The 53,904-nt window shown below is 60.7% G+C and carries 64 protein-coding genes and 1 pseudogene (2 of these 65 running past the window's edge); 19 read left to right on the forward strand and 46 right to left on the reverse strand.

The window, feature by feature from the left end:
- The 27 genes from WIR04_RS19365 to rpsJ all read right to left on the reverse strand — a co-directional run.
- A protein-coding gene (locus tag WIR04_RS19365) for a DNA-directed RNA polymerase subunit alpha (RefSeq protein WP_005307997.1) crosses the window boundary here: on the reverse strand, window positions 1-431 show its start. 559 nt of this gene lie to the left of the window's left edge; 431 of the gene's 990 nt are visible here — the first part of the coding sequence; its start codon is at window positions 429-431; its stop codon lies beyond the left edge, outside the window.
- A gap of 25 nt (window positions 432-456) precedes the next feature.
- Window positions 457-1,077 carry a 30S ribosomal protein S4 gene (gene rpsD / locus WIR04_RS19370; protein WP_010672568.1) on the reverse strand — a complete coding sequence of 207 codons (621 nt, stop codon included), beginning with the start codon at window positions 1,075-1,077 and terminating at the stop codon, window positions 457-459.
- Between the two features lie 39 nt (window positions 1,078-1,116).
- Window positions 1,117-1,506, reverse strand: coding sequence for a 30S ribosomal protein S11 (gene rpsK / locus WIR04_RS19375; protein ID WP_005319702.1), 390 nt, complete (start codon window positions 1,504-1,506; stop codon window positions 1,117-1,119).
- Window positions 1,507-1,520: 14 nt separating this feature from the next.
- On the reverse strand, window positions 1,521-1,877 hold the full coding sequence (gene rpsM, locus WIR04_RS19380) for a 30S ribosomal protein S13 (RefSeq protein ID WP_005307991.1): 357 nt from the start codon (window positions 1,875-1,877) through the stop codon (window positions 1,521-1,523).
- Between the two features lie 139 nt (window positions 1,878-2,016).
- Window positions 2,017-2,130 (reverse strand): 50S ribosomal protein L36, encoded by a 114-nt coding sequence (rpmJ, locus tag WIR04_RS19385; protein ID WP_005319705.1) that lies wholly within the window; start codon window positions 2,128-2,130, stop codon window positions 2,017-2,019.
- A gap of 27 nt (window positions 2,131-2,157) precedes the next feature.
- A complete protein-coding gene (secY, locus tag WIR04_RS19390) occupies window positions 2,158-3,486 on the reverse strand; it encodes a preprotein translocase subunit SecY (RefSeq protein WP_005307989.1) in 1,329 nt (442 codons plus the stop codon).
- A gap of 8 nt (window positions 3,487-3,494) precedes the next feature.
- A complete protein-coding gene (gene rplO / locus WIR04_RS19395) occupies window positions 3,495-3,932 on the reverse strand; it encodes a 50S ribosomal protein L15 (protein WP_025325390.1) in 438 nt (145 codons plus the stop codon).
- A 2-nt stretch (window positions 3,933-3,934) separates the two neighbouring features.
- Window positions 3,935-4,114 carry a 50S ribosomal protein L30 gene (gene rpmD / locus WIR04_RS19400; protein ID WP_005307985.1) on the reverse strand — a complete coding sequence of 60 codons (180 nt, stop codon included), beginning with the start codon at window positions 4,112-4,114 and terminating at the stop codon, window positions 3,935-3,937.
- Window positions 4,115-4,120: 6 nt separating this feature from the next.
- On the reverse strand, window positions 4,121-4,621 hold the full coding sequence (gene rpsE, locus WIR04_RS19405) for a 30S ribosomal protein S5 (protein WP_005340605.1): 501 nt from the start codon (window positions 4,619-4,621) through the stop codon (window positions 4,121-4,123).
- Between the two features lie 14 nt (window positions 4,622-4,635).
- Window positions 4,636-4,989, reverse strand: coding sequence for a 50S ribosomal protein L18 (gene rplR / locus WIR04_RS19410; protein ID WP_025325389.1), 354 nt, complete (start codon window positions 4,987-4,989; stop codon window positions 4,636-4,638).
- Window positions 4,990-4,998: 9 nt separating this feature from the next.
- Window positions 4,999-5,532 carry a 50S ribosomal protein L6 gene (gene rplF, locus WIR04_RS19415; protein WP_025325388.1) on the reverse strand — a complete coding sequence of 178 codons (534 nt, stop codon included), beginning with the start codon at window positions 5,530-5,532 and terminating at the stop codon, window positions 4,999-5,001.
- A 13-nt stretch (window positions 5,533-5,545) separates the two neighbouring features.
- A complete protein-coding gene (rpsH, locus tag WIR04_RS19420) occupies window positions 5,546-5,938 on the reverse strand; it encodes a 30S ribosomal protein S8 (protein ID WP_005307980.1) in 393 nt (130 codons plus the stop codon).
- A 19-nt stretch (window positions 5,939-5,957) separates the two neighbouring features.
- Entirely contained in the window at window positions 5,958-6,263 is a 306-nt protein-coding gene (gene rpsN / locus WIR04_RS19425) for a 30S ribosomal protein S14 (RefSeq protein WP_005331161.1), read from the reverse strand.
- 10 nt (window positions 6,264-6,273) lie between these two features.
- The gene (rplE, locus tag WIR04_RS19430; protein WP_005331162.1) at window positions 6,274-6,813 is read right to left on the reverse strand and encodes a 50S ribosomal protein L5; all 540 of its coding nucleotides are present in this window, start codon (window positions 6,811-6,813) and stop codon (window positions 6,274-6,276) included.
- 13 nt (window positions 6,814-6,826) lie between these two features.
- Complete coding sequence (rplX, locus tag WIR04_RS19435) at window positions 6,827-7,144, reverse strand: 50S ribosomal protein L24 (RefSeq protein ID WP_025325387.1); 318 nt, start codon at window positions 7,142-7,144, stop codon at window positions 6,827-6,829.
- An 11-nt stretch (window positions 7,145-7,155) separates the two neighbouring features.
- Window positions 7,156-7,524 (reverse strand): 50S ribosomal protein L14, encoded by a 369-nt coding sequence (gene rplN, locus WIR04_RS19440; protein ID WP_005307975.1) that lies wholly within the window; start codon window positions 7,522-7,524, stop codon window positions 7,156-7,158.
- 148 nt (window positions 7,525-7,672) lie between these two features.
- Window positions 7,673-7,921: a 30S ribosomal protein S17 gene (gene rpsQ, locus WIR04_RS19445; protein ID WP_005307966.1), complete on the reverse strand. Its 249-nt coding sequence runs from the start codon at window positions 7,919-7,921 to the stop codon at window positions 7,673-7,675.
- Window positions 7,921-8,112: a 50S ribosomal protein L29 gene (gene rpmC / locus WIR04_RS19450; RefSeq protein WP_005307965.1), complete on the reverse strand. Its 192-nt coding sequence runs from the start codon at window positions 8,110-8,112 to the stop codon at window positions 7,921-7,923. Before rpmC ends, rpsQ begins: the two co-directional genes overlap by 1 nt.
- Window positions 8,112-8,525 (reverse strand): 50S ribosomal protein L16, encoded by a 414-nt coding sequence (gene rplP, locus WIR04_RS19455; protein ID WP_005307963.1) that lies wholly within the window; start codon window positions 8,523-8,525, stop codon window positions 8,112-8,114. Before rplP ends, rpmC begins: the two co-directional genes overlap by 1 nt.
- A 13-nt stretch (window positions 8,526-8,538) precedes the next feature.
- Complete coding sequence (gene rpsC / locus WIR04_RS19460) at window positions 8,539-9,252, reverse strand: 30S ribosomal protein S3 (protein WP_005331168.1); 714 nt, start codon at window positions 9,250-9,252, stop codon at window positions 8,539-8,541.
- 3 nt (window positions 9,253-9,255) lie between these two features.
- Window positions 9,256-9,600: a 50S ribosomal protein L22 gene (gene rplV / locus WIR04_RS19465; protein WP_005319741.1), complete on the reverse strand. Its 345-nt coding sequence runs from the start codon at window positions 9,598-9,600 to the stop codon at window positions 9,256-9,258.
- A 10-nt stretch (window positions 9,601-9,610) separates the two neighbouring features.
- Window positions 9,611-9,889: a 30S ribosomal protein S19 gene (rpsS, locus tag WIR04_RS19470; RefSeq protein WP_005307960.1), complete on the reverse strand. Its 279-nt coding sequence runs from the start codon at window positions 9,887-9,889 to the stop codon at window positions 9,611-9,613.
- Window positions 9,890-9,911: 22 nt separating this feature from the next.
- Window positions 9,912-10,733, reverse strand: a complete 822-nt coding sequence (gene rplB / locus WIR04_RS19475; protein WP_005331177.1) for a 50S ribosomal protein L2 — start codon at window positions 10,731-10,733, stop codon at window positions 9,912-9,914.
- A gap of 15 nt (window positions 10,734-10,748) precedes the next feature.
- Window positions 10,749-11,051: a 50S ribosomal protein L23 gene (rplW, locus tag WIR04_RS19480; RefSeq protein ID WP_005331199.1), complete on the reverse strand. Its 303-nt coding sequence runs from the start codon at window positions 11,049-11,051 to the stop codon at window positions 10,749-10,751.
- Window positions 11,048-11,653, reverse strand: coding sequence for a 50S ribosomal protein L4 (gene rplD / locus WIR04_RS19485; protein ID WP_025325386.1), 606 nt, complete (start codon window positions 11,651-11,653; stop codon window positions 11,048-11,050). Before rplD ends, rplW begins: the two co-directional genes overlap by 4 nt.
- Window positions 11,654-11,670: 17 nt before the next feature.
- Window positions 11,671-12,303 carry a 50S ribosomal protein L3 gene (gene rplC, locus WIR04_RS19490; RefSeq protein ID WP_025325385.1) on the reverse strand — a complete coding sequence of 211 codons (633 nt, stop codon included), beginning with the start codon at window positions 12,301-12,303 and terminating at the stop codon, window positions 11,671-11,673.
- Between the two features lie 22 nt (window positions 12,304-12,325).
- Window positions 12,326-12,637 (reverse strand): 30S ribosomal protein S10, encoded by a 312-nt coding sequence (gene rpsJ, locus WIR04_RS19495; protein WP_005307944.1) that lies wholly within the window; start codon window positions 12,635-12,637, stop codon window positions 12,326-12,328.
- Between the two features lie 356 nt (window positions 12,638-12,993).
- Here rpsJ and WIR04_RS19500 point away from each other — a divergent pair, with 356 nt between their 5' ends.
- Window positions 12,994-13,908, forward strand: coding sequence for a DMT family transporter (locus WIR04_RS19500; protein ID WP_338889118.1), 915 nt, complete (start codon window positions 12,994-12,996; stop codon window positions 13,906-13,908).
- A 37-nt stretch (window positions 13,909-13,945) separates the two neighbouring features.
- On the opposite strand, the gene envZ is transcribed toward WIR04_RS19500, so the two are convergent.
- Window positions 13,946-15,256, reverse strand: a complete 1,311-nt coding sequence (gene envZ, locus WIR04_RS19505) for a two-component system sensor histidine kinase EnvZ (protein WP_025325383.1) — start codon at window positions 15,254-15,256, stop codon at window positions 13,946-13,948.
- Complete coding sequence (gene ompR, locus WIR04_RS19510; RefSeq protein ID WP_111911588.1) at window positions 15,253-15,972, reverse strand: two-component system response regulator OmpR; 720 nt, start codon at window positions 15,970-15,972, stop codon at window positions 15,253-15,255. The genes envZ and ompR overlap by 4 nt, the downstream gene beginning before the upstream one ends.
- 225 nt (window positions 15,973-16,197) lie before the next feature.
- Between ompR and greB the strand changes: the two genes are divergently transcribed.
- Both greB and WIR04_RS19520 read left to right on the forward strand, forming a co-directional pair.
- A complete protein-coding gene (greB, locus tag WIR04_RS19515; protein ID WP_111911590.1) occupies window positions 16,198-16,671 on the forward strand; it encodes a transcription elongation factor GreB in 474 nt (157 codons plus the stop codon).
- Window positions 16,672-16,909: 238 nt separating this feature from the next.
- Window positions 16,910-19,222: a Tex family protein gene (locus WIR04_RS19520; protein WP_338889124.1), complete on the forward strand. Its 2,313-nt coding sequence runs from the start codon at window positions 16,910-16,912 to the stop codon at window positions 19,220-19,222.
- A gap of 76 nt (window positions 19,223-19,298) precedes the next feature.
- Here the strand turns inward: WIR04_RS19520 and WIR04_RS19525 are convergent, their stop codons facing one another.
- From WIR04_RS19525 to bioH, 3 genes are all read right to left on the reverse strand, one after another.
- Window positions 19,299-20,060, reverse strand: coding sequence for a putative metalloprotease CJM1_0395 family protein (locus WIR04_RS19525; RefSeq protein ID WP_338889127.1), 762 nt, complete (start codon window positions 20,058-20,060; stop codon window positions 19,299-19,301).
- Between the two features lies 1 nt (window position 20,061).
- Complete coding sequence (locus WIR04_RS19530) at window positions 20,062-20,295, reverse strand: flagellar biosynthesis protein FlgE (RefSeq protein WP_106885237.1); 234 nt, start codon at window positions 20,293-20,295, stop codon at window positions 20,062-20,064.
- 71 nt (window positions 20,296-20,366) lie between these two features.
- Window positions 20,367-21,131 (reverse strand): pimeloyl-ACP methyl ester esterase BioH, encoded by a 765-nt coding sequence (bioH, locus tag WIR04_RS19535; RefSeq protein WP_338889130.1) that lies wholly within the window; start codon window positions 21,129-21,131, stop codon window positions 20,367-20,369.
- Window positions 21,132-21,169: 38 nt separating this feature from the next.
- Here bioH and WIR04_RS19540 point away from each other — a divergent pair, with 38 nt between their 5' ends.
- Both WIR04_RS19540 and nfuA read left to right on the forward strand, forming a co-directional pair.
- Window positions 21,170-21,898, forward strand: a complete 729-nt coding sequence (locus tag WIR04_RS19540; protein WP_338889132.1) for a ComF family protein — start codon at window positions 21,170-21,172, stop codon at window positions 21,896-21,898.
- A gap of 159 nt (window positions 21,899-22,057) precedes the next feature.
- Window positions 22,058-22,636: a Fe-S biogenesis protein NfuA gene (gene nfuA, locus WIR04_RS19545; RefSeq protein WP_338889134.1), complete on the forward strand. Its 579-nt coding sequence runs from the start codon at window positions 22,058-22,060 to the stop codon at window positions 22,634-22,636.
- Between the two features lie 67 nt (window positions 22,637-22,703).
- On the opposite strand, the gene gpsA is transcribed toward nfuA, so the two are convergent.
- The 3 genes from gpsA to WIR04_RS19560 are packed head-to-tail and all read right to left on the reverse strand — an operon-like array spanning window position 22,704 to window position 24,660.
- Entirely contained in the window at window positions 22,704-23,708 is a 1,005-nt protein-coding gene (gene gpsA, locus WIR04_RS19550; protein WP_025325374.1) for an NAD(P)H-dependent glycerol-3-phosphate dehydrogenase, read from the reverse strand.
- 2 nt (window positions 23,709-23,710) lie between these two features.
- Window positions 23,711-24,181, reverse strand: a complete 471-nt coding sequence (secB, locus tag WIR04_RS19555; protein WP_005328525.1) for a protein-export chaperone SecB — start codon at window positions 24,179-24,181, stop codon at window positions 23,711-23,713.
- A gap of 47 nt (window positions 24,182-24,228) precedes the next feature.
- On the reverse strand, window positions 24,229-24,660 hold the full coding sequence (locus WIR04_RS19560; protein ID WP_338889140.1) for a rhodanese-like domain-containing protein: 432 nt from the start codon (window positions 24,658-24,660) through the stop codon (window positions 24,229-24,231).
- A gap of 337 nt (window positions 24,661-24,997) precedes the next feature.
- On the opposite strand from WIR04_RS19560, the gene gpmM reads away from it, so the two are divergent.
- Window positions 24,998-26,527 carry a 2,3-bisphosphoglycerate-independent phosphoglycerate mutase gene (gene gpmM, locus WIR04_RS19565; RefSeq protein ID WP_338889142.1) on the forward strand — a complete coding sequence of 510 codons (1,530 nt, stop codon included), beginning with the start codon at window positions 24,998-25,000 and terminating at the stop codon, window positions 26,525-26,527.
- A 9-nt stretch (window positions 26,528-26,536) separates the two neighbouring features.
- The gene (locus WIR04_RS19570; RefSeq protein ID WP_338889144.1) at window positions 26,537-27,940 is read left to right on the forward strand and encodes a peptidoglycan DD-metalloendopeptidase family protein; all 1,404 of its coding nucleotides are present in this window, start codon (window positions 26,537-26,539) and stop codon (window positions 27,938-27,940) included.
- A gap of 188 nt (window positions 27,941-28,128) precedes the next feature.
- On the opposite strand, the gene WIR04_RS19575 is transcribed toward WIR04_RS19570, so the two are convergent.
- Entirely contained in the window at window positions 28,129-28,779 is a 651-nt protein-coding gene (locus tag WIR04_RS19575) for a Qnr family pentapeptide repeat protein (RefSeq protein WP_338889146.1), read from the reverse strand.
- An 89-nt stretch (window positions 28,780-28,868) separates the two neighbouring features.
- Between WIR04_RS19575 and WIR04_RS19580 the strand changes: the two genes are divergently transcribed.
- The gene (locus WIR04_RS19580; protein WP_025325369.1) at window positions 28,869-29,876 is read left to right on the forward strand and encodes a substrate-binding domain-containing protein; all 1,008 of its coding nucleotides are present in this window, start codon (window positions 28,869-28,871) and stop codon (window positions 29,874-29,876) included.
- Window positions 29,877-30,005: 129 nt separating this feature from the next.
- Complete coding sequence (locus WIR04_RS19585; RefSeq protein ID WP_338889149.1) at window positions 30,006-30,395, forward strand: nuclear transport factor 2 family protein; 390 nt, start codon at window positions 30,006-30,008, stop codon at window positions 30,393-30,395.
- Here the strand turns inward: WIR04_RS19585 and WIR04_RS19590 are convergent.
- The 4 genes from WIR04_RS19590 to WIR04_RS19605 all read right to left on the reverse strand — a co-directional run bounded on the left by WIR04_RS19590 (window position 30,384) and on the right by WIR04_RS19605 (window position 34,235).
- Window positions 30,384-31,076 (reverse strand): AraC family transcriptional regulator, encoded by a 693-nt coding sequence (locus tag WIR04_RS19590; RefSeq protein WP_338889151.1) that lies wholly within the window; start codon window positions 31,074-31,076, stop codon window positions 30,384-30,386. The genes WIR04_RS19585 and WIR04_RS19590 overlap by 12 nt on opposite strands.
- 140 nt (window positions 31,077-31,216) lie before the next feature.
- Window positions 31,217-31,858, reverse strand: coding sequence for a bifunctional 4-hydroxy-2-oxoglutarate aldolase/2-dehydro-3-deoxy-phosphogluconate aldolase (locus WIR04_RS19595; protein ID WP_338889154.1), 642 nt, complete (start codon window positions 31,856-31,858; stop codon window positions 31,217-31,219).
- A 9-nt stretch (window positions 31,859-31,867) separates the two neighbouring features.
- Window positions 31,868-33,664, reverse strand: coding sequence for a phosphogluconate dehydratase (gene edd, locus WIR04_RS19600; protein ID WP_338889157.1), 1,797 nt, complete (start codon window positions 33,662-33,664; stop codon window positions 31,868-31,870).
- A gap of 61 nt (window positions 33,665-33,725) precedes the next feature.
- Entirely contained in the window at window positions 33,726-34,235 is a 510-nt protein-coding gene (locus tag WIR04_RS19605; protein ID WP_025325364.1) for a gluconokinase, read from the reverse strand.
- A gap of 164 nt (window positions 34,236-34,399) precedes the next feature.
- On the opposite strand from WIR04_RS19605, the gene WIR04_RS19610 reads away from it, so the two are divergent.
- From WIR04_RS19610 to WIR04_RS19625, 4 genes are all read left to right on the forward strand, one after another.
- On the forward strand, window positions 34,400-35,761 hold the full coding sequence (locus tag WIR04_RS19610) for a GntP family permease (protein WP_338889163.1): 1,362 nt from the start codon (window positions 34,400-34,402) through the stop codon (window positions 35,759-35,761).
- Window positions 35,762-35,914: 153 nt separating this feature from the next.
- The gene (pssA, locus tag WIR04_RS19615) at window positions 35,915-37,264 is read left to right on the forward strand and encodes a CDP-diacylglycerol--serine O-phosphatidyltransferase (protein WP_307766030.1); all 1,350 of its coding nucleotides are present in this window, start codon (window positions 35,915-35,917) and stop codon (window positions 37,262-37,264) included.
- 177 nt (window positions 37,265-37,441) lie between these two features.
- Window positions 37,442-39,511: an ATP-dependent DNA helicase RecG gene (gene recG / locus WIR04_RS19620; RefSeq protein WP_338889167.1), complete on the forward strand. Its 2,070-nt coding sequence runs from the start codon at window positions 37,442-37,444 to the stop codon at window positions 39,509-39,511.
- A 147-nt stretch (window positions 39,512-39,658) separates the two neighbouring features.
- Window positions 39,659-41,728 (forward strand): AsmA-like C-terminal region-containing protein, encoded by a 2,070-nt coding sequence (locus tag WIR04_RS19625; RefSeq protein WP_338889169.1) that lies wholly within the window; start codon window positions 39,659-39,661, stop codon window positions 41,726-41,728.
- A 53-nt stretch (window positions 41,729-41,781) separates the two neighbouring features.
- Here the strand turns inward: WIR04_RS19625 and WIR04_RS19630 are convergent, their stop codons facing one another.
- Window positions 41,782-42,690, reverse strand: a complete 909-nt coding sequence (locus tag WIR04_RS19630) for a bifunctional GNAT family N-acetyltransferase/hotdog fold thioesterase (RefSeq protein WP_025325359.1) — start codon at window positions 42,688-42,690, stop codon at window positions 41,782-41,784.
- A 139-nt stretch (window positions 42,691-42,829) separates the two neighbouring features.
- Window positions 42,830-42,934 (reverse strand): annotated as a pseudogene (locus WIR04_RS19640) (GNAT family N-acetyltransferase); the annotation flags it as partial.
- Between the two features lie 51 nt (window positions 42,935-42,985).
- Between WIR04_RS19640 and WIR04_RS19645 the strand changes: the two are divergent.
- Complete coding sequence (locus tag WIR04_RS19645; RefSeq protein WP_338892652.1) at window positions 42,986-43,639, forward strand: spermidine synthase; 654 nt, start codon at window positions 42,986-42,988, stop codon at window positions 43,637-43,639.
- A gap of 94 nt (window positions 43,640-43,733) precedes the next feature.
- On the opposite strand, the gene dtd is transcribed toward WIR04_RS19645, so the two are convergent.
- The 3 genes from dtd to typA form a co-directional block, all read right to left on the reverse strand.
- The gene (dtd, locus tag WIR04_RS19650; protein ID WP_338889172.1) at window positions 43,734-44,171 is read right to left on the reverse strand and encodes a D-aminoacyl-tRNA deacylase; all 438 of its coding nucleotides are present in this window, start codon (window positions 44,169-44,171) and stop codon (window positions 43,734-43,736) included.
- A gap of 407 nt (window positions 44,172-44,578) precedes the next feature.
- Window positions 44,579-45,451, reverse strand: coding sequence for a virulence factor BrkB family protein (locus WIR04_RS19655; RefSeq protein WP_025325356.1), 873 nt, complete (start codon window positions 45,449-45,451; stop codon window positions 44,579-44,581).
- Between the two features lie 177 nt (window positions 45,452-45,628).
- Entirely contained in the window at window positions 45,629-47,440 is a 1,812-nt protein-coding gene (gene typA / locus WIR04_RS19660) for a translational GTPase TypA (RefSeq protein ID WP_025325355.1), read from the reverse strand.
- Between the two features lie 350 nt (window positions 47,441-47,790).
- On the opposite strand from typA, the gene glnA reads away from it, so the two are divergent.
- The 5 genes from glnA (at window position 47,791) to add (ending at window position 53,688) form a co-directional block, all read left to right on the forward strand.
- Window positions 47,791-49,200 carry a glutamate--ammonia ligase gene (glnA, locus tag WIR04_RS19665; protein WP_025325354.1) on the forward strand — a complete coding sequence of 470 codons (1,410 nt, stop codon included), beginning with the start codon at window positions 47,791-47,793 and terminating at the stop codon, window positions 49,198-49,200.
- A 198-nt stretch (window positions 49,201-49,398) separates the two neighbouring features.
- Window positions 49,399-49,974 (forward strand): DUF4124 domain-containing protein, encoded by a 576-nt coding sequence (locus tag WIR04_RS19670; protein WP_025325353.1) that lies wholly within the window; start codon window positions 49,399-49,401, stop codon window positions 49,972-49,974.
- 86 nt (window positions 49,975-50,060) lie between these two features.
- Window positions 50,061-51,116, forward strand: coding sequence for a nitrogen regulation protein NR(II) (gene glnL / locus WIR04_RS19675; RefSeq protein WP_042648883.1), 1,056 nt, complete (start codon window positions 50,061-50,063; stop codon window positions 51,114-51,116).
- Between the two features lie 9 nt (window positions 51,117-51,125).
- Window positions 51,126-52,544 (forward strand): nitrogen regulation protein NR(I), encoded by a 1,419-nt coding sequence (gene glnG / locus WIR04_RS19680; RefSeq protein WP_010672523.1) that lies wholly within the window; start codon window positions 51,126-51,128, stop codon window positions 52,542-52,544.
- A gap of 142 nt (window positions 52,545-52,686) precedes the next feature.
- Window positions 52,687-53,688, forward strand: a complete 1,002-nt coding sequence (gene add / locus WIR04_RS19685; protein ID WP_338889177.1) for an adenosine deaminase — start codon at window positions 52,687-52,689, stop codon at window positions 53,686-53,688.
- 68 nt (window positions 53,689-53,756) lie between these two features.
- On the opposite strand, the gene hemN is transcribed toward add, so the two are convergent.
- Window positions 53,757-53,904, reverse strand: partial view of an oxygen-independent coproporphyrinogen III oxidase gene (gene hemN / locus WIR04_RS19690; RefSeq protein ID WP_338889179.1) — the 3' portion only. 1,226 nt of this gene lie beyond the right edge of the window; the window shows 148 of its 1,374 coding nt (coding positions 1,227-1,374); its start codon lies beyond the right edge, outside the window; it ends in the stop codon at window positions 53,757-53,759.

Below are 53,904 nucleotides of genomic sequence, written 5' to 3' on the forward strand. Positions count from 1 at the left end.
AGACGCATGCTGATCTCAGCATTGGCCCCTGTCAGGTGGCAGATTACGTGCTCCGGGTTTACGATCTCGACTTCATCACCGTGAGTGATATCACCAGCGGTAACGGGGCCTGTTCCAGACTTGGTCAGGGACAGAGTTACCTCGTCCTTGCCTTCCAGCTTCACAGCGATACCTTTCAGGTTGAGCAGGATTTCAAGAATGTCTTCCTGTACACCTTCTTTGCTGCTGTACTCGTGCAGTACTCCATCGATCTCGACTTCAGTAACTGCACAACCGGGCATAGATGACAGCAAAATACGACGCAGGGCATTACCCAGCGTGTGACCAAAGCCACGCTCAAGCGGCTCGAGAGTCACTTTCGCGTGAGTCGGGCTAACTTGCTCGATGTCAACTAGCCGCGGTTTAAGAAAATCTGTTACAGAACCCAGCATTGTGTCCTCTCTTTAGAAGCTAGCTTTACTTGGAGTAAAGCTCGACGATCAGCTGTTCGTTAATGTCGGCAGACAGGTCGGAACGCTCTGGCAGGCGCTTGAAGGCACCTTCCATCTTAGCAGCGTCAACCTCTACCCAAGTCGGCTTCTCGCGCTGACCAGCAACTTCCAGGGAAGCTTTGATACGCGCTTGCTTCTTAGCCTTCTCGCGAACGCAGATCACGTCCTCAGGGGATACCTGGAAAGAAGGAACATTCACAACGCGGCCGTTTACCATGATGGCTTTGTGGCTCACCAGCTGACGAGACTCAGCACGAGTGGCGCCGAAGCCCATACGGTAGACGACGTTGTCCAGACGACCTTCCAGCAGCTGCAACAGGTTTTCACCGGTGTTACCCTTTTGACGGGCAGCGTCGCGGTAGTAGTTGCGGAACTGTTTTTCCAATACGCCGTAAATACGACGTACTTTTTGTTTCTCGCGCAGTTGCACGCCATAGTCGGACAGACGCGCTTTACGCGCACCGTGTTGACCAGGAACGGTGTCAATCTTGCACTTAGAATCAATCGCACGAACACCAGACTTCAGGAAGAGGTCGGTGCCCTCACGACGGCTAAGCTTAAGCTTAGGACCGATATATCTTGCCATCTTCTTTCTCCAACAATCCTAGACCAAGTAGCTACAGCGTTATACGCGGCGCTTCTTGGGAGGACGACAACCGTTGTGCGGGATCGGAGTCACATCAGTAATATTAGTGATGCGGAAACCAGCCGCGTTCAGAGCGCGGATGGAGGACTCACGACCGGGACCCGGACCTTTGACCATGACTTCCAGGTTCTTCACGCCGTATTCTTTGGCGATCTCACCAGCGCGCTCAGCAGCTACCTGGGCAGCAAACGGAGTGGACTTACGGGAACCACGGAAACCGGAACCACCAGAGGTAGCCCAAGACAGAGCGTTGCCCTGACGGTCAGTAATGGTCACGATTGTGTTGTTGAAAGATGCATGAACGTGCGCAATACCGTCGCTCACTTGCTTTTTAACGCGCTTGCGAGCACGAGTCGGAGTTTTAGCCATTTTCTACCTTCCCGTTACTTCTTGATAGCCTTGCGCGGACCCTTACGGGTACGAGCGTTGGTCTTGGTACGTTGACCACGAACAGGCAGGCTACGACGGTGACGCAAACCACGGTAGCAACCCAGATCCATCAATCGCTTGATGTTCATGGAAATCTGACGACGCAGGTCACCTTCAACGGTGAATTTACCTACTTGTTCACGCAGACTCTCGATCTGAGCTTCGTCCAGGTCTTTAATTTTCACATTCTCAGCGATACCGGCTGCGGCACAGATGGCCTTGGAGCGGGTACGACCGACGCCATAAATCGCAGTCAACGCAATGACTGCATGCTTATGGTCAGGAATGTTAATGCCAGCGATACGGGCCACTATTCACTCCTACATATAGTAGATAACGACCACCACAAAGCCCGTGAGCGGATACGTGGCGGTCAACCAATACACAACAAAAGTTGGCTGGCTATATTAGCCAGCACAACTATTTGTTGCAAGTACTAACCGTAAAAAATTAGCCTTGGCGCTGTTTATGCTTTGGCTCGCTGCAAATCACACGCACCACACCGTGACGCTTGATGATTTTGCAGTTACGGCAGATTGCCTTAACGGAAGCACGAACTTTCATTGCTTAACTCCGTAACTACGCCGACCTTTAGCGGCCGTAGCCCTTCAGGTTGGCCTTCCTCAGGACGTCGCCATATTGATGAGACATCATATGGGTCTGAACCTGAGCCATGAAGTCCATGATAACTACCACGATAATCAGCAGCGAAGTGCCACCGAAGTAGAACTGTACGTTCCAGGCAGTCATCAAGAACTGGGGTACCAGACAGATAAAGGTTATATAGAGCGCACCTGCCAATGTCAGGCGAGTCATAACCTTATCGATGTAACGTGCTGTCTGCTCGCCCGGGCGGATCCCCGGGATAAAGGCTCCACTCTTCTTCAAATTATCTGCTGTCTCGCGGGGGTTGAACACCAGCGCGGTATAGAAGAAGCAGAAGAAGATAATGGCTGCTGCATAGAGCATCTCATACAAGGGTTGACCCGGCTGCAGGACCATAGAGACCTGTTGCAGGATATCAGCCACCTTGCCCTCGCCCTGACCAAACCAAGAGGTAATGGTCCCTGGGAAGAGGATGATGCTGGATGCGAAAATCGCAGGAATCACACCGGCCATATTTACTTTCAACGGCAGATGTGTGCTTTGCGCGGCGAAAACCTGGCGGCCTTGTTGACGCTTGGCATAGTTAACGACGATACGACGCTGACCACGCTCCACGAACACCACAAAGTAAGTCACTGCGAAAACAATCAAGCCCAGCAACAACAACAGCAGGATGTGCAATTCCCCTTGACGTGCCTGTTCGGCCGTAGCGCCAATGGCATGAGGCAGACCAGCAACGATACCCGTGAAAATAATCAGCGAGATACCATTACCAATCCCACGCTCGGTAATCTGTTCACCCAACCACATCAAGAACATGGTACCGGTGACCAGACTCACAACGGCCGTGAAATAGAAGCCCAAACCCGGATGAGTCACGAGTCCCTGCATCATATTCGGCAGACCGGTTGCAATACCAATGGCCTGGAACGTTCCCAAAACCAGCGTGCCCCAACGGGTATATTGGCTAATCTTGCGACGGCCGGATTCACCTTCTTTCTTGAGTTCAGCAAGAGCAGGATGAACCACAGTCAGCAGCTGGATAATGATCGACGCCGAAATGTACGGCATGATCCCCAGCGCAAGAATAGAAGCACGCGAGAGTGCACCACCACTGAACATGTTGAACATCTCAATGATGGTGCCCTTCTGTTGTTGGAACAACTCGGCCAGTACGGCGGCGTCAATACCAGGAATCGGCACATAAGAGCCTGCGCGGAACACGATAATTGCCCCGAGAACGAAGAGCAGACGGCTCTTCAGTTCACTCAGACCACCTTGTGCTTTAACATCCAATCCTGGTTTCTTAGCCATTGTACTGATTATTCCTCGATTTTACCGCCAGCGGCCTCGATGGCTGCACGTGCACCTTTGGTGACGGACAGACCACGAACGGTCACAGCACGGTCAATGTTGCCAGACAGAACAACTTTAGCGAAAACGATGTTCTTGGTAACAACACCGGCTTGCTTCAGAGTGCTCAGATCGACCACATCACCTTCTACCAGGGCGATTTCGTTCAGGCGCACTTCGGCAGAAACCAAAGATTTGCGAGAGAAGAAACCGAACTTCGGCAGACGGATTTTCAAAGGCATCTGGCCACCCTCGAAACCGTTGCGGACTTTACCGCCACCGGAACGAGAAGTTTGACCTTTCACACCACGACCACCAGTCTTGCCCAGACCAGAACCGATACCACGGCCCGGACGGTGCTTAACACGCTTGGAACCAGCGGCCGGAGACAGAGTATTCAGACGCATGCTTAGCCCTCCACCTTAACCATGTAATAAACCTGGTTGATCATGCCGCGTACGCAGGGAGTATCTTCCAGCTCAACGGTGTGACCAATGCGACGCAGACCCAGACCACGCAGAGTCGCCTTGTGCTTTGGCAGACGGCCGATAGAGCTGCGAGTTTGAGTTACTTTTACAGTGTTAGCCATGTCGCATTACCCCAGAATTTCTTCAACGCGCAGACCACGCTTGGCAGCGATCTGTTCCGGTGATTGACCGTGAACCAGAGCGTCTACAGTTGCGCGAACAACGTTGATTGGGTTGGTGGAACCGTAGGTCTTAGCCAGCACGTTGTGGATACCGGCCACTTCCAGTACGGCACGCATAGCGCCGCCTGCAATGATACCAGTACCTTGTGAGGCCGGCTTCATGAACACGGTGGAACCGGAGTGAACACCGCGCACCGGGTGGTGCAGAGTGCCATTGTTCAGCTCAACCTTGTTCAGGTTACGCTTAGCCTGTTCCATTGCCTTTTGAATGGCAGCCGGAACTTCACGGGCCTTACCGTAACCGTAACCTACACGGCCGTTACCATCACCCACCACGGTCAACGCGGTGAAGGACATGATACGACCACCTTTAACAGTTTTCGAAACACGGTTTACTGCAATCAGCTTTTCTTGCAGTTCGCCGGCTTGAGATTCGACTTTAGCCATCTTCGACTCCTAGCTTAGAACTGAAGACCAGCGTCACGAGCAGCGGCAGCCAGAGCGGCTACACGACCGTGATACTTGAAACCGGAACGATCGAAAGATACGTTCTGAACGCCTTTGGCAATAGCACGCTCAGCGATTGCTTTACCTACAGCGGTAGCAGCATCTGCATTACCGGTGTATTTAATAGCTTCACTGATGGCTTTCTCTACTGTAGAAGCAGAGGCCAGAACTTCGGAACCGTTGGCTGCGATAACCTGCGCATAGATATGACGCGGGGTACGGTGAACAACCAGACGGGTAGCTCCCAGTTCCTGCATCTTTTTCCGAGCACGAGTAGCACGACGGAGACGAGCTGCTTTCTTGTCCATAGTGTTACCTTACTTCTTCTTAGCTTCTTTAGTACGCACTTGCTCGTTGGCATAGCGTACACCCTTGCCCTTGTAGGGCTCCGGAGCGCGGTAAGCACGGATATCGGCGGCGACTTGGCCAACCAGCTGCTTGTCCACACCACGCAGAATGATCTCTGTGGCGGACGGACATTCAGCGGTGACACCAGCCGGCAGCGCATGCTCAACCGGGTGAGAGAAGCCCAGAGCCAGCGCGACAGCATTGCCCTTGATGGAGGCTTTGTAGCCTACACCAACCAGCTGCAGCTTGCGCTCGAAGCCTTGGGTAACACCGATTACCATGTTGTTAGCCAATGCACGTGCAGTACCGGCCTGAGCGTCAGCACCAGCGATGCCGTCGCGCGGGGCGAACTTCAGTACATTGTCTTCTTTGGTCACTTCTACACCGGCGTGGATGGAACGAACCAGAGAACCTTTACCACCTTTGATGGACAGTTCCTGACCGTTCAGAGTCACCTCTACGCCAGCAGGAATAGTGACGGGTGCCTTAGCAACGCGAGACATTTCCGACCTCCTATTAAGCGACGTAGCAGATGATCTCACCACCCATGCTTGCCTTGCGGGCAGCACGGTCGGTCATCACACCTTTAGACGTGGACACGATAGCAACACCGAGACCGCCCATGACTTTCGGCAGATCAGTAGTGCGCTTGTAAATACGCAGGCCGGGACGGCTCACGCGTTGGATCAGTTCTACAACCGGCTTGCCCTGGAAATATTTCAGTTCAATTTCCAGTTCCGGCTTCACATCACCTGCTACGGAGTAGCCAGCGATGTAACCTTCTTCCTTCAGCACTTTGGCAATAGCCACTTTCAGCTTGGAAGAAGGCATGGAAACCGCAACTTTGCTCGCCGCCTGACCGTTACGGATGCGGGTCAGCATATCCGCGATCGGATCTTGCATGCTCATAGTCTAACTCCCGAGATTCTTACCAAGAGGCCTTTTTGAGGCCCGGAATTTCGCCCTTCATGGCATGCTCACGCACCTTGATGCGAGAGAGGCCAAACTTCCGCAGGAAACCGTGCGGACGACCAGTGATGTTGCAACGGTTACGCTGGCGGGACGGACTGGAATCACGGGGCAGCTGTTGCAGTTGCAAGACAGCATCCCAACGCGCTTCTTCAGAAGCGTTCATATCAACGATGATAGCTTTCAGCTCGGTACGCTTGGTCGCGAACTTGGCTGCCAGCTTCGCACGCTTTGCTTCACGTGCTTTCATGGATGTTTTAGCCATAACCCTAACCTTACTTGCGGAATGGGAAGTTAAAGGCAGCCAGCAGAGCACGGCCTTCTTCGTCGGTATTCGCGGAAGTGGTGATGGTGATATCCAGACCACGGACGCGATCGACCTTGTCATAGTCGATTTCCGGGAAGATGATTTGCTCACGCACGCCCATGGAGTAGTTACCACGGCCATCAAACGCCTTGGCGTTCAGACCACGGAAGTCACGGATACGCGGTACGGAGATGCAAATCAGCCGTTCCAGGAACTCCCACATACGCTCGCCACGCAGGGTTACTTTACAACCTATCGGGTAGCCTTCACGAATCTTGAAGCCCGCAACAGATTTGCGTGCTTTGGTGATCAGCGGCTTCTGACCGGAAATGGCAGCCATATCGGCAGCAGCATTTTCCAGCAACTTCTTGTCAGAGATCGCTTCACCAACACCCATGTTCAGGGTGATTTTCTCGATCCGAGGGACTTGCATGATAGTCTTGTAACCGAACTGCTTGGACAGTTCATTTACTACATCGGATTTGTAGTAATCATGCAGTTTCGCCATCGTTAAACTCCAATTACTTCACAAGTTCGCCGGTGGATTTGAAGAAACGGACTTTCTTGCCGTCTTCAATCCGGAAACCAACGCGGTCAGCCTTGCCAGTGGCAGAGTTGAACAGCGCGATGTTAGATACATCGATGGGGGCTTCTTTGGTGACGATACCGCCAGCCTGACCCAATGCGGGTACCGGCTTCTGGTGTTTCTTCACCTGGTTGATGCCTTCCACGATTACCTTACCTTTTGCAATCAGGACTTGAGTGACTTTGCCACGCTTGCCCTTGTCTTTGCCGGTAAGAACAATTACTTCGTCTTCGCGACGGATTTTAGCTGCCATCGTTCGACTCCTTACAGTACTTCGGGTGCCAGGGACACAATCTTCATGAACTTCTCATTACGGAGTTCACGGGTCACCGGGCCAAAAATACGAGTACCGATTGGCTGTTGGTTGTTGTTAAGCAACACAGCCGCATTGTTGTCGAAACGGATGACAGAGCCGTCCGGACGACGAACGCCTTTACGGGTGCGTACGACCACCGCGTTATACACATCACCTTTCTTCACTTTACCGCGAGGAATAGCTTCCTTGATGGAAACCTTGATGATGTCGCCGATGCCGGCATAACGGCGGTGCGAACCACCCAGAACCTTAATACACATTACACTGCGAGCGCCGGAGTTGTCGGCAACACCCAGCATACTTTGCATCTGGATCATCTTAGTGCTCCGCTTTGTTTACTTCTTATCCCTAATGGGATCTGGCTGCCTTCAAAAGGCGCGAAACTATAACACAGGTATTTTTGAAAAGGTAGCCTAAAAAACAAACGGCCCCGATGGGGGGCCGTTTGGGCTAAAAAGTACCGAATTAGGCCTTTTCTACGACAGCAACCAGGGTCCAGGACTTGGTCTTGGACAGCGGGCGGCATTCGCGGATTTCCACGAGATCGCCAGCTTTACACTCGTTGTTCTCGTCATGTACGTGCAGCTTGGTAGTGCGCTTGATGATCTTACCGTAGATCGGGTGCTTTACCTTGCGCTCGATAGCGACGGTGATGGACTTGTCCATCTTGTCGCTAATTACACGACCTTGCAGAGTACGGATCTTGTCAGTCATTACGCACCTGCCTTCTCAGTCAGTACAGTCTTGATACGTGCGACGTCACGACGCACTTGTTTCAGAGTGTGAGTCTGAGCCAGTTGGCCGGTGGAAGCTTGCATGCGCATGTTGAATTGCTCACGCAGCAGACCCAGCAGCTCCTGGTTCAGTTCTTCGACGCTCTTTTGACGCAGATCTTGGGCTTTCATCACATCACCGTCTTAATTACGAAAGTGGTCTGAACGGACAGCTTAGCTGCGGCCAGGGCAAACGCTTCACGCGCCAGAGCCTCAGGTACACCATCCATCTCGTACAGAACCTTGCCAGGCTGGATCGGGCAGACCCAATATTCCACGTTGCCCTTACCTTTACCCATACGAACTTCGAGGGGCTTTTCGGTGATGGGCTTGTCCGGGAACACACGGATCCAGATCTTACCTTGACGCTTTACGTGACGGGTCATGGCACGACGGGCTGCTTCGATTTGACGAGCAGTCAGTTGACCACGAGATGTCGCCTTCAGGCCAAAGGTACCGAAGGATACTTCGTTACCAGAGTTGGCCAGACCGCGGTTACGACCCTTATGGGTCTTGCGGAATTTAGTACGCTTAGGTTGCAACATTTACCGAATCTCCTTACTTAGCAGCGCGGCGCTTGTTGTCACGCTTGGGCTTTGCAGGAGCTTGCTCTTGAGCAGCGGCAGCGTTAACAGCAGCCAGACCGCCCAGAACTTCGCCCTTGAAGATCCAAACTTTGACGCCGATCACACCGTAAGTGGTGTGGGCTTCAGAAGTTGCGTAGTCGATGTCGGCACGCAGGGTGTGCAAAGGCACACGACCTTCACGGTACCATTCGGTACGCGCGATTTCAGCGCCGCCCAGACGACCGGACACTTCTACTTTGATGCCCTTGGCACCCAGGCGCATGGCGTTCTGTACGGCGCGCTTCATAGCGCGACGGAACATTACGCGACGTTCCAGCTGAGAAGTGATGCTGTCGGCAACGAGTTTGCCATCCAGCTCCGGCTTGCGGACTTCGGAAATGTTGATCTGAGCAGGCACGCCAGCAATAGCGGCTACGGCTTTGCGCAGTTTCTCAACGTCTTCGCCTTTCTTGCCGATCACGACACCCGGACGAGCGGTGTGAATGGTCACACGGATGCTCTTGGCCGGACGCTCGATGGTGATCTTGGACAAGGAAGCGTTTTTCAGCTCCTTGGTCAGGAACTGGCGTACTTGGAAATCGCTGTACAGGTTGTCAGCGAAGTCTTTGGTGTTCGCGAACCAGGTAGAATTCCAAGGCTTGGTAATACCCAGGCGAATGCCATTAGGATGTACTTTCTGACCCATTGCTTATCTCCCAGCCTTAGCGTCGGATACCACTACAGTGATGTGAGCGGTACGCTTGAGGATACGATCCGCGCGACCTTTGGCACGCGGGCGGATGCGCTTCATGGAGGGACCTTCGTCTACCATGATGGTGGCAACACGCAGGGCGTCGATGTCGGCGCCTTCGTTGTGCTCAGCGTTTGCAATGGCAGATTCCAGCACTTTCTTCACCAGAACCGCAGCCTTTTTCGGGCTGAAGGTCAGGATGTTCAGAGCCTTGTCTACGGACAGACCACGTACTTGATCGGCTACCAGACGAGCTTTCTGGGCAGAAGTACGGGCATAACGGTGTTTAGCGATAGCTTCCATCATTTATCCCTTAGCGCTTCTTAGCCTTCTTATCAGCAGCATGGCCGCGATAAGTACGAGTCGGTGCGAATTCACCCAGTTTGTGACCGATCATTTCTTCGGTAACGAAAACCGGAACGTGCTGACGACCATTATGGACAGCGATGGTCAAACCGATCATGTTCGGGATGATCATTGAACGACGGGACCAGGTCTTAACCGGCTTTTTATCCCCGCTTTCCACCGCTTTCTCTACCTTCTTCAGCAAGTGCAGGTCAATAAATGGACCCTTCTTGAGAGAACGTGGCATGGTGATTCCTCTATGTTAACAATTACTTGTTACGACGACGTACGATGTACTTGTCGGTACGCTTGTTCTTACGGGTCTTGAAGCCCTTAGCCTTCTGGCCCCATGGGGACACAGGCTGCATGCCCTTGTTACGACCCTCACCACCACCGTGCGGGTGATCAACCGGGTTCATCGCCATACCGCGAACGGTCGGACGAATACCACGCCAGCGGTTTGCACCGGCTTTACCCAGTTGACGCAGCATGTGCTCGGAGTTACCCACTTCACCAATGGTGGCGCGGCACTCGGCCAGAACTTTACGTACTTCGCCGGAACGCAGACGCAGAGTTACATAGTTACCTTCACGAGCCAGAATCTGGATGAAAGTACCAGCGGAACGAGCCAGCTGTGCACCTTTACCAGGTTTCATTTCTACGGCGTGAACGGTAGAACCAACCGGGATGTTACGCATCGGCAGGGAGTTACCTACCTTGATCGCAGCATCAGCACCAGAAGCGATAGCATCACCTGCTTTCAGGCCTTTCGGAGCCAGGATGTAACGACGCTCACCGTCTGCATACAGCACCAGGGCGATGTTTGCGGTACGGTTAGGATCGTATTCCAGACGCTCTACTTTGGCCGGAATGCCGTCTTTGTCGCGTTTGAAGTCGACGATACGGTAGTGTTGCTTGTGACCACCACCGATATGACGGGTAGTGATACGGCCGTTGTTGTTACGACCACCGGACTTGCTTTTGCTGTCCAGCAGAGCGGCGAAGGGCTTGCCCTTGTACAGCTCTTGGTTGACGATCTTGACGACGTGGCGGCGGCCCGGAGAAGTAGGCTTGCACTTAACGATTGCCATTTTTGAGAACTCCTCTTACTCGGCTGCGCCCATGAAGTCGATGTCCTGACCAGCTTTCAGGGTCACATAAGCCTTTTTCCAATCGGAACGACGGCCTACACGCGCACCTGAGCGCTTGGTCTTACCCTTCATGTTCAGGGTACGGACGGTCTCAACTTCGACCTCGAACAGTTTCGCAACTGCAGCTTTGACTTCCGCCTTGGTGGCATCAACAGCAACTTTGAACACGATAGTGTTCTGCTTTTCTGCGACCATGGTGCTCTTTTCAGAGATGTGCGGAGCCTTCAGAACTTTCAACAGACGTTCTTCGCGGATCATGCCAGCATCTCCTCGATTTGCTTAACTGCGTCAGCAGTCATCAGAATCTTGTCGAAAGCGATCAGGCTGACCGGGTCGATACCGGCAACATCACGCACGTCGACCTTGTACAGGTTGCGAGCAGCCAGGAACAGGTTCTCATCGACTTCAGCAGTCACGATCAGAACGTCAGTCAGTTCCATCTCTTTCAGCTTGGCGATCAGTTCTTTGGTCTTCGGCGCTTCGATGCCGAATTTCTCGACAACGATCAGGCGCTCTTGACGTACCAGCTCGGACAGGATGCTACGGATAGCGCCGCGGTACATCTTCTTGTTTACTTTCTGGCTGTGATCTTGCGGCTTAGCAGCAAAGGTCACACCACCGGAACGCCAGATGGGCGAACGGATGGAGCCAGCACGGGCACGACCAGTACCCTTCTGACGCCACGGCTTTTTGCCGCCACCAGACACTTCAGAGCGAGTCAGCTGCGCACGAGTACCCTGACGGGCACCAGCGGCATATGCAACGACGACCTGGTGAACCAGAGCTTCGTTGAATTCGCGCCCGAAGGTAGTCTCGGAAACTTCAAGAGCGCTCTTGGCGTCTTTCATTACCAATTCCATTACTATCTCCTCAGACGTTACGCTTTGACGGCAGGTTTGACGATCACGTTGCCGTTGGTTGCACCCGGTACTGCGCCTTTGATGAGCAGCAGGTTGCGTTCAGCGTCAACACGAACCAGTTCCAGGTTCTGAGTCGTTACACGCTCAGCACCCATGTGACCAGCCATCTTTTTGCCCTTGAATACACGGCCCGGGGTCTGGTTTTGACCGATGGAGCCAGGTACACGGTGGGACAGGGAGTTACCGTGGGTCATATCCTGGGTGCGGAAGTTGTGGCGCTTTACAGTGCCCGCAAAACCTTTACCCTTGGATGTGCCGGTAACGTCAACCATCTTAACGTCAGCGAGAAGATCTACTTTCAGCTCGCTACCAACAGTGAAAGTTTCACCGTTGTTCAGGCGGAATTCCCACAGACCGCGACCGGCTTCTACACCAGCTTTGGCGAAGTGGCCAGCTTCCGGCTTGGTCACACGGCTGGCTTTCTTGGCGCCAGTGGTAACCTGAATAGCGTTGTAGCCGTCGGTTTCTACAGATTTGACCTGAGTTACACGGTTAGCTTCAACTTCGATAACAGTCACCGGGATAGAAACGCCATCTTCAGTGAAGATGCGAGTCATACCCACTTTGCGACCTACAAGACCGATTGTCATTGTTATCAACCTCTTTCCGTAATTAACCCAGGCTGATCTGGACGTCTACACCAGCTGCCAGATCCAGACGCATCAGGGCGTCTACGGTCTTGTCAGTCGGCTCAACGATGTCTACCAGACGCTTGTGAGTGCGGATCTCGTACTGATCACGCGCATCTTTGTTGACGTGCGGGGAGATCAGGACGGTGAAGCGCTCTTTGCGAGTCGGCAGCGGAATAGGACCGCGAACCTGCGCGCCGGTGCGCTTTGCAGTTTCAACGATTTCCGCAGTGGATTGATCGATCAGGCGATGATCAAAAGCCTTCAGGCGGATACGGATTCTTTGGTTCTGCATTGACAGAGCTCCAATAGATAAAAGAACATAAATCAACACCGCCCGACCGAGATTACTCCCGCCAGAGGTGTGATTTTTCACGTTTCCCCCCATATCGGGAGGACTGTATGGCTGGCGACTCGTAAACGGGAAGCTCAGCAAGCAGACATATCGTCTGGCATGCCTCATGGGCAAGCGGAGGGGATTATACGGATTTTTTCAATTCGCGCAAGAGAAGGCGGACAGATTGTGCGCAATTTTGTGTGACGGATGGATCTTGCCGGCGATAGCTCCCCTGGCCGCCACAAAGCGGTAACGACAATGTTGCAAACAGGCTGATAGACTGCCCCCTTGCCCCAGTCAGCGGAACGACCCCGATGCTCAAGAATCAGAAGAAAGCCTATCAATACGGACTCTGCGCCGTCGCCCTCTGGTCGACGGTCGCCACCGCCTTCAAGATATCCCTCGCCTACTTCGAGCCGGTGCAGTTGCTGCTGGTCGCCGCCATCACCTCGACTCTGACCCTGGGGTCCATCGTGGCGATCCAGGGCAAGCTGCCCCTGCTGCTGAGCTATCTCAGGGCCCGCCCCTTCTACTATCTGGCGCTGGGGGTGTTGAACCCCTTCCTCTATTACCTATTGCTTTTCAAGGCCTATGATCTGCTGCCGGCCCAGCAGGCCCAGACCCTCAACTACACCTGGGCCATCACCTTGAGCTTGCTGGCCGTCCCCTTCCTCGGCCAGAAGCTCCGCCGCCGTGACGGAGTGGCCATAGTGCTTGGCTACTTCGGCGCTCTGGTGATCGCCACCAGGGGGGATGTGTTCGGCCTGCAGTTTGACAGCCCGCTCGGGGTGACGCTGGCCCTGGTCTCGACCCTCATCTGGGCGGGCTACTGGATCCTCAACACCCGCAACCAGGGGAATCCCATCGTCAGCCTGTTGCTCGGCTTCCTCATCAGCCTGCCTTTCATCGTGGTGGCGACCTGGCTGCTCGCCGGCTTTGCCATGACCGCCTGGCAGGGCTGGCTCGGTGCCATCTATGTGGGACTGTTCGAGATGGGCTTCGGCTTCGTGTTATGGCTGATGGCCCTGCGCCACGCCACCAACACGGCCCCCATCAGCAACCTCATCTTCATCTCCCCCTTCGCCTCCCTGGTGCTGCTCAACCTGCTGATCGGCGAAGCCATTCATCCCGCCACTCCCATAGGGTTGGCGCTGATCGTCGCCGCCCTGCTGATCCAGCAACTCAAATACGGCAGGTGCTACCGCAAGACGGCCGAGCCACAAGCCTGACAATGCAGAAGGGCGCATCCACAGATGCGCCCTTCGTTCAATCCATCCACTCCAGCGGCTGGTGCTTGGGTAACCGGATCTCCACCAGCAAGCCCCCCAGATCAGAGCGGCCCAGCCGGATGGTGCCGTGGTGCTGGGACACTATCTTGGCGACTATGGCCAGCCCCAGGCCACTGCCACCGCCGGTGCGCGCCAGATTGCCCTGGGTAAAGGGCTTGAGCACCCGGGAGTAGTCCTGCTCCGCAATCCCGGGGCCATTGTCGGAGAGCCGCAACCTGACCCAGTGACCATCGTCCTTCAGCTCGGCCTGCAACCGGGTCGCGCCGTAGCGCAGCGCATTGCCCGAGAGGTTGTTGAGGATGCGGCGAATGCTGATGGGATGGCAGGCCACTCGCACCGCCTGCTCCGGCAGGAGCAGCTCCACCTCCAGCCCCTGATCGGTCTGCATCAGCAGCGCATCGTGGATGAGCTGGGTCAGGTCGATCGGATGGGCATCCAGCCCCTCGTTCGGGCGTATGTAGTCGATGAACTGATCTATGATGCCGTTGGACTCGTCGATGTCCGCATTGATGCTCTCCTTGAGGTACTCATCCCCGGAGGACATCATCTCGGTCGCCAGCCGGATGCGGGTCAGGGGCGTGCGCAGATCATGGGAGACCCCGGCCATCATCAGGTTACGCTCTTCGATGAGGCCCTTGATGGAGTGCGACATGTGGTTGAAGGTGCGAGTCAGGCGACGTACCTCCCGCGAGCCGTGCTCCCCCAGGGCATCGGGGAACTGGCCCCGCGCCACGGCCACGGCCCCCGCCTCCAGATCTTCCAGCGGTCGCACCAGCTGGCGGGCAAAGCGCCAAGCCGCAAACAGGGTCACCACCAGCAGCACGCTCATGTAGATGATGAGAGGCTCGATGTCGTCATCCTCGATCTCGGTCAGGGGGATGCGCACCCACATCTGGCTGGCCTGGGGCGGCTGGATCCAGATGATGTAGTGGTCCTGGATCTCGACCCTGACCCTGGTTTCCCCCTTCAGCTCCCGGCTGATGTTCTCCTCCAGATAGGGGTAGGGCTTGGACTCCTTGAGTCCGTGCTGCTCCGCCTCGCTCTGGGTGTAGATGTCGCTGCCCGTGGTCACATAGACCAGCGCCTCGGCATCCTCGCTCAGCGCCAGCTGGTTGCTGTCGGCAGGGAAGATGAGCTTGACCTGATTGGCCAGCAGGTGGCTGATCTGCTTGACGGTGGGCGCCAGCAGATAGTTGTAGAAGGTGGCGTAGGAGACCACCTGATAGACCACCAGCACGGCGGCCAGGAACCAGAGCATGCGGGAGAACATGCTGCCCACTTTTTTCATTCCCCGTCACCGTCCGGCACGAAGACATAGCCCAGGCCCCACACCGTCTGCAGGTAACGGGGCTGGGCCGGGTCCTGCTCCAGCAGGCGGCGCAGGCGGGAGACCTGCACATCTATGCTGCGCTCTGTGGCTGTGTATTCCCGGCCCCGGGCCAGGTTCATCAGCTTGTCCCGGGAGAGCGGCTCGCGAGGGTGGCTCACCAATACCTTGAGGACGGCAAACTCGCCGCTGGTCAGGGCAACCGGGTCTCCGTCACGGCTCAGCTCGCGGGTCGCCAGGTTGAGTTGATAGGCGCCAAAGCTCACCATCTTCTCGGCGGTAGAAGGTGCGCCGGGCAGCTCGACGGTATGGCGGCGCAACACGGCGCGGATCCGGGCCAGCAACTCACGGGGATTGAACGGCTTGGGCAGATAGTCATCCGCCCCCATCTCCAGACCGACGATGCGATCCACTTCGTCCCCCTTGGCGGTGAGCATCAGCACCGGGATCTGGTTGCCCGCCTCTCGCAGGCGGCGGCAGATGGAGAGTCCGTCCTCCCCCGGCAGCATCAGGTCGAGTACCATCAGGCTGAAGTTCTCGCGGGTCAGCAGGCGATCAGCCTGCTCTCCATTGGCAACGCCCCGCACCACAAATCCCTGTTCGGTGAGGTAACGCTCCAGCAGGGAGCGTAGTTTCAGGTCGTCGTCGACCACCAGGACCTTGTATTGCTGACTCATTGCCGCCTCTCCTCTCTGTCTCCTCCCAATACTAGGGCCCGCTCTGGCAACCACAAAGCATAAATATGTTACCGGTTATTACCCTTGGCCGGGGGAAAGCAGAGATGGAACGACGCCAAACGGAGCTCTTGTCATGCATTTCTGCTCGACACTCGGACGCCAATGGCTAAGATCCCGAGCAAGACGACGCAACCCACCATGCAGGCAGCAGGGACTGATAAGCCCATGAAAACCAAACTCATCACCCGTGAAGGCTACAACCAGCTCCGGCAGGAACACGACACCCTGTGGCGCGAGGAGAGACCCGAGGTCACCAAGAAGGTAGCCTGGGCGGCGAGCCTCGGGGATCGCAGCGAGAACGCCGACTACCAATACAACAAGAAGCGGCTGCGGGAGATAGACCGCCGGGTCCGCTACCTGCGCAAGTGTCTGGAGGAGCTGACCATAGTCGATTACTCCCCCTCCCAGGAGGGCAAGGTGTTTTTCGGTGCCTGGGTCGAGGTGGAGAGTGAAGAGGGAGAGACCAAGCGCTTTCGCATCGTCGGCTATGACGAGATCTTCGGTCGCAAGGATTACATCTCCATCGACTCCCCCATGGCCCGCGCCCTGCTCAAGAAAGAGGTCGGCGACGAGGCCATAGTGCGCACGCCAGTGGGTGACGCCTGCTGGTATGTCAACGACATCAACTACCCCAAGTGACCCTGCCGGGGGAAAAAGGGCCCACCTGCCCCCGCGGGGTCAGGCTGGCGCCCTTGCCCGGGGTGGCATCCCCGGCGTCGACCTCATATAGTGCTCACACCCGGCGCCGCAAGGCGCACACCGGCCCGCGCTGCAGTGGCTTGGCTGGTACCTTGAGTACCCGCCAAGGCAGACCCCCTGCACGGCGACATAGCCCCGCGCGGGCCTGTTGACCAGGACCCGACCACAGAGACCCCAGATGCACAGCCATGTAATTGAGAGACAGATTGCCGGTGAGCTGAATGCCCGCCCGGAGCAGGTGCAGGCCGCAGTGCGCCTGCTGGATGAAGGCTCGACCGTGCCCTTTATCGCCCGTTACCGTAAAGAGGTGACCGGCGGTCTGGACGACAGCCAACTACGTACTCTGGAGAGCCGCCTAGGCTATCTGCGTGAACTGGAAGATCGCCGCCAGGTGATCATTCGCTCCATCGAGGAACAGGGCAAGCTGACCCCCGAGCTGGCGCGCGAGCTGAACGGTGCCGACAGCAAGACCCGGCTCGAAGATCTCTATCTCCCCTACAAGCCCAAACGTCGCACCAAGGGGCAGATGGCCATAGAAGCGGGGCTGGAGCCGCTGGCCAATCTTCTGCTCACCGACCCCATGCAGGATCCCGAGCAGGCGGCAGTCCGCTTCCTCAATGCCGAGCAGGGAATAAACGACAGCAAGGCCGCCCTCGATGGCGCCCGTTATATCCTGATGGAGCGCTTCGCCGAACAGGCCGATCTGCTGGAGAAGCTGCGGGACTATCTGTGGCAGAACGCCACCCTGCGCGCCCGCGTGGTGGCAGGCAAGGAGCAGGAAGGGGCCAAGTTCAAGGACTACTTCGAGCACGACGAGCCCCTGCACAAGGCCCCCTCCCACCGGGTGCTGGCCATGCTGCGCGGCCGCAACGAGGGGATCCTCAACCTGGCGCTGGTCACCGGTGACGATGAGAGTGCCAGCCCCTGCGAAGGGATCATCGCCCATCACCTCAAGCTCAATCTGCAGAGCCGCCCGGCTGACAAGTGGCTGCAAGGGGTGGTGAGCTGGACCTGGAAGATCAAGCTGTCGCTTCAGATGGAGACCGAGCTGATCGGCCGCATCCGCGAGTCGGCAGAGGACGAGGCAATCAAGGTGTTCGCCATGAACCTCAAGGATCTGCTGATGGCGGCGCCGGCCGGCATGCGTTGCACCATGGGGCTGGATCCGGGCATCCGCACCGGGGTCAAGGTAGCCGTGGTGGATGCCACCGGCAAGCTGGTCGATCACGCCACCATCTATCCGTTCGAACCCAAGCGCCAGGTTGATCAGAGCCTCAAGACCCTGAGCGAGCTGTGCCAGAAGCACAAGGTCGAGCTCATCAGCATCGGCAACGGCACCGCCTCCCGGGAGACCGACCGCCTGGTGAGCGACCTGTTCGAGCGCTACCCCGCCGCCAAGGCGCAGAAGATAGTTGTGAGCGAAGCGGGGGCCTCGGTCTACTCCGCCTCCGAGCTCGCCTCTCAGGAGTTCCCGGATCTCGATGTCTCCATTCGTGGTGCCGCCTCCATCGCCCGTCGCCTTCAGGACCCCTTGGCCGAGCTAGTCAAGATCGATCCCAAGAGCATCGGTGTGGGCCAATACCAGCACGACGTTGGCCAGAGCCAGCTGGCGCGCCGACTGGATGCCGTGGTCGAGGACTGCGTGAACGCGGTCGGCGTGGATGTGAATACCGCTTCGGTCGCCCTGCTCAACCGGGTTTCCGGCCTCTCCCAGACCCTGGCCCAGAACATCGTCGCCTATCGGGATGAAAACGGCGCCTTCAAGAGCCGCCAGCAGCTGCTGAAGGTGAGCCGACTCGGTCCCAAGGCGTTCGAGCAGTGCGCCGGCTTCCTGCGCATTCGCGGGGGCAGCAATCCGCTGGACGGTTCGGCGGTGCACCCGGAGTCCTATCCAGTGGTGGAGCGGATCCTCGCCCAGCTGGAACAGACCGTGGACAGCCTGCTCGGCAACAGCAGCCTGCTGCGCAGCCTGAAACCGGCCGACTACACGGACGAGCAATTCGGCGTCCCCACCGTCACCGACATCATCGGCGAGCTGGACAAGCCGGGCCGGGACCCACGCCCCGAGTTCAAGACCGCCACCTTCAGGGACGGGGTGGAGAAGATAAGCGACCTGGTGCCCGAGATGGTGCTGGAAGGTGTGGTCACCAACGTCACCAACTTCGGCGCCTTCGTCGACATCGGCGTCCATCAGGATGGGCTGGTGCACATCTCCTCCCTGACCGATCGCTTCGTCAAGGATCCCCGCGAGGTGGTCAAGGCGGGGGACATAGTGCGAGTCAAGGTGCTGGAAGTGGACGCCCCGCGCAAGCGGATCAGCCTGACCATGCGCCTCGACGAGAAAGCGGGACAACCCGCCCGCAAGCAGGCGGAATCCCGCCCATCGGGTGCAGGCAACGCCAGGCCCAGGCAGGAAGCGAAACAGGGCGCCCCTGCCGGGGGTGCCATGGGCAACGCCTTCGCCGCCGCCCTCTCCAAGATGAAGAAGTGATTGCCCTGAAATGACAAAAGCCCCGCTAGGGGCTTTTTTTCATCTGTTCGAAACGCCTGCGCCAACCCTGGCTCGCTCAGATGTCCTGGCTGAAGGTCTGACGAGGGGCGGGCCTGACGGCCTGCTGGTAGTGCTGGGCTATCACCTGATTGCGCCTGTCCATATAGGCGCCGAGCGGCCCGATTGAAGCGCCTCTGACCTCCATCAGCTCCTTGCGGGCCTGGGCCTCTTTGGCGGTGGCGGCGCGGGCCACGCTCAGATCCTGTGACGAGGGTTCTGCCGGTGCCAGGGCGGCGGCACGCACCTGCTGCATCTTGGCGAGAGTGGCAGCCGGGTCGCCCGGGATGGCGCCGATGTCGATGGCCACCTCACCCCCGGTGGCGTAACGCTTGCCATCCGGCCCCTGGGAAAACTGGTAGCTGGGGCTGCCCGCATGCTCGCCGCCTGCCGTCTGGTGCGCCTGCTCGTGCTTGCGTACCTCGAGATCCCGCTCAACCAGCGCGGCCAGCTGGCGCTGCTGCCTCTGTTGCTCCTGCTGTTCGGGATCCTGCTGCTGCCGGCGCTGGCTCTCCTCCCCGGTTGCCTCGACAAAACGATGTGCCACCGTCGCAGGGGCAGCCTGACCACTCTCTTTCGTCGAGGGCGCGGATGCAGCGGGATTGGCCTGGGCGGCCCGGGATCTCTCTTTCTGGGAACCAACGCCGGACTCGGCATTGGACGCCTCGCTCTGGCGGCTGGGGGGAACCAGCTCAGCACGGCGGTTGTCAGTCTGCGCCGATTCAGTCTGCGGTTGCAGCTGATTGGGGATCAGGGGCGGCAGGCTGACGTTGATGTTCATCTCACACCCTGATGTCGATCAGGGTGCCCAGCATGTCGCTGGCGGTCTGGATCACCTTGGCGGAGGCGCCGGCATGCAGCTCGGCCACCTTGAGATTGACCAGCTCGTCCGTCACCTGTACCTGGTCGCCCGCCGGGGTGTTGAGGCGGGCGAGCTGCCCGGATGCCTGACCGGCCAGTTGCTCGGCCCGCTGGAATCCCTGTACGCCCGTGGTCATGGCAGAATCGATACGCATCGGCTCACTCCTTTCATGGTTGGCTAATTATCCACCACCTAGAGGCGTTATTGAAGCATGTCGCTCAAGGATCAGCCAATGAACTGTCGCAACAGGGTGATGAAAGGCTCTGGATGGGAGATGAAGGGGGCGTGGGAGGCCTTCTCCAGCACCAGGCTGCGGCTCGCAGGATAGCGCTCGTCCAGCAGCGGTATGGCCGCCTTGGGCACCAGGGAATCCAGCCTGCCATAGATGCGCAGCCAGGGCAGATCCAGGCCGACCAGCGCATCCCGCAGATCCACGTCGGCCAGCAGGCCGAGCCCCGCCTCCAGCGCGGCAAGCTGGGGGGCCGGACGCTCCGCCAGCCAGTGGCGCAACTGGCGAATGTCGTTTCTGGCATGCTCGCTGCCCATGGCCTGGATCGCCAGGAAGCGCTCTATGGTCTGCATGAAGTCCCCCGCCAGCATCTGGTTGAACCCCGCCAGTACCTTGGGGGCTATGCCGGGCCAGTCTTCACGGGCCATGAAGCAGGGGGAGCTGGCGACAGTAATGAGGGAGTGGAGGCGCTCGGGCCGGGTCAGGGCCAGCTGGCTCGCCACCAGACCGCCGAGAGACCAGCCTAGCAGATGGCATTTCTCCGGCAGGACTGCGGCAACCTGCTCCGCCAGCCAGGGCAAGGAGTAGCCACTCCCCTCGCCCAGGGGGCTGTTGCCAAACCCGGGCAAGTCCACCAGGTGCAGCCGATAGTGAGCCGCCAACTGCTGGGCAATACCGTGCCAGACAGCGCCATTCATGCCCCAACCATGCAACAACACCAGGTCCTGACCCTGGCCAAACCGCTCAACCGATACGCTCATCTAGACTCAAGATCCCTGTTCATCTACTTGGAGCCTGCATGTTAAAGCGGCTGCTCGCCAAAGCAAGTCCGATCCTCGGCAGCCGGTCCGACTGGCTCGGCCTCTGCCTGCTCTGCCGCCAGCCCTGTGATGACCAGCCTCTGCTGTGCAGCTGGTGTCAGCAGTCACTGCACCAGCCTTGCCGCAAATGCAGGCTGTGCGCGGCCCCCTTGCCAGAGCACCACGAAGGAAACGAGCCGCTGTGCGGACGTTGCCAGCGCAGGCCGCCACCCTGGGAGCGGCTGCAGGTGATAGGCGACTATCTGCTCCCCTACTCCCTGCTCATTCCCCGGCTGAAATACTCGGGTCAGATCCTGCTGGCGCCGCTGCTCGCCCGCCTGCTGGCCGACCATCTGGAGGGAGACGATCCCCCCGAGGCCATCATTCCGGTCCCCTTGCACTGGTGGCGCCAGTGGTGGCGCGGCTTCAATCAGGCGGAAGAGATTGGACTGGCCCTTGGCGCGCTCACCGGCATCCCCTGCGACACCCGGCTGCTGCGCAGGATCAGGGCCACTCCGCAGCAAACCCGGCTCAGTGCCGGCCAGCGGCGGCGGAACCTGCGCGGCGCCTTCCAGATAGCCCCCCACCATTACCGTCACGTGGCGCTGCTCGACGACGTGGTGACCACGGGGGTCACCGCAGGTCAGCTCAGCCGTTTACTCCACAACAGTGGCGTTGAGAAGGTGGATGTGTGGGCACTTTGCCGAACACAGAGACACATCAAATAGCCGGGACGGCATGGATGGGAGGAAAAAGCGGTCTGGCGTCTTGTCATGCGCTTGTTGCGCTAAGGGTCACATCGGGTAGTCATCGACACGCTACCCAAGCCCCGCCAAGAGAGTTATCATGAATACCCTAGTCGTACACTCAGGTTTATGAGGATAGTGATGATCAGCATTTCCGACACCGCCCAGGCCCACTTCCGCAAGTTGCTGGAGAAGCAGCCTGATGGCACCAACATCCGGGTGTTTGTGGTCAATCCGGGAACCCAGAATGCCGAGTGCGGCGTATCCTATTGCCCACCCGACGCGGTCGATCCGGAAGATCAACACCTGCCCTTCAGTGGCTTCGACTGCCTGGTCGATCCCCTGAGCGCCCCTTATCTGGTGGATGCCACCATCGACTTCGTCACCGATCAGATGGGCTCCCAGCTCACCCTCAAGGCGCCCAACGCCAAGATGCGCAAGGTGGCCGACGATGCCCCCCTGGCCGATCGCATCGAATACGTGCTGATGTCAGAGGTGAACCCCATGCTGGCCGGTCACGGTGGCAAGGTGACCTTGATTGACATCACCGAAGACAAGCTGGCGATTTTGCAGTTCGGTGGTGGTTGCAACGGCTGTTCACAGGTGGATTACACCCTGAAAGAGGGGATCGAGAAGCAGCTGCTGGAGAAGTTCCCGGGCGAGCTCAACGGCGTGAAAGATGCCACCGAGCACCAGCGTGGTGATCACTCCTACTATTGATTTGCCCTTGCGGCAAAGAAAAGGCCCCGCCAGCTGGCGGGGCCTTTTGCATTCTGCGGCGGGCAGATTACTCGTCCTTCTTGTCTCGCGACAGCAGGGCGATGGCCGCCTCTTTCGGGTTCTTGCCTTCGTACAGCACCTTGAAGATCTGCTCGCAGATTGGCATCTCGACGCCACAACGGGCCGCCAGCAGATGCACCTCCTTGGTGTTGCGATAGCCTTCCACCACCTGACCGATCTCGGTCATGGCGGTTTCCACCGACTTGCCGGCCCCGAGGGCCAGACCGAAGCGACGGTTGCGGGACTGGTTGTCGGTACAGGTCAGCACCAGATCCCCGAGCCCTGCCATCCCCATGAAGGTCTTGGCATCCGCCCCCAGCGCGGCACCGAGGCGTTGCATCTCCACAAGGCCCCGGGTGATGAGCGCGGTTCTGGCGTTGGCGCCAAAACCCAGGCCGTCGGAGAGACCGGCGCCGATGGCGATGACGTTCTTGACCGCACCGCCCAGCTGCAGACCGATGAAATCCGGATTGGTATAGACCCGGAAAGAGCGGCCGCAGTGCAGCAGTTGCGAGAGATCGTCGGCGAAGTCGTCGTGGGTCGACGCCACCGAGATGGCGGTCGGCAGGCCGGCGGCCAGCTCTCTGGCGAAGGTCGGACCCGAGATCACCGCCAGCGGGATAGTCTCCCCCAGCACGTCACGGGCCACGTCCTGCAGCAGGCGGCCGCTGTCCGGCTCCAGCCCCTTGGTGGCCCAGGCGATACGGGTATCGGGGCGCAGGAAGGGTTTGACCCGGGCCAGTACCTGACCGAACACATGGCTCGGCACCACCAGCAGCAAGACGGGGGCGGCCTGCACCGCCGCTTGCAGATCCGCAGTCAGCTGCAGATCGGCAGGGAAAGGGACATCAGGCAGAAACGCCTTGTTGCAGCGATCTTGTTCCAGCTCGGCGACATGGGCGGGATCGTGACCCCACAGCAGGGTCGGATGGCCGTTGCGCGCCAGAGAAATGGCAAGGGCGGAGCCATAAGACCCCGCCCCCAAGACCGAGATTGCGATCTGGTCGGCCATTATCAGGCTTCCGCAGTCGCCTGCTGGGCCTGAACCTGTGCCATGTGCTGGGCAAACAGGGCGTCGAAGTTGACCGGTGCCAGGTTCAGCTGCGGGAAGGAACCCTTGCTCACCAGGTTGGCCACGGCTTCGCGGGCATAGGGGAACAGGATGTTCGGGCAGAAGGCGGCCAGGCAGTGTGCCAGCTGCGGCTCCGGCAGGTTGCCGATGGTGAAGATACCGGCCTGCTGTACTTCACACAGGAAGGCGGTCTCGGTTTCCAGCTTGCAGGTCACGGTCAGGGTCAGCACGACCTCGTACACGCCGTCAGCCAGGACATTGGTCTTGGTGTCCATGTCCAGCTTGACGTCCGGCTGCCACTCTTTCTGGAAGATGTGCGGAGTATTGGGGGCTTCGAAGGAGACATCCTTGGTGTAGACACGCTGGATGTGGAATTCCGGTTGCACTTCCTGGTTGTTGATTTCGTCAGCCATTTCGTTTGATTCCTTTTTAAGATAATGAGTGGGCGCAGGCCCTTAAATCAGCGTTTTTTGGTCACCGGCAGATTATCTGCACGCCATTGGGCCATGCCACCGCTGAGCACATATACCTGTTTGAAACCGGCTTTGCTCAGTTGGCGACCCGCGCCACCAGCGGTCATCCCCGACTCGCACACCACTATGATGGGGGCATCTTTGTGCTTTTCAACCGGCCCCAGATTGTTCGCCTGGAGCTGGGTGAGGGGCAGGTGATGGGCGCCGGCCAGATGACCCTTGGCAAACTCATCCTGACTGCGAATGTCCACCACAGTGGCATTTTCACGGTTGATCAGCAGGGTGGCGCCGTGATTGTTCACCGCCTTCACCGGAGAAAAACGAGCACGCACAGTGGTATACACCAGGGTGCCTGCCAGGCCCAACCAGGCTGCGGTCAGCAGCGGGTTGCGGGCCGCAAAATCCAAATACTCTTGCATCTTCTACTATCCAGGGACCAAGACAAGGGCCCGAGTATACATGGGGCCCTTGATAAGATCAGCCATCTTGGCGGCAAAGCGAGAGCAAGCTCCCATCAGGGATTGCCCGCTCCCAGACCGGCTTGGGGGCGGGGCTGCTACCCGCCCCGGGAGAGAGGCGCCAGGGGGAGAGCGGAGCACAAAGACAAGCCGGCAACATGCCAAATACAGCCGGATAACAGGTAAAAACAGAGGTGGAAGAGGGACTTGGCTATCAGGTGACTATTTCGGCAGATGTAGTAATATTACGCTAGTTTCACTTCCCGCAATTCATTCCTATCCGAGAGGACATAGTCTTATGTCAACAGCTAAGAAACCTTTGGTTCTGGTCATCATGGACGGTTGGGGCTACAGCACCAAGCAAGAGCACAACGCCGTTGCCGCCGCCAAGACCCCGAACCTGGACCGCCTGGCCCGTGACTACACCAGCACCCTGATCTCCGGCTCCGGCCTGGATGTGGGTCTGCCGGACGGCCAGATGGGCAACTCCGAAGTGGGCCACGTCAACATCGGCGCCGGTCGCATCGTCTATCAAGAGCTGACCCGCATCTCCAAAGACATCCAGGACGGCGACTTCTTCCAGAACGTCGAGCTGGGCAAGGCTGTTGACGCTGCCGTGAGCAAGGGCAAGGCCGTGCACATCATGGGTCTGATGTCCCCGGGTGGCGTACACAGCCACGAAGAGCACATCATGGGCATGATCGAGATGGCCGCCAAGCGTGGCGCCGAGAAGATCTACTTCCACGCCTTCCTGGATGGCCGCGACGTGCCGCCGCGCTCCGCCCAGTCCTCCATCGAGCTGTTCGACGCCCTGTTCGCCCGCCTGGGCAGGGGTCGTTTCGCCTCCATGATCGGCCGTTACTTCGCCATGGACCGTGACAACCGCTGGGATCGCGTGCAGCAGGCCTATGACCTGATGACCCAGGGCAAGGGCGAGTTCACCGCCGACAACGCCACCGACGCCCTGGCTGCCGCCTATGCCCGCGACGAGAACGACGAGTTCGTCAAGGCCACCCGCATCGGCGACGCCGCCCCTATGGAAGATGGCGATGCGCTGATCTTCATGAACTTCCGTGCCGACCGTGCCCGCGAGATCACCCGCGCCTTCGTCGACAGCGACTTCACCGGCTTCGCCCGTGCCGCCACCCCGGCCCTGAACTTCGTGATGCTGACCGAGTACGCGGCCGACATCAAAACCGCCTGCGCCTACCCGCCCACCGCCCTGGTCAACACCCTGGGTGAGTGGCTGGCCAAGCAGGGCAAGACCCAGCTGCGCATCTCCGAGACCGAGAAGTACGCTCATGTCACCTTCTTCTTCAACGGTGGCGAAGAGGCCTGCTTCACCGGCGAAGACCGCGAGATCGTCGCCAGCCCGAAAGTGGCCACCTATGACCTGCAGCCGGAGATGAGCTCCGAAGAGCTGACCGACAAGCTGGTCGGTGCCATCAAGAGCGGCAAGTACGACGTCATCATCTGCAACTACCCGAACGGCGACATGGTTGGCCACACCGGCGTGTTCGATGCGGCCGTCAAGGCCTGCGAAGCCGTTGACCACTGCATCGGTCGCGTCACCGAGGCCCTGGCCGAAGTGGGTGGCGAGTGCCTGATCACCGCCGACCACGGCAACGCCGAGAAGATGCTGGACGAAGAGACCGGTCAGGCCCACACCGCCCACACCAATCTGCCGGTTCCCCTCATCTATTTCGGTCGCAAGGCCGAGGTACTGGAAGGGGGCAAACTGTCCGATCTGGCCCCGACCATGCTCACTCTCATGGGTCTGCCGGTGCCGCCGGAAATGACTGGCAAGCCCCTGATGATTCTGAAATAATCCTGCCCCATGCGGGGATGCGAAGTTATTTCACAGAAAACCAGTCGCGTCGGCCTGTTGGCCGGCGCGCTGTTTTTTTGCCTGATCGGCGGTGCCGGCACGGCCCAGGCTGCGAACCAGCAGCTGGGGGCCATGCAGTCCGAGATCAAGGAACAGCAGAAGACCCTCAAGCTCAGCAAGCAGGAGCTTGCCAAGCTCAACACCCAGCTCAAGGCTGACGAGCAGGCCATCTCGGCCGCCGCCGCCAAGCTGGATCAGACCAGACTGCAACTGAAGCAGAACCAGCAGAAGCTGGCAGCTCTGCAGCAGGACAAGCTGGCGCTGGAACAACAAGCCAAACACCAGAAACAGTTGCTGGCCAAGCAGGCGGAAAGCGCCTTCCAGGCGGGCAACCACGACTACCTCAAACTGCTGCTCAACCAGCAGGATCCGGCCAAGCTGAGCCGCTCTCTCGATTACTACGACTATCTCAACAAGGCCCGCATCGAGGCCATAGACGCCCTGCGCGCCACCCGCAACAAGCTGGCGAAAAACCAGCTGGCCACCAAAGAGACCGAGACCAGGCTGCAGACCCTGCTGAGCGAACAGCAGCAGCATCACCAGAGCCTGCTGGCCAGCCAGCAGAGCCGCGCCAAGGTGCGCAACCAGTTGCAGCAATCGGTGCAAAACGACGAACAGAAGCTCACCAAGCTGGTCAAGGCGGAGAAGGCCCTGAAGGCCCGGCTGGAAGAGCTTCGCCGCCAGCAGGAAGAGAAGGAACGCCGCGAGCGGGCCGAGCGGGAGCGGCTGGCCAAGATCAAGGCCGAGCAGGAACGCCAGCGCCGCCTGGAGGCGCAGCGCCTGGCCGCCGAGCAGAAGCGGATCGCCGAACAGCAACGGATCGCGGCCCAGCAGCAGAAGGCGGGCGAGCAGCAACGGCTCGCCGCCGAGCAGCAGAGAGTCACCGAACAGCAGAACCGGGTGGCGAAGCAACAAGCCGCCGCCCGCAGCAGCAGCACCAAGGCAAGTGGCGGCTACAACGGCCTCAGCACCAACGGCAGCCTGCGCTGGCCGGTACAGGGGCCCATCCTCATCTCCTACGGCTCGCCGCGCACCGCCGAACTGAAGTGGAAGGGCACCCTGATAGGCGCAAGCGAGGGGACCCAGGTCAAGGCGGTGGCGCCTGGTCAGGTGGTCTATGCGGACTGGCTTGACGGCTTCGGCATGCTGCTGGTAATAGACCACGGCCGCGGCTACATGAGCCTCTACGGTCACAACCAGTCGCTGCTGCGTCAGGTGGGTCAGAGCGTGGAGCAGGGCGAACCCGTGGCGCTGGTCGGCGACAGCGGCGGTCAGGAAAGACCCGGCCTCTACTTCGAGATCCGCTATCAGGGCGAGGCCATCAACCCGACCAAGTGGCTGGCCAGACGCTAGGGGTCCGAGCTTTGCCATCGCCCCCTCATCCCCAGCCCTTCTCCCACGAGGGGAGAAGGGAGCAAACGGCGGCATACCCTCACCGCTCCCCCAGCAAAAAGCCTGCATCACGCAGGCTTTTTGCTTTGCGGGGGAAGAGCCGCACCGCCCGTCCTGGTTGATGAAAACTTACATCGTTTTCCCCCGTCTCAGGGGAAGACAAGGATCCCTATCTGCTCCAGCAGGGTCTGCTGCTGCTCCTCGTTTATCTGCACCCCGTCCAGATTGACCCGGCGCAGATCCAGCCCGGGCAGATCGCACTGGCGCAGATCGCAGCCCTGCAGGTTGAAGCTGGTCCAGTCGATCTGCCCAAACTCGGAACCGCTGAGATCGGATCCCGCCAGGGAGGCACCCAGCAGGCTGGCCCCCTGCCAGCGGTTGCCGCCGAGTTCGCACTTCTCCAGCAGGCAGCCGTCGAAGTTGGCGTAGCTGAAGTTGTTTCCCGTAAGATGGGCCTCGCAGAAGTAGCTCTTGGCGGTGATCTGGTTGGCGAAGCTGGCGTGGGCAAAGTTGATGCCCATGGCCTGGCAGTCGCGCATCTCCAGCCCCAGGCACTGGCTGCGGCTAAGATCCGCCAGGGTGAGATCGCAGCGCAGGAAGCTCGCCTCCCGCAAATCGCAGCCCTGCAACAGGCAACCGAGCTCGCGTTCCCGCTCATAGAAGCTGCAATCGATGAAGCGGCTATCGCTCAGATCCAGCCAGGAGAAGTTGCAGTCGACGAAGCGGCACTCCGAGAACTGCTCCCCCTCCACCTCCTGCTGCTCGAACCTTTTCCCCTCGAAGCACTTGCCCTTGATCATCCCCAGCCTCTCCTGTGATGGCGTCATATGCTGACTTTGTTGCGCAAAAACGGTAATGTTACCTGTAACATTCTTTGCCGGATCCCGAGATGAACGACACCCGCAAGCGCCGCCCCACACTGCAGGACATCGCCGACCTGACCGGGGTCACCAAGATGACGGTCAGCCGCTACCTGCGTGACCCGTCCGCCGTGGCCGAAGGCACCCGTGAGCGGATCGCCGCGGCGGTGGAGGAGCTCGGCTACATCCCGAACCGGGCGCCGGACATGCTCTCCAACGCCACCAGCAAGGCGATCGGCATACTGATCCCCTCCCTCTCCAACCAGGTCTTCTCGGCGGTGATCCACGGCATAGAGGCGGTGACCCGTCCCGCCGGCTACCAGACCCTGCTCGCCCACTATGGCTACAGCCCGGAGCGGGAGGAGGAGCAGGTTGCCTCCCTGCTCTCCTACAACGTGGATGGCCTAATCCTCTCGGACACCCAGCACACGGAGCGCACCCGCAAGATGATCGCCACCGCCGGCATTCCAGTGGTGGAGACCATGGATCTGCCGCTCTCCCCCATCGACATGGTGGTCGGCATGGATCACCGCGCCGCCGCCCGGGCCATGGTAACAGAGATGCTGCGCCGGGGACGGCGCAAGGTGGTCTACCTGGGGGCGCGCCTCGATGTGCGTACCCAGCTGCGGATGGAGGGCTACTACCAGGCGATGGCGGACTTCGGCCTGGATGGCCAGCACCTGCTGACCGAACAGGCCTCCAGCTTCACCCTGGGCGGCCAGCTGCTGGAGCAGGCCATGGCCCGCTACCCCGATCTCGACGGCCTGTTCTGCACCAACGACGACGTGGCGGTCGGCGCCCTGTTGCAGTGCCAGGCCAAGTGGATACCCGTGCCCCAGCAGATCGCCATCGCCGGCTGCAACGCCCTCGACATAGGCCACGCCATGACCCCCAAGCTGGCCAGCATCAGCACCCCCCGCGAGGCCATAGGTCGCGAGGCGGCCGCCATGCTGCTGGCCAGGCTCAATGGGCAACCCCAGGCCGAGCACCGCAAGGACATGGGCTTCTCCCTCTATGAGGGGGAGAGCCTGGGCTGATCCCGCCCCTTCACACCCACCAGGCGCCACCTTGGCGCCTGTGACCGCCATGATGGCGCGTCCTCCCGGGATCCCTCCCTGCTCACTGACTTATGCTGGCGCAGCTTGTCCCACATTCAGGAGCAGAAGATGAACAACACCGAAAGATTGAAAACCTGCCTGCAGCGCGTCATCTGCGATCCCGGCTTCACCCTGGCCGAGCTCGACACCTGGTTCAGCCCCGACTATTGCCAGCAGGTGAATGGCGAGACCCTCGACTACGCCGCCTTTCGCCAGCATATTGCCGCCTTGAGAGGCCATCTGGCGGAGGCCACCATCGAGTTTGTCGCCACCCTGGAACTGGGGCAACGGGTACATTCCACCCATCTGGTTCGAGCCACCCGCCAGGATGGCGGTACCCTGGCCTGCAAGGTGAGCGGCCTCTTCACCTTTCGCGATGGCCGGCTCTGCCACACCGAGGAGGTCACCTGCCTGCTGGCGGGGGGCAAGGAGGACGCAGACATAGGCTCAAGGCACTGAGCCCTGGCCCTGCACCCGCGCGAGGGCCGCCGAGAAGGCGTCGGGATCCTCATAGCCGAGGATCCCGGCAATCTGGGAAGGCGCCATCCCCTGGTGCTGCAGCTGACGGGCCCGCCCCATCAGCACCCGCTCCCGCCACTGGCGGAAACTGCACCCCAGCTGCCGGGCAAAGAGGCGATTGAGGGTGCGCACCGAGGCGCCGCAGCCACTGGCCAGCGCCTCCAGCGTCACCTTGATGGAGGGAGCCTGGCACAGCCTCTCCAGCACCCGCAGCAGGCGCGGATCCAGATCTGCGGCCAGGGGGAGCTGCCCCGCCAGCGGGGCGGCGAGTCCCAGCTCGTGGTGAAGTACCCCCAGATAGGCGTCCCGCGTCTCTCCCTCCCCCAGTTCAGGCAGGCGGGCAAAGAGACCCGTCAGCATGGGGCTCACCTGCAGCTGGCTGAAAGTGGTGCATGCCGGTTGCGGGCTGTAGAGCAGCGAGAGCCGGGAGTGGCGCAACACGCGAAACTCGTGTGCCCAGCCGGCGGGGATGAGGCAGAGCTGGCCGGCCACCAGCAAGCCGCCCCCATCGTGACCTGTGATGACGCCGCCCCCCTGGTGCAGATAGCAGTATTGGGCCTGGGGGTGGCTGTGCAGGGCGGTGAGGTGCCCCAGCGGGTAGGAGTGATGAAGAAAGCTCATAGGGGGCGGCAATCTGAGGAACCGACCCCGACCTTAAGACAGCCGGCGGCTCAATGTAAATGGCTTTCCGGTCTCCCTGAGCCGGAAAAACAGCAGGCCACCCAAGGGTGGCCTGTTCAATTTTTCTAAACGATGTTCGCTTAGCGTTTAACCATTTCAACCGCTTCGCGGGAGAGGCGGGTCACCTCCTCCCAGTTGCCGCTCTTGACCGCATCGGCGGGCAGCATCCAGGAGCCGCCGACCGTGGCCACGCACTTGAGCGCCAGATAGTCGGCCACGTTCTTCGGGCCTATGCCGCCGGTGGGGCAGAATTTCACCTGGGGCAGGGGCGCAGCAATGGCGGAGAGCGCCTTGGTGCCACCGTTGGCCTCGGCCGGGAAGAACTTCAGGTGGTCGTAGCCCGCTTCCAGCGCCTGCATCACCTCGGACGGTGTCGCCACCCCCGGGATCAGCGGCGCCGTGCTCTTGGCCGCGTGGGCCAGCAGGGCCGGGGTCATCCCCGGGGAGATGACGAAGCGGGCACCGGCGGAGACGGCGGCGTCAAACTGCGCGCAGTTGAGCACTGTACCGGCACCGACCATGGCATCCGGCATCGCCTTGGCGATCAGGGCGATGGCATCGAGCGCCACCGGGGTGCGCAGGGTGATCTCGAACACCGAGATGCCGCCATCCAGCAACGCCTTGGCCATCGGCAGGGCCTGCTCCAGGTCGTTGATGACCATCACGGGTACCAGGGGGGAGGCGGCAAACACCTCGGCAGGGGTCACTTTCCAGTTCTGCATAGCTCTTCCTCAGTCAAAGATGGTGGCGCCGCACTCGGCGCTCGATACCGCGCGACGCATCACGCTGAACAGTTCACGGCCCCACCCCTCTTGTTCCAGGGTGAGGTCGATGTCGGCCTGGGTGCGGCCGCTCAAATCGGTCAGGCAGTCGAGGCGGCCGCTGTCGGCGTCCACCCGCAGCAGATCGCCATCCCGCAACAGGCCTATGGCCCCGCCGTGCAGCGCTTCCGGGGTGACGTGGATGGCTGCCGGGATCTTGCCGGAGGCACCGGAGAGGCGACCATCGGTGACCAGCGCCACCTTGTGACCGGCCTTCTGCAGGTTGCCGAGCACCGGCATCAACTTGTGCAGCTCCGGCATGCCGTTGGCGGCAGGGCCATTGTGGCGCACTACTATGACGGCGTCCTGATTGAGCTCGCCGGCCTTGTAGGCCGCCTCCACAGCATGCTGGGAGGAGAAGACCCGGGCCGGTGCTTCAATCACCCTGTATTCGGGGGCAACGGCAGAGACCTTGACCACGGCGCGGCCCAGGTTGCCACTGAGCAGCTTGGTGCCGCCGGTGGCCTGGAACACGCTGCCAGCGACGGACAACACGCTCGGATCCGTGCTCTCCCCCACCGGCTGCCACACCAGCTTGCCATCCACCAGCGCGGGGCGGCTCAGGTAATCCTGCATCTCGCCAAACACCGGGGTGGCATCCAGGTGGATCAGGTCCGCCTCGGCAAGGCGGCGCATCAGGCCGGGCACGGCGCCCGCCTGCTCGAAGGCGTTCACGTCCGCCGGGCCGTTCGGGTACATGCGCACCAGCAGCGGCACCACGTCGGAGAGATCGCTCAAGTCGTCCCAGGTCAGCTCCAGGCCGGCGGCGCGGGCCAGCGCCACCATGTGGATGCTGTGGTTGGTGCTGCCGCCGGAGGCGAGCAGGGCCACCAGGCCGTTGACCAGGGCGCGCTCGTCCAGCACCTGGCTCAAGGGGCGGTAGGCCGGGGAGCCCGGGATCATGGCGCTGATGCGGCGGGCCGCCTCGCACGTGAGGGCCTGGCGCAGTTCGCTGTGGGGGTGCACGAAGGCGGAGCCCGGCAGCATCAGGCCCATGGCCTCGAACACCAGCTGGTTGGTGTTGGCGGTGCCGTAGAAGGTGCAGGTGCCGGCCGAATGGTAGGCGCCGCACTCCATCTTCAGCAGGGCATCGCGGCCCACTTCACCGGCGGCATACTGCTGGCGCACCTTCACCTTCTCGTCGTTGCCTATGCCGCTCGCCATAGGGCCGGCGGGCACGAAGGCGGTGGGCAGGTGAGCATGAGAGAGGGCCCCCATGATCTGGCCCGGGGCTATCTTGTCACAGATGCCGAGCAGCAGGGTGGCGTCGAAGGTGTTGTGGGAGAGAGAAACCGCGGTGGCCTGGGCGATGAGATCCCGGGAGAACAGGGACATGTCCATCCCCGGCTGGCCCTGGGTCACGCCGTCGCACATGGCGGGCACACCGCCAGCCACCTGGGCGCTGTGGCCCAGCTCGGCCAGCGCACCCTTGATGATGTACGGATAGCCCTGATAGGGCTGATGGGCGCTCAGCATGTCGTTGTAGGCGGTGACGATGGCCACGTTGGCGCGGGTCATGTCGAGGATGCGTCCCTTGTCATCACAGCTGGAGGCGGCCACGGCGTGGGCCAGGTTGCCACAGGAGAGGGAGGCACGGGTCTTGCCCTGCTCGGTCTGACGCTGGATGCGGGCCAGGAAGGCCTGGCGGCGGGCGACACTGCGCTCGCGGATGCGGTTGGTTACTTCGGTGATCACGGGATGGGTCATAGGATTGTCTCCAACACGGAAATACGGACGCGATCGACAGGGGCCGGGATCGCGAGATGGCTCATTGCACCTGCGCCAGGGCGGTGACGGCGCGGTCAACCACCTGCTCGAAGGTGCCATCTATGTCGACGCGAAACACACCGGCCTCGCCATCCGGCCGCTCCAGGGTCTCAAACTGACTTTTTACCATGCCTTCCCGCATGAAGTGGCCCTTGCGTGCCCGCATCCGGTCGAGAATGAGGGACTGGCTGCCGTCCAGAAACAGGAAGTGTACCGATTCATTGCCCTCGCGGATCTGGTCGCGGTACTGCTTCTTGAGGGCCGAGCAGACGATGACGCCAAGCTCGTTCTTCTGCTCCAGGCTGTAGGCCGCATCGCGGATCCGCTCCAGCCAGGGAGCCCTGTCTTCATCGTTGAGAGGGTTGCCGCCCGCCATCTTCTGGATGTTGGCGCGGGGGTGCAGATCATCACCGTCGATGAACTTGGCACCCAGGGCGCTGGCCACCTTGAGGCCTATGCTGGACTTGCCACTGCCACACACACCCATCACGATAATGCTCTTGCCCGCCATTATTTGACCTCTCTCTCACTTTTCAAAAAACGTTTACCTGATGGGTTCTAAGTTAGCACGTTACCGGTAACATGTTACCGGTAACGTTGCGCAATGTGAAGTGGAGCACAGAAATGTGCAGAACAACTACTAGAACCATTTGAGGATATTTTATGGACGGAGCGATGAACACACCCGATGTCGCCTACCTGCTCTCGGTAGCCGCTGGCGCTATCGTCATGCTGCTGGTGCTGATCATGCGATTCAAGGTACATGCCTTCGTGGCATTGACCCTGGTCAGCATGCTGACGGCCCTGGCCACCGGGGTCACCTATGACCAGGTGATCCCCACCATGCTGACCGGTTTCGGCGGCACCCTGGCCTCGGTCGCGCTGCTGGTGGGCCTGGGGGCCATGATAGGCAGGATCCTGGAGATGACGGGGGGCGCCAAGGTGCTTGCCGACACCCTGATCAACCGCTTCGGCTCCCACCGCGCTCCCTTCGCGCTGGGGATCGCCTCCCTGCTGTTCGGCTTCCCGATCTTCTTCGATGCCGGCCTCATCGTCATGCTGCCCATCATCTTCAGCGTGGCCAAGCAGTTCGGCGGCTCAGTCCTCAAATATGCCCTGCCCTCCGCCGGTGCCTTCGCGGTGATGCACGCCTTCCTGCCACCCCACCCGGGCCCGGTGGCCGCCAGCGAACTGCTGGGTGCCAACATAGGGCTGCTCACCATAGTGGGTCTGCTGGTCGCGCTGCCGACCTGGTATCTGGGTGCCTATCTGTTCGGGCTCTGGTCCGGCAAGAAGTTTGATCTGCCCCTGCCCCCGAGCTTCACCGAGACCGCAGAGCGGCTCTCCGACAAGGCGCCGAGCTTCGGCCAGGTGCTCTCCATCCTGCTGCTGCCGCTGGTGCTCATCTTCATGGATACCGGCCTCAACACCCTGAGCGTCATGGGGGTGATCGACAAGGGTGCCGACTGGGTGAACGTGCTGCGCATGGTCGGCAAGACCCCGGTGGCCCTGCTCATCACTGTGCTCTATGCCCTCTGGCTGTTCCGTCAGACCCAGGGCAAGGTGCAGCTCGAGAAGTTCTGTAACGACGCCCTGGCCCCCGTCTGCGCCGTCATCCTGGTGACGGGTGCCGGTGGCATGTTCGGCGGCGTGCTGCGTGCCAGCGGCATCGGCACTGCCCTGGCGGACGTGCTCTCCGACACCGGCATGCCGGTGATCCTGGCCGCCTTTCTGGTCTCCACCGCCCTGCGGGTGGCCCAGGGCTCGGCCACCGTAGCCCTGACCACCACGGCCGCCCTGATGGCGCCGACGGTCGCGGCCACGGCCGGACTGAGCGATCTGGATCTGACCTTCATCGTCATCGCCATCGCCGGCGGGGCGACAGTGCTCTCCCACTTCAACGACTCCGGTTTCTGGCTGGTCAGCCGCTTCCTCAACATGGACGAGAAGACCACCCTCAAGACCTGGACAGTGATGGAGACACTGCTCGGTACCATCGCCTTCCTCATCGTTGCCATGGCAAGCATCGTCTTCTAACTCCCCCATATCGGGGCCCCATCAGGCGGCCCCGATATGGTGTTCCATCGACATTTTTACGGATTCTTGCTTGGGCCCATCGCCGCAGGTTGCTAGAATTGCCTATTCATCGCCCCGAGTGGAACGCTTCATCCCGTGATTTCAGGCTTCTCTATGCATTCATCGGCACATTATCGACAGTTGCTGGCACGTTTACCCCAGATCGCGGTTGCCGCAGATCAGTTCCAGGTACTCAACAGCGCCAAAGATTTCAAGAGCCGTATCCTCTCGCTCATCGCCAACGCGACCCAGCGTATCTATCTGATCGCCCTCTACCTGCAGGATGACGAGGCGGGACGGGAAATCCTCTCTGCCCTCTACGCAGCCAAGCAGCGCAACCCCGCCCTCGACATCAAGGTCTTCGTCGACTTCCACCGCGCCCAGCGCGGCCTGATCGGCAAGGGCAAACAGGGGGGCAACCACCTGATGTATCAGGCCATGGCCGCCCGCCATGAACACCAGATCGAGATCTACGGCGTGCCGGTCAAGGGCCGCGAGCTGCTCGGCGTCCTGCACCTCAAGGGCTTCATCTTCGACGACATCCTGCTCTACTCGGGTGCCAGCCTCAACGACATCTACCTGCACCAGCAGGAGCGCTACCGCTTCGATCGCTATCACCAGATCCACAGCCAGGCGCTGACCCGCAGCATGGTCAACTACGTGGATGACGTCTTCCTCAAGAGCGAGGCCGTGCAGCGGCTGGATCGCCCCGGCATCCCGGGCGCCAAGCAGCTCAAGGGGCAGATCCGCCGCTTCAAGCACAACCTGCGCACCAGCCAGTACCGCTTCGAGAGCATACCGGCCAACAGCCAGGAGATCGCCATCACCCCCATGGTGGGCCTGGGCAAACGCGGCAACCAGCTCAACCGGATGATCCGCAACCTGGTGCGGGCCACCGAGCGGGAGATCTTCATCTGCACCCCTTACTTCAACCCTCCCAAGGAGTTGAACAAGGACGTGGAAGCCCTGCTCAAGCGCGGCTGCAAGGTGACCATAGTGGTGGGCGACAAGACAGCCAACGACTTCTTCATCCCGCCGGAGGAGAAATTCTCCACCATAGGCGGCCTGCCCTATCTCTACGAGACCAACCTGCGCAAGTTTGCCGAGCGCAATCAGCACCATATCGACAGCGGCCGTCTCAACCTGATGCTCTGGTGTTGCGACAAGAACTCCTATCACCTCAAGGGGATCTTCGTGGACGAGGAGTGGGCCCTGCTCACCGGCAACAACCTCAATCCCCGCGCCTGGGCACTGGATCTGGAGAACGGCCTGCTGGTCCATGACCGCCACCACCACCTGCGCGTGCGCTTCCAGGAGGAGCGCGACTGCATCCTGGCCCATACCCGTCGCATCAGCCATTTCGATCAGATCGAGCAGATCAAGGATTACCCCGAGCAGGTGCGCAAGCTGCTTGCCAGGATCCACAGGGTCAGGGCCCACATCCTGCTCAAGCGGATCATCTAGGCCCTATCCGCCTCCCCTGTCTGCCCCTCCAAAGGCCTCCCGTTTTCGGCAGGCCTTTGTCCTATGCGCCCTCTCACCCCGCCCGGGGAGCCCCTGCCGCTGCAACGCGGCTTGCATCGAGACAGCAACAACCCCTATCATCTGGACATATTTACAGTGTTTTCGGGCATCTAATTGATGAAATTGGATAAAATTCCTCTCGATAGCCTCAAGGGCGTCGGCAGCAAGATGCTGGAGAAGCTCGAGCGGCTGGGGCTGGCCACGGTACAGGATCTGCTGTTCCACCTCCCCCTGCGCTACGAGGACCGCACCCAGGTGTGGCCCATCGGCGATCTGCCGCCCGGGCTGCACGGCGCCGTCGAGGGCGAAATCCAGGACACCCAGCTGGTCATGGGGCGCCGCCGCATGCTGGTGTGCCGCATCAGCGACGGCACCGGCAGCCTGACCCTGCGTTTCTTCAATTTCACCGCCGCCCAGAAGAACAGCCTTGCCCAGGGCCGGTTGATCCGCTGCTTCGGCGAGGCCCGTCCCGGCAAATACGGGCTGGAGATGGCCCATCCCGAGTACAAGCTGCTCGGCGAGGAGCAGGCCGGCCAGACCGAAGAGGCACTCACCCCGGTCTACCCGACCACCGAAGGCTTGCGCCAGCTCAGCCTGCGCAGCCTCACGGATCAGGCGCTGGCGCAGCTCGATCTCTACGGCGTGGAGGAGCTGCTGCCTGCCGGCCTCTACCCCCAGCAGATAGACCTCGCCGCCGCCCTGCGTCTGCTGCACCGCCCGCCCCCCTCGGTGGCGCTGGCCCTGCTGGAAAGCGGCCAGCACCCGGCCCAGCAGCGACTGGTGCTGGAAGAGCTGCTGGCCCACAACCTCTCCGTCCTCAAGGTGCGTGCCCAGGCGCAGACCCAGCTGGCCCGCACCCTCAAGCCTGCACCGGCTCTGGTGGAAAAACTGCTAAGCGCCCTGCCCTTCACCCCCACCGGTGCCCAGAACCGGGTGGTGGCCGAGATAAGCCGGGATCTGCAACGCAGCCATCCCATGATGCGGCTGGTGCAGGGGGACGTGGGCTCAGGCAAGACGCTGGTCGCGGCCTTGGCGGCGCTGCAAGCCATAGGCAACGGCTGCCAGGTGGGGCTGATGGCGCCGACCGAGCTGCTGGCCGAGCAGCACGCCATCAACTTCGCCAACTGGCTGGACCCCCTCGGCATCAAGGTGGGCTGGCTGGCGGGCAAGCAGAAGGGCAAGGCACGGGAGGAGGCGCTGGCCACCATCGCTGACGGCAGCGTCAAGATGGTGGTGGGCACCCACGCCATCTTCCAGGAGCAGGTGGTATTCCAGCGCCTCGCCCTGGTGATCATCGACGAACAGCACAGATTCGGGGTGCACCAGCGCCTCGCCCTGCGCGAAAAAGGGGAGCGAGAAGGGGTCCATCCCCACCAGCTCATCATGACCGCCACCCCCATCCCCCGCACCCTGGCGATGACCGCCTATGCGGATCTCGACACCTCCGTCATCGACGAGCTGCCGCCGGGGCGCACCCCCATCACTACTGTCGCCCTGCCGGACAGCCGCCGTCAGGATGTGATCGAACGGGTCAGGCTGGCCTGCGAGGAGGGCAAGCAGGCCTACTGGGTCTGCACCCTGATCGAGGAGTCCGAGGTGCTGGAGTGCCAGGCCGCCGAAGACACGGCCGCCGAGCTGCAAGCCCGGCTGCCCGGCCTGCACATAGGCCTGGTCCATGGCCGGATGCGCCCGGTCGAGAAGCAGCGGGTAATGGAGGAGTTCAAGGCGGGCATCTTGCAACTGCTGGTCGCCACCACCGTCATCGAGGTGGGGGTAGACGTGCCCAATGCCAGCCTGATGATCATCGAGAACCCGGAGCGGCTGGGGCTGGCCCAGCTGCACCAGCTGCGCGGCCGGGTCGGCCGGGGCTCGGTGGCCTCCCACTGCGTGCTGCTCTACCATGCCCCCCTCTCCAAGACGGCCCAGAGCCGGCTCGGGGTGCTGCGAGAGACCAACGACGGCTTCCTGATTGCCCAGCGGGATCTCGAGCTGCGCGGCCCGGGGGAACTGCTCGGCACCCGCCAGACCGGGTTGGCAGATCTCAAGATCGCCGATCTGGTGCGCGACCAGTCGCTCATTCCCCAGGTGCAGAAGATGGCGCGCTTCCTGATGGACCGGCATCCGAGCCATGTCGAACCTTTGATCCGCCGCTGGCTCGGCCTGCGGGATCACTATTCCAATGCCTGACCCGGGGATATGCATATGCAGAAGATGGTCAGATTCCTGATGGACCGGCACCCGAGCCACGTCGAACCCTTGATACGGCGCTGGCTGGGGCTGCGGGACCACTATTCCAACGCCTGATCCCCAACAGACCACAGGAGGAAAACACCGATGAATTCCTGGCTACGCGCCCTGCTCTATCTGTTTGCCTTCCTGCTGCTGTTCGTCTGGGTCGGCCTCGGCCTGTTCGACGCCGAGCGGGCCAAAGGCCCCATCGCCAGCTGGATCAGCCAGCAGACCGGCGTGCCTGTCACCATAGGCCGGCTGGTGTTCAACCCGCTTCACCCCTACACCCTGCTGGCGGAGCAGGTGCAATATGGGGATGCGGTGCAGCTGGAGAAGATCTATCTGGAGATAGACAACATCGACTGGCTGAACCGGGACGTGCGCATCGCCCACCTGGATCTCATCCGCCCCGTCATCAAGTTGCCACTCCCCAACCAGCTACCGACCCTGCCGGTGCACTCCCTCACCATCAGCGACAGCACCATAGACAACCTGAGCCTGCAGAGCGAGGCTTTGACCCTGCGCGGTCTGAGCGCCACCCTGAGCGACTGGGAACTGATCGATCCGAAACGCCAGCCCCAGGCCAACCTCAGCCTCGGCATCAACCAGCTGGAGACGCCGCAGCTCACCCTGGCCCGCCTCAGCCTCAAAGGGCGACTGGAGGGGCAGGTGTTGAGCACGGACAAGCTGACCACCAACCTGTTCGACGGTCTGCTGGAAACCGGCATGGTGCTGAACTGGCCGGATCGCAGCCTGCAACTGCACGCCTTGAAGGCCCGTGGCATGCGGGTCGAACTGGGGGACATCCCTCAGGGTGAATTCCCCCTGCACCGCATCACCCTGGATCGGGGCCAGCTCGATCGGGTCAGCGTCAACGCCATAGAGCAGGAGCTCTCCCTCAACAACTTCAGCGGCCAGCTCACCGCCTTCGACTGGCAGGCGGGCAGTCAGCCAAGCGGCTATTTCTCCGGCACCCTGTCAGATCTCGGCCGCGGCCTGTTCCAGCTGGAAGCCATAGAGGGCAAGCTCGCCTTCTCCCCCCGGCAGATCGATGCCGAATTGCGGGGCAAGGCATACGAAGGGGAGTTCAATGTCGAGCTTGCCCTCGACACCCAACTGCAAAAGCTGACTCTCAAGGACATGGCCCTGAGCGGCATGGACATCAGCCTGCCGGAAGGGTGGTGGCTGGAGTGGCAAGGCGGGCGCCCGCAGCAGATCGACGTACGCAAGCTGGCCTTCGACAAGCTCAAGGTGCTCTCCTTCGACGACACCCTGCCCCTCTCCCTGACCGGCTGGCAGCTCTATCTGAGCGATCTCAGCCTGAGGGGCAACCAGCCGGGCCCGCTGCTGGGCAGAGCCCGCATCGAGAGCAAGTGGTTCGAGCTGGTGTGGGATGGCTTGAGTGCCCGCAACGGCGTGCTGGACGGGGAGCTGACCCCCAGCGCCTGGCAGCTCAACAGGCTCAGCAGCGAGCTGCCGGATGAGGGCTCCCTCAGCCTGAGCGGCCAATGGGGCAAGGTGCCCGGGCAGGAGAGCCGCCTGCAACTGCAGGGCAGGCAGCTGGATCTGGAGAAATGGGGCGAACTGCTCCATGCCCCCGTCTCGCTGGCGGGCAAGGTGGATCTGGTGACGGATCTACAGGCCGATCTGGCCCCGCAGCCGGAGCAGGCCGCCGGCAACTGGCGCCGCACCTTGCAGGGCAGCCTGAGCCTGGAGGCCAGGGATCCCTTCTGGGACAAGGTCGGGATAGACCCCCTGCTGGATAACTGGTTCAAGGAGGCGACTCCGCCCACCCTGACCCCCGAGACCCTGTGGCAGGCGATGCAACAGGGGGATACCCCCTTCTACCACATCAAGCTGAAGGCCAGGGCCGAGCAGGGCAAGCTCCAGATCGAGCAGGGCGGAGCCTCCACCATCACCCATCTGCTGGCGTTGCAGGGCGGGGTCGATCTCGCCAGCAACCAGTGGCAGCTGGATCTCGGCGTGCTGAACAAGCGGCGCTGTGCCGAGTTGCTGGCGCTCTGGCGCGGCCCCCTTGAGAGTCCGGCCCTGGAATGGCGCTTCCCGACCGAGGAAGCCGCTTGCGACTGGGAGACAGGTGTACGCTACCCTGCCCAGGGGCGCAGCGGCCCGCTCCGGCGACCGCAGACGCCCCCGGCCACAGCGGCGCAATGACGAACAAGGCCTCATCATGAGGCCTTGTTGCTAACGGATGCCGGACGACGGGGTCAGTGTCCCGCCCGCTTGATGGGCAGCACCACATACTGGCCGACAAACTCCACCGCCAGTTTGCGGCCGCTGAACAGCTGCACCCGCAGACTGAACTTGGCGGACTCCCCGTTCTTCAGCGGCGCCAGCACGGCGGGCATCCCCTCCCGGGCGACCCTGGCCTCCGGCTCCTCGCTCACGGGTCTGTAATATTTGATGTTGCCCTCCGCCAGCACTGTATCCCCGCCCAGACCGGCCTCCTTGAGCTGCAGCCAGATGAGGCCCCAGCCCGCCAGTACGCACTGGCTGTAGATGCTGCCGGCGAACATGGTGTCGTGGACGTTGAGGTTGGCCGCCAGGTTGGCCTTGAGGTGGAAGGTCTGGCCATCGTAGTGGGTGATGTGCACCCCCATCTTCTCGCTGATGGGGATCCCCCTCGACCAGCGGGTGGTGAGATCCTGACACCACTCGGGGCGATACTGGATGGTCTGCAGCGGACTGATAGATTTGATCATCTGTCGATGGGGAATACGACCGAAGGAGACGGGCCCCTCACCCACCTCGAGAAAACCGCACCTGCGATAGAACTCCACCGCCTCCTGGCGTGCGTTCATCACCAGCCGTTTCACCTTCTCGTCCCGGGCAAGCTGTTCGAGATCTTCCACCATGCGGGCCCCCAGCCCCTGACCGCGAAACTCCGGGCGCAGCGCCATAAAGCGGATCTGGGCCTCGTCACCCCCGATGAAGAGGCGACCAACGGCAATGGGGGTACCGTCTTCGGCCAGCATCAGCCGATGAATGGCGACGGTATCGTATTCGTCACGCTCGGAGCCCACGGGCAGATTGAAGGGCTTGCGTAGGAGTTCCCAGCGTAACTGGTAGTAGGCATCCAGCTCGGCTGGAGTTTGGGGGGTGACTACCCGGTACATAAAGAGATCCTTGAGTTTGCGCCGACGGGCAGATTGAAGGGCTTGCGTACCAATGCCGCCCAGCGCAGCTGGTAGCAAGAGTCCAGCTCGGCTGCCGTTTGAGAAGTGACTACCCGGTACATAAAGAGATCCTTGAGTTTGCGCCGACGGGCAGATTGAAGGGCTTGCGCACCAATGCCTCCCAGCGCAGCTGGTAGTAAGAGTCCAGCTCGGCTGCCGTTTGAGGAGTGACCACCCGGTACATAGCGACATCCTTGAGTTACACTGGTCGAAAGCCATCTTGCCGTGCAAATTCATGGACTTCAATCTGCAAGCGTACCAAGCCGACCACTTATTGCACCTCAGCGCCAAACCCGAACGCCGCCTCTCCATACTGGAAAATGCCCGCCACCGCTGGCTGGAAATGGACGGTGTGGTGCAATCCGCCATGAGCCTGAACCAGCCGGAACACCTCTGCCTGCCCCATCAACAGAGCATCGCCGAGCGGCTGCCCGCAGAGGCGAGCCGGATCCTGGAGCTGGGGTTGGGAGGGGGGGATCTCACCCGCCATCTGGGGGCGCGCTGGCCCGAGGCCCGCCACGACTGCGTGGATCTGGACGCCGAGATCCTCACCCTGTTCCAGCAGTTCTTCCAGGACGCCTCGCAGCGCCCCCCTAGACTGCATCATGCGGACGCCCTGCACTTCCTGCTCCAGAGCCAGGACGCCTACGATCTGGTACTGCTGGACTTGTTCAGCCAGGACGGCAATCCCCTGCTGCTGTTCCAGGCGCCCATCTATCAGGCGCTGGCCAGATGCCTGCGCGGCACCCTCATCGTCAACCTGCTGCCACGGACCCATCTCGAACTGGCGCTGGCCAAAAGGCTGGCCGAGGAGTGGATCGGCCCCACCAACGCCCACGGGGTACCGGGTTATCGCAACGTCATATTGCACGCCACCAATCTCGCCTAGGGCCTGTTGCGAGCCCTCACTCTTGCTGGCGGATCGCCGCAAGAGCCCTCGGCAGGGTGAAAAGCCAGCGCAGCCCGGGCGCCAGCAATGACACCTACACCCGCAGCCAGAAGGTCACGGGGCCGTCGTTGAGCAGCCTGACCTTCATATCGGCGGCAAAACGTCCTGTCTCGGTCGGCATGCCGCCCTCCTTGGCCCGGGCAACGAAGTAGTCATAGAGCCGCTCGGCATCCGCGGGATGGGCACCGCCGGAGAAGCTGGGCCTCATCCCCTTGCCGGTATCCGCCGCCAGGGTGAACTGGGAGACCACCAGCAGGCTGCCCCCGACCTGGCCCACATTGAGGTTCATCTTGCCCTCTGCATCGGAGAAGATGCGATAGCCGCTCACCTTGTGCAGCAGCTTGTCGGCCTTGGCTTCATCGTCCCCCTGCTCTACCCCGAGCAGCACCAGCAAACCCTGGCCTATGGCTCCGGTTACCTCCCCCTCGACGGTCACGCTGGCCTCTGACACCCGCTGGATCAATGCAATCACATCCCTCTCCTCTCAAAACAGAACGACCGCCGCCGTCGTCATGACGGGGCGGTCGTTGATGCTACCAATAAATGCCCTGCCCGAGCCAACGCCTTTCCCGCCAGGGTCGGCGCTATATCAGGCAAGCCTCAGGCCAGCCCTCGTTGCCGGGCTTCTCATACTCTCCAAGGCAGGCAGTGGTTTTCGCACCGAGCAACACCACCAACCAGCTCAAGTGTTTACAAAGGCCCAGACGAACAGAATGGATATCGGTGCCAACACTCAGGCCAGCTCCTCGTTGCCCGGTTTCTCGTATTCCCCCAGGCAGGCGGTGGTCTCCGCACCGAGCAAGACCACCAACCAGCTCCAGTGTTTACAAAGGCCCAGACGAACAGAATGGATATCGGTGCCAACAATGAGCGGCTGATTCAGGCCAGCTCCTCGTTGCCCGGTTTCTCGTATTCCCCCAGGCAGGCGGTGGTCTCCGCGCCGAGCAAGACCACCAACCAGCTCAGATAAACCCAAACGAACAGAATGGGGATGGTCGCAAGAGCGCCGTAGATGGCCTGATAGGAAGGGAAGTTGGTGATATAGATGGAGAAGCCGCGCTTGGCCAGCTCGAACAGGGTGGCCGCCACCAGGGCGCCGATCAAGGCGTGGGTCAGCCGCACCTTGCAGTTGGGCACCACGGTATAAATAAGCAGGAAGCCGAACACAGAGAACAGGAAGGGCAGGCTGCGCAACACCAGGTAGCCGGCGCCAAACAGGCTGTCAGCGGCAAACAGCTTCAGCGACAGTATGTAGGAGGAGATGGCGAGGCTGGCCCCGATGAGCACCGGACCCAGGGTCAGTATCATCCAGTACATGGCAAAGGCCTGGGCCAGAGGTCGATTCTGGGTCGAACGCCAGATGTAGTTGAGGTTCTTGTCGATGGCCGAGATCAACATCAGGGCCACCACTATCAGGGCGCCTATGCCGACCGCAGTGGTGTTGGTGGCATTGGCCACGAAGCCGTCTATGTACTCCTTGAGCATCTCGCCGGCGGTGGGCACGAAGTTGTGATAGACGAACTGTTCCATCTGCTGTTTCAGGGTCTGGAACACCGGGAAGGCCGACATCATGCCGAACACCACTGCGACCATGGGCACCAGAGAAAGCAGGGTCACATAGGCCAGGTAGCCGGCGGTGACCGTCAGCCTGTCCTGCTGGAAACGGCCCCAGACGAACTGGGCGAAATGGGCACCATCATGGCGCAAGAAGGAGACTGCGTGGGCCAGACGGCCGCGGATTTGCTGCTGCATCTTGATTCTCGTAAGCGTCATCATGCAGATATTGTGTCAGATAGGGTGCCCATCTGACCACCCATGAGCCGGTTCGCGGTCATCACCATCGACCATACCGGGGTGAGAACCCACCGCACGACCATAAAAAAAGAGGCCATAAGGCCTCTCTTTGGTCTGTCGATGAACAGCTATCGATCAAGCACGACCGGCGCGCTTGCGATCCATCTCGGTCAGCAGTTTCTTGCGGATACGGATGGCCTTGGGAGTGATCTCTACCAGCTCATCATTGTCGATGAACTCGAGAGCCTGCTCCAGGGTCATGCGGATCGGCGGAGTCAGCACCTGGGCTTCGTCGGTACCGGAGGCACGCATGTTGGTCAGCTGCTTGCCTTTCAGGCAGTTGACGGTCAGGTCGTTGGAACGGGAGTGGATCCCGATCACCTGGCCTTCGTACACTTCGGTCGCGTGACCGATGAACAGACGACCACGGTCTTGCAGACCGAACAGGGCGAAGGTCAGGGCCTTGCCGGTAGCGTTGGAGATCAGCACGCCGTTCTGACGCTCACCGATGCTGCCACCCTTGTGCGGACCGTAATGGTCGAAGGTGTGGTACAGCAGGCCGGTACCTGAAGTCATGGTCAGGAACTCGGTCTGGAAGCCGATCAGGCCACGGCTCGGGATCATGAAGTCCAGACGGACACGACCCTTGCCATCCGGGGTCATGTTGGTCATCTCGCCCTTACGCAGGCCGAGTTGCTCCATCACGGAACCCTGGTGGATCTCTTCCACGTCTACGGTAACGGTTTCGAACGGTTCTTGCAGAACACCGTCAACGGTACGCAGGATAACTTCCGGACGGGATACCGCCAGCTCGTAACCTTCGCGACGCATGTTTTCGATCAGGATGGACAGGTGCAGTTCACCACGACCGGAGACACGGAACTTGTCCGGATCTTCGGTCTCTTCCACGCGCAGGGCCACGTTGTGGACCAGCTCCTGGTTCAGACGCTCCAGGATGTTGCGGGAGGTCACGAACTTGCCTTCTTTACCGGCGAACGGTGAGGTGTTGACCTGGAAGGTCATGTTCACGGTCGGCTCGTCGACGGAGAGCGGCGGCAGAGCTTCGACGGCGTTGTTGTCACAGACAGTGTCGGAGATCTTCAGCTCGCCCAGACCGGTGATGGCGATGATGTCGCCCGCTTGCGCGTCGGCCACTTCGGTACGGGACAGACCCAGGTAACCCAGCACCTGACCGACTTTACCGGTACGGCTCTTGCCGTTGGCACCGACGATGGTGACCTGCTGGTTGGTCTTGACGCGACCACGGGTGATACGGCCGATACCGATAACACCGACGTAGGAGTTGTAGTCCAGCTGGGAGATCTGCATCTGGAAACCACCGTCGGCATCAGCCGCAGGTGCTTCCACGTTGTCGACGATGGCCTGGAACAGGGGTTCCATGTTCTCGGACGGTACGTCCTGATCCATGGTGGCCCAACCGTTCAGTGCAGAGGCGTACACAACCTTGAAGTCCAGTTGCTCATCGGTGGCACCCAGGTTGTCGAACAGATCGAAGACCTGATCCATTACCCAGTCAGGACGAGCACCCGGACGGTCGATCTTGTTGATGACCACGATCGGCTTCAGACCCTGGGCGAATGCCTTCTGGGTCACGAAACGAGTTTGCGGCATAGGGCCGTCAACGGCGTCGACCAGCAGCAGCACGGAGTCAACCATGGAGAGCACGCGCTCAACTTCACCACCGAAGTCGGCGTGTCCCGGGGTATCAACGATGTTGATGCGGTAGTCGTTCCAGCGGATCGCAGTGTTCTTGGCGAGAATGGTGATGCCACGTTCCCGTTCCAGATCATTGGAGTCCATGATCCGTTCCTGACCTTCGCTGGTGCGATCCAGAGTGCCGGATTGCTGCAGCAGCTTATCAACCAGAGTCGTTTTGCCGTGGTCAACGTGCGCAATAATCGCAATATTGCGTAAATTCTCTAACATTCTCGCCTCAAATCACCGGGTAAAATTGGGCGCTAATTGTACTCTCGCCTTTGTGATCTGCCTAGCAGAATTGCAGACCATTCGCGTACAACAAGGGATCTGGATCATGGACCCCGCGCCAAAAGCCTGCTTAGATGGTCTTGACACGTAGGCGCACCACGATGGTGCACCAAAACGATCCAAGGTTGCACCACTTTGAGGCGCAGCCAAGCATGAAAGCGGGAGTCCCGACAGCCTGAAAGGGTGCAAATGCCCTGAAATCAAGCTGTCACAAACTTGGCACGATACTGGCTTATGTGAATGTGATGACGCATTCACCCAAAGAGTTTTAACACCGGAGGTTACTTAGCATGTCAGCCCAGAACGTTTTGGCCCTGATCCAGGAACACGAAGTCAAGTTTGTTGATCTGCGTTTTACCGACACCAAGGGTAAAGAGCAGCACGTATCCATTCCTTCCCACCAGGTCGACGAAGACTTCTTCGAAGACGGCAAGATGTTCGATGGCTCCTCCATCGGCGGCTGGAAGGGCATCAACGAGTCTGACATGGTGCTGATGCCGGATCCGGCCTCCGCCAAACTGGACCCGTTCACCGAAGAGACCACGCTGAACATCGTCTGTGACGTGCTTGAACCTGCCACCATGCAAGGCTATGACCGCGATCCGCGCTCCATCGCCAAGCGTGCCGAAGATTTCCTGAAAGCCAGCGGTATCGCTGACACCGTGCTGTTCGGGCCGGAGCCGGAATTCTTCATGTTCGACAACATCACCTTCTCCAACACCATGGGCCACAGCTTCGTTAAGATCGAATCCGAAGAAGCTGCCTGGAACTCGGGTACCGAGTACGAGCACGGCAACAAGGGTCACCGTCCCTTCGTCAAGGGTGGTTACTTCCCGGTTGCGCCGGTTGACTCCTCCCAGGACATCCGCGCCGCCATGTGTCTGGTGCTGGAGGAGATGGGCCAGGTCGTTGAAGCTCACCACCACGAAGTGGCCACTGCCGGTCAGAACGAGATCGCAACCCGCTTCAACACCCTCACGCTGAAAGCGGACGAAGTGCAGGTGCTGAAGTACGTGATCCACAACGTGGCCCACGCCTACAACAAGACAGTCACCTTCATGCCGAAACCCATGTTCGGTGACAACGGCTCCGGCATGCACTGCCACCAGTCCCTGGCCAAGAACGGCGTCAACCTGTTCGCCGGCGACCTGTACGGCGGTCTGTCCGAGATGGCATTGCACTACATCGGCGGCATCATCAAGCACGCCAAGGCCATCAACGCCTTCGCCAACCCGACTACCAACTCCTACAAGCGTCTGGTGCCGGGCTATGAAGCCCCCGTCATGCTGGCCTACTCCGCCCGCAACCGCTCTGCCTCCATCCGTATCCCGGTGGTGCCGAGCCCGAAGGCCCGTCGCATCGAAGTGCGCTTCCCGGATCCGGCTGCCAACCCCTACCTGGCCTTCGCTGCCCAGCTGATGGCCGGTCTGGACGGCATCATCAACAAGATCCATCCGGGCGATGCCATGGACAAGAACTTGTATGACCTGCCGCCGGAAGAAGCCGCAGAAGTGCCGACCGTTGCCGGTTCCCTGGACGAAGCCCTGTCCGCACTGGATGCTGACCGCGAGTTCCTGACCCGTGGCGGCGTCTTCAGCGACGACTTCATCAACTCCTACCTGGAGCTGAAGCAGCATGACGTGGATCGTGTCCGCATGACCCCGCACCCCCTGGAGTTCGAGCTGTACTACTCCGTCTAATCCGGTGCCCTTGCTTCATCATGACAAACCCGCCATCTGGCGGGTTTTTTATCTAAGAGGCTGAAATATCATGACTCATCGCCTCAAGCACCATGGGGCGTCCGGCTCGGCGAGCCCGTTCTTCACCGCGCATCCGACAAGAGGCCCGACATTTTTTTCTCTGATAGGATTAAGGTGAACCCCGTCAAGGAGAGATGGATGAAAACAGTACACCCGACATGGACGCTGGGCCTCTTGCTGATGATCTCCTGCACCGCCCAGGCGGCCAGAGTCTATTCCTGGATCGATCCCCATGGGGTGACCCACTACACCGATGCCCCTCCCCCCGGCAAGAACGCCAGGGAAGTAGACCTGCGGGTCTCCCCCCTCATAGGCACCTCCCCCCACTCGGTCCAGGTCGATGACTTCAACAGCCTGACCGGCGTCGATGCCAGGAAGGCCTTGGAAGCCGCCCCCCTGGAGATAGAACTGCTCTCCCCCGAGCCGGGCAGCACGCTGCGCGACAACACGGGCAACATCGTCTTCCAGGCACAGGTCCATCCCCAGGCACCGGTGCAATATGACGTGCGCCTGCTGCTGAACGACAAGGCCATTCCCCTCGTTCACAACAGCCTGGCCATCCGGGTGGAGAACCTGGATCGCGGCGCCTACGAGGCGCGGCTCGAGCTGCTCGCCAAAGACGGTACGATCCTTGCTAAATCCAAAGCAGCCACCTTTTACCTGCATAGAACAACTGTGAATCAGGCTCCCAAAGCCACCCCCAAGGCCAATTAGGGGTGATGTGACGCACCGATGCGGGTAAACTTAATGCACCATATCGGTGCATAACAGGTGTAAAGCACCGTTTTAGGGAGAAACCTGTGCCAACCCGCTTGGATCACGCCAAGACACTCTTGGACAACCTGCTGACCGCCGTCATTCTGATGGATGAGCGGCTCTGCATTCAATTCGTCAACCCGGCGGCCGAACAGCTGCTTTCCCTCAGCGAACGGCGACTGATCGGGATCGAACTGCCCCATCTGCTGGAGCACATCTCCCTCGACCTGCAACGATTCAAGCAATGCCTCATTTCGGGGCAGGGCTTCACCGATAGCGAAGTCACCCTGGTGGTGGAAGGAGAGCCCAGGCTGGTGGAGATCAGCGTGAGCCCCATGGCCGACCACGAGCAGCGGCTGATGGTGGTAGAGCTGCGCAAAATCGATCAGCAGAAGAAGATCAGCCAGGAGCTGCAGCAGCATGCCCAGCAGCAAGCCGCCAAGGAGCTGGTGCGCGGGCTGGCTCACGAGATCAAGAACCCCCTCGGGGGTCTGCGCGGCGCGGCCCAGTTGCTGCAAAAGGAGCTGCCGGATCCGGCCCTGCGTGAATACACCGGCATCATCATAGAGCAGGCCGACCGCCTGCGGGTGCTGGTCGATCGGCTGCTCGGCCCCCAGCGGCCGGGACGCCATCAGATGCACAATGTGCATTCGGTGCTGGAGCAGGTGCGCCGGCTGGTAGACCTGGAGCTGCCGCCCCAGATCCGCATCGAGCGGGACTACGACCCCAGCATTCCCGAGTTCGAGATGGAGCCGGACCAGCTGCAGCAGGCGTTTCTCAACATAGTCCGCAATGCCGCCGAGGCCCTCGGTGATCAGACCGGGCTCATCCGCATCAAGACTCGCACCGCCTTCCAGATCACCATCCACGGACAGCGCTACCGCCTGGCCGCCGAGATCAAGATCATCGACAACGGCCCCGGCATTCCCGATGCCATTCGCGACACCCTCTTCTACCCCATGATCACCGGCAAGGAGGGGGGCACAGGGCTCGGCCTCTCCATCGCCCAGAATCTGATCGATCAGCACAAGGGGCGCATAGACTGCATCAGCTGGCCCGGCCACACCGAATTCACCATCTACCTACCACTTCGCAAGTAAGGGAACCTCATGACAGCAAAAGTGTGGATCGTCGATGACGACAGCTCCATCCGCTGGGTGCTGGAGCGCACCCTTGGTAGCGAAGGCTTCGAATGCGAGAGCTTTGCCGATGGCGAAGCCCTGCTGAGTTCGCTGGAGATGCGCTCACCGGACGTGATCCTCTCCGATATCCGTATGCCCGGTATCGACGGCCTGAGCCTGCTGGAGCAGATCCACCGCCGCCAGGCGGATCTGCCCATCATCATCATGACGGCGCACTCGGATCTCGACAGCGCGGTCAACGCCTACCAGCGCGGCGCCTTCGAATACCTGCCCAAGCCGTTCGACATCGACGAGGCGGTCACCCTAGTGCGCCGCGCCGAGAATCATCTGAAAGAGCAGCGTACCAAGCGCAAGGCACGCCAGCAGGAGGCCACCACCACCCCGGAGATCATCGGTGAGGCCCCCGCCATGCAGGAGGTGTTCCGCGCCATCGGCCGGCTGTCGCGCTCCAGCATCTCGGTGCTGATCAACGGTCAGAGCGGTACCGGCAAGGAGCTGGTCGCCCATGCCCTGCACAAGCACAGCCCCCGGGCCCACAAGAACTTCATTGCCCTCAACATGGCGGCCATCCCGAAGGATCTCATCGAATCCGAGCTGTTCGGCCATGAGAAGGGGGCCTTCACCGGCGCCAACAACATCCGCCACGGCCGTTTCGAGCAGGCCGACGGCGGCACCCTGTTTCTCGACGAAATAGGCGACATGCCCCTCGACGTCCAGACCCGGCTGCTGCGGGTGCTGGCCGATGGCCAGTTCTACCGGGTCGGCGGCCATCAACCGGTGCAGGTAGATGTGCGGATCATCGCCGCCACCCACCAGAATCTGGAGAAACGGGTCGCCGATGGCGAATTTCGGGAGGATCTGTTCCACCGCCTCAATGTCATCCGCATCCATATCCCCGCCCTCAAGGAGCGGCGGGAGGACATACCTCAGCTGGCCCAGCATTTCCTGCTGAGGGCCGCCAAGGAGCTGAACGTAGAGGCCAAAAGCCTGCACCCGGATACCCAGACCTACATCAGCCGCCTGCCCTGGCCCGGCAACGTGCGCCAGCTGGAGAACGTCTGCCGCTGGTTGACCGTGATGGCCTCGGGTCAGGAGGTGCTGGTCGGCGATCTGCCCACCGAGCTGCTGACCCCCATCACCAGCACGGCGGAGCCGGGTCAGCCCGCCCTGACCGGTGGCTGGCAACAACAGCTGCAGGACTGGGTGGCCGCCAAGCTGGCGCTGGGGGAGACCGACATCCTGGCCGATGCCATGCCACAGTTCGAGCGGATCATGCTGGAGACGGCCCTGGATCACACCCATGGCCACAAGCAGGAGGCCGCCCGTCTGCTCGGCTGGGGTCGCAATACCCTGACCCGCAAGCTCAAGGAACTCGACATTCCCTGAGTCTCCGGGAAAAACGATTCCCATCACGCCTTGAGGGAAAGCCTGACCAATCAGACCCCGTTTGCCTGCAAACGGGGTATCTTTTTCAAGATCCCCGCCTAGAATGACAGGCTTTCCAACCCGACTCGCAGAAGGCGCCATCATGATTGACAGATCCCTCCCCCTGACCGACCTGCACCGCCATCTGGATGGCAACATCCGTCCGCAGACCATTCTCGAGCTGGGTCGCCTGCACAACATCCCGCTGCCAGCCGATGAGCTGGAGGCCCTGCGCCCCCACGTGCAGATCGTCGAGAACGAGCCGAGTCTGGTGGCCTTCCTGAAGAAGCTGGATTGGGGCGTGGCCGTGCTGGCCGATTACGACGCCTGCCGCCGGGTCGCCTACGAGAACGTGGAAGATCTGCTGCGTGCCGGCATCGACTATGCCGAGCTGCGCTTCAGTCCCGCCTACATGGCGATGGCCCACAAGCTGCATCCGCAGGGTGTGGTGGAAGCCATCATCGACGGCGTGGCCGCCGGCAGCCGCGACTTTGGCATCAAGACCAATCTGATAGGCATCATGAGCCGCACCTTCGGCACCGAACAGTGCAACAAGGAGCTGGCCGCCTGTCTGGCCCATCGCGACAAGCTGGTCGCCATCGATCTGGCCGGTGACGAGCTGGGCTTCCCGGGCACACTCTTCACCGAACATTTTCGCAAGGTGCGGGATGCAGGCATGCGGGTGACGGTGCACGCCGGTGAAGCCGCGGGCCCCGAGAGCATGTGGCAGGCCATTCGCGATCTCGGCGCCGAGCGTATCGGTCACGGTGTCAAGGCCATCCAGGATCCGGCCCTGATGGCCTACCTGGCGGAGCATTGCATCGGCATCGAGTCCTGCCTCACCTCCAACATCCAGACCACCACTGTCGCCAGCCTGACCGAGCACCCGATCCGCCAGTTCCTGGCCGCTGGCGTGCTGGCCTGCCTCAACACCGACGATCCCGCGGTGGAAGGCATTGACCTGCCCCACGAATACGAGGTGGCCGCCCCGGCCGCCGGCATGACGGCGAGCGAGATCCGCACCGCCCAGCAGAACGGTCTGACCTTGGCCTTCCTGAGCGATGGCGAGAAAGCTGAACTGAGCGCCCGCGCGGCACGGCGCTGAGTGCAGGCAAGCCCAATAAAAAAACCGCCGAGAGGCGGTTTTTTTATGTTCAGTGCCGGGGTGGCGGCTCAGATCACCCGGGAAAACTGCTGCTGGCGCGCCTTGCTGCGCAGGTAGACGTCGAAGCACATGCAGATGTTGCGAATGAGTAGCTGACCGGTGGAGACCACCTCAAGCCCGTCGTCTGTCATGCGCACCAGACCATCGTCGATGAAG

The organism is Aeromonas rivipollensis (assembly GCF_037811135.1).
GTDB classification, from domain to species: Bacteria; Pseudomonadota; Gammaproteobacteria; order Enterobacterales; family Aeromonadaceae; genus Aeromonas; species Aeromonas rivipollensis.

What these genes read in the sequence shown, in the direction of transcription:
- rpsD (WP_010672568.1), bottom strand. Translation starts at nt 1,077, where the DNA reads ATGGCAAGATATATCGGTCCTAAGCTTAAGCTTAGCCGTCGTGAGGGC.
- rpsK (WP_005319702.1), bottom strand. Translation starts at nt 1,506, where the DNA reads ATGGCTAAAACTCCGACTCGTGCTCGCAAGCGCGTTAAAAAGCAAGTG.
- rpmJ (WP_005319705.1), bottom strand. Translation starts at nt 2,130, where the DNA reads ATGAAAGTTCGTGCTTCCGTTAAGGCAATCTGCCGTAACTGCAAAATC.
- secY (WP_005307989.1), bottom strand. Translation starts at nt 3,486, where the DNA reads ATGGCTAAGAAACCAGGATTGGATGTTAAAGCACAAGGTGGTCTGAGT.
- rplO (WP_025325390.1), bottom strand. Translation starts at nt 3,932, where the DNA reads ATGCGTCTGAATACTCTGTCTCCGGCCGCTGGTTCCAAGCGTGTTAAG.
- rpmD (WP_005307985.1), bottom strand. Translation starts at nt 4,114, where the DNA reads ATGGCTAACACTGTAAAAGTAACTCAAACTCGCAGCTCTATCGGCCGT.
- rpsE (WP_005340605.1), bottom strand. Translation starts at nt 4,621, where the DNA reads ATGGCTAAAGTCGAATCTCAAGCCGGCGAACTGCAAGAAAAGCTGATT.
- rplR (WP_025325389.1), bottom strand. Translation starts at nt 4,989, where the DNA reads ATGGACAAGAAAGCAGCTCGTCTCCGTCGTGCTACTCGTGCTCGGAAA.
- rplF (WP_025325388.1), bottom strand. Translation starts at nt 5,532, where the DNA reads ATGTCTCGCGTTGCTAAGGCACCCGTCACTATTCCTGCTGGCGTAGAG.
- rpsH (WP_005307980.1), bottom strand. Translation starts at nt 5,938, where the DNA reads ATGAGCATGCAAGATCCGATCGCGGATATGCTGACCCGCATCCGTAAC.
- rpsN (WP_005331161.1), bottom strand. Translation starts at nt 6,263, where the DNA reads ATGGCTAAAACATCCATGAAAGCACGTGAAGCAAAGCGTGCGAAGCTG.
- rplE (WP_005331162.1), bottom strand. Translation starts at nt 6,813, where the DNA reads ATGGCGAAACTGCATGATTACTACAAATCCGATGTAGTAAATGAACTG.
- rplX (WP_025325387.1), bottom strand. Translation starts at nt 7,144, where the DNA reads ATGGCAGCTAAAATCCGTCGCGAAGACGAAGTAATTGTTCTTACCGGC.
- rplN (WP_005307975.1), bottom strand. Translation starts at nt 7,524, where the DNA reads ATGATCCAGATGCAAAGTATGCTGGGTGTTGCCGACAACTCCGGCGCT.
- rpsQ (WP_005307966.1), bottom strand. Translation starts at nt 7,921, where the DNA reads ATGACTGACAAGATCCGTACTCTGCAAGGTCGTGTAATTAGCGACAAG.
- rpmC (WP_005307965.1), bottom strand. Translation starts at nt 8,112, where the DNA reads ATGAAAGCCCAAGATCTGCGTCAAAAGAGCGTCGAAGAACTGAACCAG.
- rplP (WP_005307963.1), bottom strand. Translation starts at nt 8,525, where the DNA reads ATGTTGCAACCTAAGCGTACTAAATTCCGCAAGACCCATAAGGGTCGT.
- rpsC (WP_005331168.1), bottom strand. Translation starts at nt 9,252, where the DNA reads ATGGGTCAGAAAGTACATCCTAATGGCATTCGCCTGGGTATTACCAAG.
- rplV (WP_005319741.1), bottom strand. Translation starts at nt 9,600, where the DNA reads ATGGAAGCTATCGCTAAACACCGTTATGCCCGTACTTCTGCCCAGAAA.
- rpsS (WP_005307960.1), bottom strand. Translation starts at nt 9,889, where the DNA reads ATGCCACGTTCTCTCAAGAAGGGTCCATTTATTGACCTGCACTTGCTG.
- rplB (WP_005331177.1), bottom strand. Translation starts at nt 10,733, where the DNA reads ATGGCAATCGTTAAGTGCAAGCCTACTTCTCCGGGCCGCCGCCACGTC.
- rplW (WP_005331199.1), bottom strand. Translation starts at nt 11,051, where the DNA reads ATGATCCGCGAAGAACGTCTGTTGAAAGTTCTGAAGGCTCCGCACATC.
- rplD (WP_025325386.1), bottom strand. Translation starts at nt 11,653, where the DNA reads ATGGAATTGGTAATGAAAGACGCCAAGAGCGCTCTTGAAGTTTCCGAG.
- rplC (WP_025325385.1), bottom strand. Translation starts at nt 12,303, where the DNA reads ATGACAATCGGTCTTGTAGGTCGCAAAGTGGGTATGACTCGCATCTTC.
- rpsJ (WP_005307944.1), bottom strand. Translation starts at nt 12,637, where the DNA reads ATGCAGAACCAAAGAATCCGTATCCGCCTGAAGGCTTTTGATCATCGC.
- WIR04_RS19500 (WP_338889118.1), top strand. Translation starts at nt 12,994, where the DNA reads ATGCTCAAGAATCAGAAGAAAGCCTATCAATACGGACTCTGCGCCGTC.
- envZ (WP_025325383.1), bottom strand. Translation starts at nt 15,256, where the DNA reads ATGAAAAAAGTGGGCAGCATGTTCTCCCGCATGCTCTGGTTCCTGGCC.
- ompR (WP_111911588.1), bottom strand. Translation starts at nt 15,972, where the DNA reads ATGAGTCAGCAATACAAGGTCCTGGTGGTCGACGACGACCTGAAACTA.
- greB (WP_111911590.1), top strand. Translation starts at nt 16,198, where the DNA reads ATGAAAACCAAACTCATCACCCGTGAAGGCTACAACCAGCTCCGGCAG.
- WIR04_RS19520 (WP_338889124.1), top strand. Translation starts at nt 16,910, where the DNA reads ATGCACAGCCATGTAATTGAGAGACAGATTGCCGGTGAGCTGAATGCC.
- WIR04_RS19525 (WP_338889127.1), bottom strand. Translation starts at nt 20,060, where the DNA reads ATGAACATCAACGTCAGCCTGCCGCCCCTGATCCCCAATCAGCTGCAA.
- WIR04_RS19530 (WP_106885237.1), bottom strand. Translation starts at nt 20,295, where the DNA reads ATGCGTATCGATTCTGCCATGACCACGGGCGTACAGGGATTCCAGCGG.
- bioH (WP_338889130.1), bottom strand. Translation starts at nt 21,131, where the DNA reads ATGAGCGTATCGGTTGAGCGGTTTGGCCAGGGTCAGGACCTGGTGTTG.
- WIR04_RS19540 (WP_338889132.1), top strand. Translation starts at nt 21,170, where the DNA reads ATGTTAAAGCGGCTGCTCGCCAAAGCAAGTCCGATCCTCGGCAGCCGG.
- nfuA (WP_338889134.1), top strand. Translation starts at nt 22,058, where the DNA reads ATGATCAGCATTTCCGACACCGCCCAGGCCCACTTCCGCAAGTTGCTG.
- gpsA (WP_025325374.1), bottom strand. Translation starts at nt 23,708, where the DNA reads ATGGCCGACCAGATCGCAATCTCGGTCTTGGGGGCGGGGTCTTATGGC.
- secB (WP_005328525.1), bottom strand. Translation starts at nt 24,181, where the DNA reads ATGGCTGACGAAATCAACAACCAGGAAGTGCAACCGGAATTCCACATC.
- WIR04_RS19560 (WP_338889140.1), bottom strand. Translation starts at nt 24,660, where the DNA reads ATGCAAGAGTATTTGGATTTTGCGGCCCGCAACCCGCTGCTGACCGCA.
- gpmM (WP_338889142.1), top strand. Translation starts at nt 24,998, where the DNA reads ATGTCAACAGCTAAGAAACCTTTGGTTCTGGTCATCATGGACGGTTGG.
- WIR04_RS19570 (WP_338889144.1), top strand. Translation starts at nt 26,537, where the DNA reads ATGCGGGGATGCGAAGTTATTTCACAGAAAACCAGTCGCGTCGGCCTG.
- WIR04_RS19575 (WP_338889146.1), bottom strand. Translation starts at nt 28,779, where the DNA reads ATGATCAAGGGCAAGTGCTTCGAGGGGAAAAGGTTCGAGCAGCAGGAG.
- WIR04_RS19580 (WP_025325369.1), top strand. Translation starts at nt 28,869, where the DNA reads ATGAACGACACCCGCAAGCGCCGCCCCACACTGCAGGACATCGCCGAC.
- WIR04_RS19585 (WP_338889149.1), top strand. Translation starts at nt 30,006, where the DNA reads ATGAACAACACCGAAAGATTGAAAACCTGCCTGCAGCGCGTCATCTGC.
- WIR04_RS19590 (WP_338889151.1), bottom strand. Translation starts at nt 31,076, where the DNA reads ATGAGCTTTCTTCATCACTCCTACCCGCTGGGGCACCTCACCGCCCTG.
- WIR04_RS19595 (WP_338889154.1), bottom strand. Translation starts at nt 31,858, where the DNA reads ATGCAGAACTGGAAAGTGACCCCTGCCGAGGTGTTTGCCGCCTCCCCC.
- edd (WP_338889157.1), bottom strand. Translation starts at nt 33,664, where the DNA reads ATGACCCATCCCGTGATCACCGAAGTAACCAACCGCATCCGCGAGCGC.
- WIR04_RS19605 (WP_025325364.1), bottom strand. Translation starts at nt 34,235, where the DNA reads ATGGCGGGCAAGAGCATTATCGTGATGGGTGTGTGTGGCAGTGGCAAG.
- WIR04_RS19610 (WP_338889163.1), top strand. Translation starts at nt 34,400, where the DNA reads ATGAACACACCCGATGTCGCCTACCTGCTCTCGGTAGCCGCTGGCGCT.
- pssA (WP_307766030.1), top strand. Translation starts at nt 35,915, where the DNA reads ATGCATTCATCGGCACATTATCGACAGTTGCTGGCACGTTTACCCCAG.
- recG (WP_338889167.1), top strand. Translation starts at nt 37,442, where the DNA reads ATGAAATTGGATAAAATTCCTCTCGATAGCCTCAAGGGCGTCGGCAGC.
- WIR04_RS19625 (WP_338889169.1), top strand. Translation starts at nt 39,659, where the DNA reads ATGAATTCCTGGCTACGCGCCCTGCTCTATCTGTTTGCCTTCCTGCTG.
- WIR04_RS19630 (WP_025325359.1), bottom strand. Translation starts at nt 42,690, where the DNA reads ATGTACCGGGTAGTCACCCCCCAAACTCCAGCCGAGCTGGATGCCTAC.
- WIR04_RS19645 (WP_338892652.1), top strand. Translation starts at nt 42,986, where the DNA reads ATGGACTTCAATCTGCAAGCGTACCAAGCCGACCACTTATTGCACCTC.
- WIR04_RS19655 (WP_025325356.1), bottom strand. Translation starts at nt 45,451, where the DNA reads ATGCAGCAGCAAATCCGCGGCCGTCTGGCCCACGCAGTCTCCTTCTTG.
- typA (WP_025325355.1), bottom strand. Translation starts at nt 47,440, where the DNA reads ATGTTAGAGAATTTACGCAATATTGCGATTATTGCGCACGTTGACCAC.
- glnA (WP_025325354.1), top strand. Translation starts at nt 47,791, where the DNA reads ATGTCAGCCCAGAACGTTTTGGCCCTGATCCAGGAACACGAAGTCAAG.
- WIR04_RS19670 (WP_025325353.1), top strand. Translation starts at nt 49,399, where the DNA reads ATGAAAACAGTACACCCGACATGGACGCTGGGCCTCTTGCTGATGATC.
- glnG (WP_010672523.1), top strand. Translation starts at nt 51,126, where the DNA reads ATGACAGCAAAAGTGTGGATCGTCGATGACGACAGCTCCATCCGCTGG.
- add (WP_338889177.1), top strand. Translation starts at nt 52,687, where the DNA reads ATGATTGACAGATCCCTCCCCCTGACCGACCTGCACCGCCATCTGGAT.